52 protein-coding genes, 4 tRNA genes and 1 other RNA gene (2 of these 57 running past the window's edge) are annotated in these 57,671 nt (G+C 32.2%); 24 read left to right on the top strand and 33 right to left on the bottom strand.

The features are described from left to right. The 4 genes in view from HXZ74_RS05450 to HXZ74_RS05435 are tightly spaced (at most 11 nt apart) and all read left to right on the top strand, a layout consistent with a single transcriptional unit that may run on beyond the window. Nucleotides 1-1,816, top strand: the 3' end of a protein-coding gene (locus tag HXZ74_RS05450; protein ID WP_286474204.1) for a response regulator. It extends 2,108 nt beyond the left edge of the window; 1,816 of the gene's 3,924 nt are visible here — the last part of the coding sequence; the start codon falls outside the window, past its left edge; its stop codon occupies nt 1,814-1,816. 11 nt (nt 1,817-1,827) lie between these two features. Further along, nucleotides 1,828-2,184 carry a response regulator transcription factor gene (locus HXZ74_RS05445; protein ID WP_115001656.1) on the top strand — a complete coding sequence of 119 codons (357 nt, stop codon included), beginning with the start codon at nt 1,828-1,830 and terminating at the stop codon, nt 2,182-2,184. Between the two features lie 4 nt (nt 2,185-2,188). Next, entirely contained in the window at nt 2,189-3,253 is a 1,065-nt protein-coding gene (locus tag HXZ74_RS05440; RefSeq protein WP_286474201.1) for a HEAT repeat domain-containing protein, read from the top strand. Nucleotides 3,254-3,255: 2 nt separating this feature from the next. Continuing rightward, nucleotides 3,256-6,684: a sulfatase-like hydrolase/transferase gene (locus HXZ74_RS05435; RefSeq protein ID WP_286474199.1), complete on the top strand. Its 3,429-nt coding sequence runs from the start codon at nt 3,256-3,258 to the stop codon at nt 6,682-6,684. Here HXZ74_RS05435 and HXZ74_RS05430 read toward each other — a convergent pair. From HXZ74_RS05430 to tamL, 8 genes are all read right to left on the bottom strand, one after another. Further along, entirely contained in the window at nt 6,681-7,928 is a 1,248-nt protein-coding gene (locus HXZ74_RS05430) for a YaiO family outer membrane beta-barrel protein (protein WP_286474197.1), read from the bottom strand. The genes HXZ74_RS05435 and HXZ74_RS05430 overlap by 4 nt on opposite strands. 89 nt (nt 7,929-8,017) lie before the next feature. Next, a tRNA-Leu gene (locus HXZ74_RS05425) sits at nt 8,018-8,101 on the bottom strand. A 23-nt stretch (nt 8,102-8,124) separates the two neighbouring features. Beyond that, nucleotides 8,125-8,197 (bottom strand) — tRNA-Gly (locus tag HXZ74_RS05420). 29 nt (nt 8,198-8,226) lie between these two features. Then, a tRNA-Leu gene (locus HXZ74_RS05415) sits at nt 8,227-8,310 on the bottom strand. Nucleotides 8,311-8,345: 35 nt separating this feature from the next. Beyond that, nucleotides 8,346-8,418, bottom strand: a tRNA-Gly gene (locus HXZ74_RS05410). A gap of 88 nt (nt 8,419-8,506) precedes the next feature. Next, entirely contained in the window at nt 8,507-9,355 is an 849-nt protein-coding gene (accD, locus tag HXZ74_RS05405; protein ID WP_125350474.1) for an acetyl-CoA carboxylase, carboxyltransferase subunit beta, read from the bottom strand. Between the two features lie 42 nt (nt 9,356-9,397). Next, nucleotides 9,398-10,465, bottom strand: coding sequence for a class II fructose-bisphosphate aldolase (gene fbaA, locus HXZ74_RS05400; protein ID WP_286474192.1), 1,068 nt, complete (start codon nt 10,463-10,465; stop codon nt 9,398-9,400). 37 nt (nt 10,466-10,502) lie between these two features. After that, nucleotides 10,503-13,106 (bottom strand): translocation and assembly module lipoprotein TamL, encoded by a 2,604-nt coding sequence (gene tamL, locus HXZ74_RS05395; protein ID WP_280062805.1) that lies wholly within the window; start codon nt 13,104-13,106, stop codon nt 10,503-10,505. Nucleotides 13,107-13,110: 4 nt separating this feature from the next. On the opposite strand from tamL, the gene HXZ74_RS05390 reads away from it, so the two are divergent. The 3 genes from HXZ74_RS05390 to HXZ74_RS05380 all read left to right on the top strand — a co-directional run bounded on the left by HXZ74_RS05390 (nt 13,111) and on the right by HXZ74_RS05380 (nt 15,740). Further along, a complete protein-coding gene (locus HXZ74_RS05390) occupies nt 13,111-13,854 on the top strand; it encodes a TrmH family RNA methyltransferase (protein ID WP_280051067.1) in 744 nt (247 codons plus the stop codon). A gap of 88 nt (nt 13,855-13,942) precedes the next feature. Then, entirely contained in the window at nt 13,943-15,211 is a 1,269-nt protein-coding gene (locus HXZ74_RS05385; protein ID WP_286474189.1) for a serine hydrolase domain-containing protein, read from the top strand. Nucleotides 15,212-15,356: 145 nt separating this feature from the next. Next, on the top strand, nt 15,357-15,740 hold the full coding sequence (locus tag HXZ74_RS05380) for an HU family DNA-binding protein (protein WP_286474187.1): 384 nt from the start codon (nt 15,357-15,359) through the stop codon (nt 15,738-15,740). A gap of 132 nt (nt 15,741-15,872) precedes the next feature. On the opposite strand, the gene HXZ74_RS05375 is transcribed toward HXZ74_RS05380, so the two are convergent. The 3 genes from HXZ74_RS05375 to HXZ74_RS05365 all read right to left on the bottom strand — a co-directional run bounded on the left by HXZ74_RS05375 (nt 15,873) and on the right by HXZ74_RS05365 (nt 19,703). Then, nucleotides 15,873-16,397, bottom strand: a complete 525-nt coding sequence (locus HXZ74_RS05375) for a hypothetical protein (protein ID WP_286474185.1) — start codon at nt 16,395-16,397, stop codon at nt 15,873-15,875. A 121-nt stretch (nt 16,398-16,518) separates the two neighbouring features. Continuing rightward, nucleotides 16,519-17,631 (bottom strand): ABC transporter permease, encoded by a 1,113-nt coding sequence (locus HXZ74_RS05370; protein WP_286474183.1) that lies wholly within the window; start codon nt 17,629-17,631, stop codon nt 16,519-16,521. Then, nucleotides 17,631-19,703: a carboxy terminal-processing peptidase gene (locus tag HXZ74_RS05365; RefSeq protein ID WP_286474181.1), complete on the bottom strand. Its 2,073-nt coding sequence runs from the start codon at nt 19,701-19,703 to the stop codon at nt 17,631-17,633. The genes HXZ74_RS05370 and HXZ74_RS05365 overlap by 1 nt, the downstream gene beginning before the upstream one ends. A 193-nt stretch (nt 19,704-19,896) precedes the next feature. On the opposite strand from HXZ74_RS05365, the gene surE reads away from it, so the two are divergent. Then, on the top strand, nt 19,897-20,661 hold the full coding sequence (gene surE / locus HXZ74_RS05360; protein WP_038333074.1) for a 5'/3'-nucleotidase SurE: 765 nt from the start codon (nt 19,897-19,899) through the stop codon (nt 20,659-20,661). Nucleotides 20,662-20,848: 187 nt separating this feature from the next. Here surE and HXZ74_RS05355 read toward each other — a convergent pair whose 3' ends face one another. Beyond that, nucleotides 20,849-22,045 (bottom strand): tetratricopeptide repeat protein, encoded by a 1,197-nt coding sequence (locus tag HXZ74_RS05355; RefSeq protein WP_286474179.1) that lies wholly within the window; start codon nt 22,043-22,045, stop codon nt 20,849-20,851. A 3-nt stretch (nt 22,046-22,048) separates the two neighbouring features. Next, entirely contained in the window at nt 22,049-24,622 is a 2,574-nt protein-coding gene (gene gyrA / locus HXZ74_RS05350; RefSeq protein ID WP_286474176.1) for a DNA gyrase subunit A, read from the bottom strand. A gap of 364 nt (nt 24,623-24,986) precedes the next feature. On the opposite strand from gyrA, the gene rpmH reads away from it, so the two are divergent. The 4 genes from rpmH (at nt 24,987) to HXZ74_RS05330 (ending at nt 27,944) form a co-directional block, all read left to right on the top strand. Next, complete coding sequence (gene rpmH / locus HXZ74_RS05345) at nt 24,987-25,145, top strand: 50S ribosomal protein L34 (RefSeq protein WP_019974979.1); 159 nt, start codon at nt 24,987-24,989, stop codon at nt 25,143-25,145. 82 nt (nt 25,146-25,227) lie between these two features. Then, nucleotides 25,228-25,920, top strand: coding sequence for a cell division ATP-binding protein FtsE (locus HXZ74_RS05340; RefSeq protein WP_038333079.1), 693 nt, complete (start codon nt 25,228-25,230; stop codon nt 25,918-25,920). 76 nt (nt 25,921-25,996) lie between these two features. After that, nucleotides 25,997-27,112, top strand: coding sequence for a hypothetical protein (locus HXZ74_RS05335; RefSeq protein ID WP_286474173.1), 1,116 nt, complete (start codon nt 25,997-25,999; stop codon nt 27,110-27,112). A 10-nt stretch (nt 27,113-27,122) separates the two neighbouring features. Next, a complete protein-coding gene (locus HXZ74_RS05330; protein WP_286474171.1) occupies nt 27,123-27,944 on the top strand; it encodes a 2OG-Fe(II) oxygenase in 822 nt (273 codons plus the stop codon). Between the two features lie 13 nt (nt 27,945-27,957). Here the strand turns inward: HXZ74_RS05330 and HXZ74_RS05325 are convergent, their stop codons facing one another. Beyond that, nucleotides 27,958-29,076 (bottom strand): glycosyltransferase, encoded by a 1,119-nt coding sequence (locus HXZ74_RS05325; protein ID WP_286474169.1) that lies wholly within the window; start codon nt 29,074-29,076, stop codon nt 27,958-27,960. Between the two features lie 18 nt (nt 29,077-29,094). Further along, a complete protein-coding gene (locus HXZ74_RS05320; RefSeq protein WP_052217635.1) occupies nt 29,095-29,328 on the bottom strand; it encodes a hypothetical protein in 234 nt (77 codons plus the stop codon). Nucleotides 29,329-29,404: 76 nt separating this feature from the next. On the opposite strand from HXZ74_RS05320, the gene kdsA reads away from it, so the two are divergent. The 4 genes from kdsA to HXZ74_RS05300 all read left to right on the top strand — a co-directional run bounded on the left by kdsA (nt 29,405) and on the right by HXZ74_RS05300 (nt 32,830). Next, a complete protein-coding gene (gene kdsA / locus HXZ74_RS05315; protein ID WP_038333085.1) occupies nt 29,405-30,214 on the top strand; it encodes a 3-deoxy-8-phosphooctulonate synthase in 810 nt (269 codons plus the stop codon). Nucleotides 30,215-30,286: 72 nt separating this feature from the next. Further along, the gene (hemN, locus tag HXZ74_RS05310) at nt 30,287-31,648 is read left to right on the top strand and encodes an oxygen-independent coproporphyrinogen III oxidase (protein ID WP_286474167.1); all 1,362 of its coding nucleotides are present in this window, start codon (nt 30,287-30,289) and stop codon (nt 31,646-31,648) included. Nucleotides 31,649-31,708: 60 nt separating this feature from the next. Continuing rightward, entirely contained in the window at nt 31,709-32,245 is a 537-nt protein-coding gene (gene hpt, locus HXZ74_RS05305; RefSeq protein WP_038333090.1) for a hypoxanthine phosphoribosyltransferase, read from the top strand. Nucleotides 32,246-32,251: 6 nt separating this feature from the next. After that, complete coding sequence (locus HXZ74_RS05300; protein ID WP_125350758.1) at nt 32,252-32,830, top strand: adenylate kinase; 579 nt, start codon at nt 32,252-32,254, stop codon at nt 32,828-32,830. A 202-nt stretch (nt 32,831-33,032) separates the two neighbouring features. Here the strand turns inward: HXZ74_RS05300 and HXZ74_RS05295 are convergent, their stop codons facing one another. After that, entirely contained in the window at nt 33,033-34,067 is a 1,035-nt protein-coding gene (locus HXZ74_RS05295) for a quinone-dependent dihydroorotate dehydrogenase (RefSeq protein WP_280062872.1), read from the bottom strand. Between the two features lie 136 nt (nt 34,068-34,203). On the opposite strand from HXZ74_RS05295, the gene obgE reads away from it, so the two are divergent. Beyond that, entirely contained in the window at nt 34,204-35,190 is a 987-nt protein-coding gene (gene obgE, locus HXZ74_RS05290; protein ID WP_038333097.1) for a GTPase ObgE, read from the top strand. Nucleotides 35,191-35,213: 23 nt separating this feature from the next. After that, nucleotides 35,214-35,534 (top strand): YbaB/EbfC family nucleoid-associated protein, encoded by a 321-nt coding sequence (locus HXZ74_RS05285; RefSeq protein ID WP_038333099.1) that lies wholly within the window; start codon nt 35,214-35,216, stop codon nt 35,532-35,534. A gap of 77 nt (nt 35,535-35,611) precedes the next feature. Here HXZ74_RS05285 and HXZ74_RS05280 read toward each other — a convergent pair whose 3' ends face one another. Next, nucleotides 35,612-37,732 (bottom strand): zinc-dependent metalloprotease, encoded by a 2,121-nt coding sequence (locus HXZ74_RS05280; RefSeq protein ID WP_160279583.1) that lies wholly within the window; start codon nt 37,730-37,732, stop codon nt 35,612-35,614. Nucleotides 37,733-37,921: 189 nt separating this feature from the next. Here HXZ74_RS05280 and HXZ74_RS05275 point away from each other — a divergent pair, with 189 nt between their 5' ends. Beyond that, the gene (locus tag HXZ74_RS05275; RefSeq protein WP_280062877.1) at nt 37,922-38,371 is read left to right on the top strand and encodes a hypothetical protein; all 450 of its coding nucleotides are present in this window, start codon (nt 37,922-37,924) and stop codon (nt 38,369-38,371) included. Here HXZ74_RS05275 and HXZ74_RS05270 read toward each other — a convergent pair. The 3 genes from HXZ74_RS05270 to HXZ74_RS05260 all read right to left on the bottom strand — a co-directional run bounded on the left by HXZ74_RS05270 (nt 38,335) and on the right by HXZ74_RS05260 (nt 40,659). Then, nucleotides 38,335-39,111: a rhomboid family intramembrane serine protease gene (locus tag HXZ74_RS05270; protein ID WP_260392487.1), complete on the bottom strand. Its 777-nt coding sequence runs from the start codon at nt 39,109-39,111 to the stop codon at nt 38,335-38,337. The genes HXZ74_RS05275 and HXZ74_RS05270 overlap by 37 nt on opposite strands. Nucleotides 39,112-39,178: 67 nt before the next feature. Continuing rightward, nucleotides 39,179-40,165: an ATP-grasp domain-containing protein gene (locus tag HXZ74_RS05265; RefSeq protein WP_280062878.1), complete on the bottom strand. Its 987-nt coding sequence runs from the start codon at nt 40,163-40,165 to the stop codon at nt 39,179-39,181. After that, nucleotides 40,162-40,659 (bottom strand): hypothetical protein, encoded by a 498-nt coding sequence (locus HXZ74_RS05260; protein WP_038333107.1) that lies wholly within the window; start codon nt 40,657-40,659, stop codon nt 40,162-40,164. The genes HXZ74_RS05265 and HXZ74_RS05260 overlap by 4 nt, the downstream gene beginning before the upstream one ends. A 50-nt stretch (nt 40,660-40,709) precedes the next feature. Between HXZ74_RS05260 and HXZ74_RS05255 the strand changes: the two genes are divergently transcribed. The 3 genes from HXZ74_RS05255 (at nt 40,710) to rnpB (ending at nt 44,398) form a co-directional block, all read left to right on the top strand. Continuing rightward, nucleotides 40,710-41,360 (top strand): NRDE family protein, encoded by a 651-nt coding sequence (locus HXZ74_RS05255; protein ID WP_152606108.1) that lies wholly within the window; start codon nt 40,710-40,712, stop codon nt 41,358-41,360. 119 nt (nt 41,361-41,479) lie between these two features. Next, complete coding sequence (locus HXZ74_RS05250) at nt 41,480-44,005, top strand: ATP-dependent Clp protease ATP-binding subunit (protein WP_280049848.1); 2,526 nt, start codon at nt 41,480-41,482, stop codon at nt 44,003-44,005. Nucleotides 44,006-44,088: 83 nt separating this feature from the next. Continuing rightward, an RNA gene (rnpB, locus tag HXZ74_RS05245) (RNase P RNA component class A) lies at nt 44,089-44,398 on the top strand. On the opposite strand, the gene HXZ74_RS05240 is transcribed toward rnpB, so the two are convergent. The 8 genes from HXZ74_RS05240 to HXZ74_RS05205 all read right to left on the bottom strand — a co-directional run bounded on the left by HXZ74_RS05240 (nt 44,399) and on the right by HXZ74_RS05205 (nt 52,096). Then, a complete protein-coding gene (locus HXZ74_RS05240) occupies nt 44,399-45,172 on the bottom strand; it encodes a LuxR C-terminal-related transcriptional regulator (RefSeq protein ID WP_180905075.1) in 774 nt (257 codons plus the stop codon). It abuts the RNA gene before it with no gap. Between the two features lie 185 nt (nt 45,173-45,357). Then, complete coding sequence (locus HXZ74_RS05235; RefSeq protein ID WP_180906861.1) at nt 45,358-46,299, bottom strand: transketolase family protein; 942 nt, start codon at nt 46,297-46,299, stop codon at nt 45,358-45,360. After that, nucleotides 46,299-47,003: a hypothetical protein gene (locus tag HXZ74_RS05230; protein ID WP_115001614.1), complete on the bottom strand. Its 705-nt coding sequence runs from the start codon at nt 47,001-47,003 to the stop codon at nt 46,299-46,301. The genes HXZ74_RS05235 and HXZ74_RS05230 overlap by 1 nt, the downstream gene beginning before the upstream one ends. A gap of 22 nt (nt 47,004-47,025) precedes the next feature. Continuing rightward, nucleotides 47,026-48,486 (bottom strand): hypothetical protein, encoded by a 1,461-nt coding sequence (locus tag HXZ74_RS05225; RefSeq protein ID WP_286474165.1) that lies wholly within the window; start codon nt 48,484-48,486, stop codon nt 47,026-47,028. 24 nt (nt 48,487-48,510) lie between these two features. After that, nucleotides 48,511-49,356, bottom strand: a complete 846-nt coding sequence (locus tag HXZ74_RS05220; protein WP_038333118.1) for a transketolase — start codon at nt 49,354-49,356, stop codon at nt 48,511-48,513. Nucleotides 49,357-49,501: 145 nt separating this feature from the next. After that, on the bottom strand, nt 49,502-49,747 hold the full coding sequence (locus HXZ74_RS05215; RefSeq protein ID WP_115001608.1) for a hypothetical protein: 246 nt from the start codon (nt 49,745-49,747) through the stop codon (nt 49,502-49,504). A gap of 2 nt (nt 49,748-49,749) precedes the next feature. Continuing rightward, a complete protein-coding gene (proC, locus tag HXZ74_RS05210; RefSeq protein ID WP_115001606.1) occupies nt 49,750-50,532 on the bottom strand; it encodes a pyrroline-5-carboxylate reductase in 783 nt (260 codons plus the stop codon). Nucleotides 50,533-50,557: 25 nt separating this feature from the next. Continuing rightward, nucleotides 50,558-52,096 (bottom strand): sodium:solute symporter, encoded by a 1,539-nt coding sequence (locus HXZ74_RS05205; RefSeq protein WP_286474163.1) that lies wholly within the window; start codon nt 52,094-52,096, stop codon nt 50,558-50,560. Nucleotides 52,097-52,203: 107 nt separating this feature from the next. On the opposite strand from HXZ74_RS05205, the gene recR reads away from it, so the two are divergent. Both recR and HXZ74_RS05195 read left to right on the top strand, forming a co-directional pair. Further along, nucleotides 52,204-52,818: a recombination mediator RecR gene (gene recR / locus HXZ74_RS05200; RefSeq protein ID WP_125350515.1), complete on the top strand. Its 615-nt coding sequence runs from the start codon at nt 52,204-52,206 to the stop codon at nt 52,816-52,818. Further along, nucleotides 52,819-53,889 carry a glycosyltransferase family 2 protein gene (locus tag HXZ74_RS05195; protein ID WP_286474161.1) on the top strand — a complete coding sequence of 357 codons (1,071 nt, stop codon included), beginning with the start codon at nt 52,819-52,821 and terminating at the stop codon, nt 53,887-53,889. Nucleotides 53,890-53,908: 19 nt separating this feature from the next. Here HXZ74_RS05195 and HXZ74_RS05190 read toward each other — a convergent pair whose 3' ends face one another. From HXZ74_RS05190 to ftsH, 5 genes are all read right to left on the bottom strand, one after another. Beyond that, the gene (locus tag HXZ74_RS05190) at nt 53,909-54,172 is read right to left on the bottom strand and encodes a hypothetical protein (protein WP_286474159.1); all 264 of its coding nucleotides are present in this window, start codon (nt 54,170-54,172) and stop codon (nt 53,909-53,911) included. Between the two features lie 84 nt (nt 54,173-54,256). Continuing rightward, the gene (locus tag HXZ74_RS05185; protein WP_038331813.1) at nt 54,257-54,907 is read right to left on the bottom strand and encodes a phosphatidylserine decarboxylase family protein; all 651 of its coding nucleotides are present in this window, start codon (nt 54,905-54,907) and stop codon (nt 54,257-54,259) included. Further along, a complete protein-coding gene (locus HXZ74_RS05180; protein ID WP_038331816.1) occupies nt 54,904-55,752 on the bottom strand; it encodes a phosphatidate cytidylyltransferase in 849 nt (282 codons plus the stop codon). The genes HXZ74_RS05185 and HXZ74_RS05180 overlap by 4 nt, the downstream gene beginning before the upstream one ends. A gap of 2 nt (nt 55,753-55,754) precedes the next feature. After that, complete coding sequence (locus HXZ74_RS05175; protein ID WP_286474156.1) at nt 55,755-56,360, bottom strand: hypothetical protein; 606 nt, start codon at nt 56,358-56,360, stop codon at nt 55,755-55,757. Between the two features lie 130 nt (nt 56,361-56,490). After that, nucleotides 56,491-57,671: the 3' portion of an ATP-dependent zinc metalloprotease FtsH gene (ftsH, locus tag HXZ74_RS05170; RefSeq protein WP_038331821.1), read on the bottom strand. The gene runs 832 nt beyond the window's last position; 1,181 of the gene's 2,013 nt are visible here — the last part of the coding sequence; the start codon falls outside the window, past its right edge; its stop codon occupies nt 56,491-56,493.

Below are 57,671 nucleotides of genomic sequence, written 5' to 3'. Positions count from 1 at the left end.
GAAAACGCCACTTAATCCAACTCAAAAACAATATTTGAATTTTATTAATGATTCTGCAAATTCATTATTGTCAATAATAAATGACATTTTAGATTTCTCTAAAATTGAATCAGGTCGAATGGATGTTTCGATAGAAAAAAATAATCTGTTCGAGTTAGGAAATCAAGTAATCAATGTGATTCTTTATCAAGCCGAAAACAAAAAAATTGAATTGTTGTTGAATATAGATAATAATTTACCTCAATTTATTTGGATTGACGAAGCTCGATTGAAACAAGTGCTAATTAATCTACTTGGAAACGCTGTGAAATTTACGGATAGTGGAGAAATAGAACTAAAAATTAGTCCAGTTGAACCAATTGTGAAAGGAGAAAAAGCAAAACTGAGATTCTCTGTTCGTGATACAGGAATTGGGATAAAACCAGAAAAACAAGCTAAGATTTTTGATGCATTTACACAAGAGGATAGTACTGTTAGCAAACGTTTCGGAGGAACAGGTTTAGGTTTAACAATTTCGAATAAATTATTAAATTATTTCGGAAGTCATCTAGAATTGCAAAGCGAAATAGATAAAGGTTCTACATTTTTCTTTGATTTAGAAGTTGATTACGAATATAATATTGAGCAACAATTTGATCATTTGGACGAAATAAATCATGTGTTGATTGTAGATGATAATCAGAGTAATCAAATGATTTTGCAACATATGTTGAAGTTCAAAAATATAACATCTGATATTGCGAACAATGGAATGGAAGCGCTTCAGAAAGTTTTGAATGGCGATGTTTACGATGTTATTTTGATGGATTATCACATGCCAGTTTTGAATGGTTTAGAAACAATTCAGAAAATAAAAGAGTATTTTATAACAAAGAACACAAAAACTCCTTTAGTATTATTGCATAGTTCTTCTGAGGATGAATATCTAATTCAGAAAGCAAAAGAATTGGGAATTACTTCGCGTTTGTTGAAACCAATTAAGTCAGAAGAATTGTTTGATACGCTGCGTAAAACAATTATTGATTCGAAAGAAATTCAAACCATAGAAATTGAAAATCAAGAAGAAATTTCACAAGATTTTTCGAAACAATTTCACATTTTAATTGCTGATGATAATTTGGTGAATATGGCTTTAAATCAGCAGATTATCAAAAATATTGCGCCAAATTCTATTTTATATACAGCTACAAATGGAGCGGAAGCGGTATCGGTTTGTCAAGAAAATAAGGTTGATTTAATCTTGATGGATATTCAAATGCCAGAAATGAATGGTATTGAAGCAACTAAGGTTATTCGTTTATTAAACAATTTTCGAGAAACACCGATTATAGCTGTAACTGCAGGAAATGTAAAAGGCGAAAAGGAAAAATGTCTTGATGCTGGATTGAATGATTTCTTAGCAAAACCAATTCGAGAAAAAGATATTTTTGATGTCCTAGAAAAATGGTTAGACTTTTCTCAATATGAAAAGCTTGAAACCAATGATTTTGGAAATCACCTTGATCTTTCGATGATAAATAATTATACGAAAGATGACGAATCGTTTAGAAAAACGTTTATCGAAATAATTATTGATGAGTTAGAGAAATCTATACTAGAATTTGAAACTTATTTCAACAAACAAAATTTAGAAGGATTAAATCAATTAGGTCATAAAGTAAAAGGAACAGCAAAAACCGCTGGACTTACAATTTTGGCTGATTTAACCGAACAAATAGAAAAATCAACTTCAATCAATTACCTACAAGAAAACCAGCTGATTATTAAAGTGAAAACCGAAATAGAATTAGTTATTAACTATTTAAATAATATTTAAAAACCAATATTATGCAGATTTTAATTGCCGAAGACGATGAATTGATTTTAAAAACAATTGAGCACAAACTGAAAAAAGAAGGTTACAAAGTTGTTTTAACACGAAATGGAAAAGAAGCAATCAGTAAGATTGAGACTGAAGATATTGATTTGATTATTACCGATATTATGATGCCTTTTGCGTCTGGTTTGGAGATTATTAGTGCTGTTAGAAAAAGTAAGAATTCCGATACACCAATGATTATTTTGTCTTCTTTAGGGCAAGAAGATGTGGTAGTGGAAGCATTTAATTTGGGTGCAAATGATTTTATGGTGAAACCATTTAGTCCTATTGAATTGTCGGTTCGCGTGAAGAAATTGCTAAAATAAAAGCATGATTATCCTACAAATAATAACCTATTCCGAGTTAGTCGTAGGAATTTATATTCTGCTTATTTTACTTTTTTTGATAATCATTTATACATTGTTGAAAAGTATAATTGAGTATAAAATCATTACTAAGAAAAATAAGTGGAATGCGATTATTGATCAAGAAATTTATGAAACAATTTTGGATGATGAGCCGAATTCGAATAATGATTTTAAGGATTATTTGAAATCAAGTTCATTCAAACATTATTTTATCAAAAAATTATTAAAAGCAGAACAAAATTTTTCTGGAAATTCGAAAGAAAACATTCGAAATTTATTTGATCATTATCAACTAAAAAAAATATCCTTACAGAAATTAAATAGTCAAAAAGATTACGAAATCGCCGAAGCAATACAGGAAGTTACGGCGATGAATCATGTTGAAACTTTACCGAAAATAAAAAGTATGTTACAGCATAAAAATGATTTAGTTCGATCTGAAGCGCAATATGGTTTAGCAAAATTTTCTGGTTTCGAAGGCTTATTTTTTTTGGATAATTTACAGGAACAATTGACGGATTGGCAGCAATTGAAATTGTTGGATGCAATTACAATTTTACCGAATAATGATGAGGTTTATGTCATAATTTCGAATTGGTTGAAATCACCTAATCAAAGTGTGAAAATTCTAGCAATGAAATTAATTCGCAAGTTTCAATTGTTACAAATGCACGATTTGGTCGCAGATAATTTGCATGATTCTGATGAAAAAGTTGTTAAAGAAACGATTAAAACATTAGTCAGAATCGAAGATGATTCAACTTCAAAACTATTGATTGAAAAATATCAAACGTGTAACGAAAAGTTTCAAATTCAAATTTTAAAAGCCTTAGAAAAAATTTCTAATCCAGAAAATAACACATTTTTAGAAACTCAAGCAAAGGAAAATCCTTCATTTTCTGTCAAAAAAGCAAGTGTAAAAGCGTTAAATAATTGTTGTTCAAAAACCGATTTACAAAAACTTGCATATCAATCAAATTCTCTTGAATTAAAACAAATTATTAATCAAATTATCCAAGAAAACTAATCATGAATTGGCTAGAAACGGCTTTCGATTTTTTTATTTACGGCTTCCTTTTTTATTCAATCCTATTAATTTTAGTTTACGGTTGGATAGGTTATTATGCAAAAGGAGCGATAAAATCTTATATCCAAAAAAACAGTTTTACGGATTACTCGCTTATTGCAACATCGCCAAATGCGCCAACTTTTAGCCTTATTGCGCCCGCTTATAATGAAGGTGCAACGATTGTGGAGAACGTGCGTTCGTTGTTGTCGTTGTATTACAATCAGCTCGAAATTATTATTGTAAATGATGGTTCTAAAGATGATTCGTTGCAACGATTAATTGAAGCGTATGATTTGATTAAAATTGATTATTTCGTTGAAGGAAATATCGAAACGAAACCAATTAATGCAATTTATAAAAGTACAAATCCTGTTTTCAAGAAATTAATTATTGTTGACAAAGTAAATGGAGGAAAATCGGATGCGCTAAATGTCGGAATTAATATTGCAACAAACGATTATATTGTTTGTATTGATGTCGATTGTATTTTAGAACAAGATGCGATTCTGAAGCTTGCAAAACCGTTTATGGATGAGGCAAAAGCGAAAGTAATTGCATGTGGTGGTGTCATTCGTCTGGCGAATAATTGTACCATTGTTGATGGAAAAATTGTCGATGTTAATTTGCCAAAAACTCGTTTAGGAAGAGCGCAAGCGTTAGAATATATTCGAGCATTTCTTTTGGGAAGAATGGCGTGGTCGCGCGCCAATGGTTTGATGCTTATTTCGGGTGCTTTTGGTGCTTTTGATCGTGAAATTGTGCTTCAATGTGGCGGTTACGATCACGATACAGTTGGCGAAGATATGGAGCTTGTTGTGCGAATGCGACGTTATATGCACGAACAAAAATTGGCCTATAAAGTGGTGAATATTCCCGTTCCGCTTTGTTGGACAGAAGTGCCAGAAAGTAAAGAAATTTTAACCAAACAACGTAATCGTTGGATGCGTGGAACGATAGAAACATTGTGGAAACATCGTATTTTATTTTTCAATCCGAAATATGGAAAACTTGGAATGATGAGTTATCCGTATTGGTTTTTCTTCGAATTTTTAGGGCCGATTATCGAATACATTGGTTGGATCATTTTCATAGTTTTATTCTTTTTAGGATTAATAAATTGGCATATTTTCTTTCCTTTAATGGCTTTTGTATTGCTTTACGGAATTTTATATTCGATTTATGCCATTCTGATTGATTTGATGACGTATAATGTTTATCACAAAAAAGGCGATATTCCGAAATTATTTTTTACGGCGTTTATAGAGCCGTTTACATTTCATCCGTTTGTTGTGATGGCAGGGATGAAAGGGGTGAAGGATTTCTTTCTGAAAAATAATTCGTGGGGAGAAATGACACGACAAGGTTTTGGTGGAAATCAAGCGAAAGAATTATCTATTTGGCAAAAACTGAAACTTGGATTCATTAATTTAGTTCAGCAAACTACGTTTATTTCGTTTGTTTATTTGTTACTTTTTGGATTGTCATCAATTCTTGAATTTTATCTTTATAAAGAAAATCTTACAACAACTTCTAATCAAACTTTATTTTTTGACTTATTCGTACATAATATCGATTTTGCTTTAGATAGTATTTTTGTGGTGAGTTTTATTTATTTTTTGTTGCAATTTTATTCGATAAGTTGGGCAAAAAAATGGATCGTTTTTGCGTATTCTTTTTTAATCATTTCAAATGTTTTATTGATTAAATATTTTCAAACAACACTTAATTTATTAGGTTCAGATTTGTTTTCTTATACGTTCGAAGAATTGAAATTAATTATTGGTGCATCAGGCGTTGTAAATATTACAAACATTCTTTTGTCAATCGTTGCAATTGCTATTTTAACAACGATTTTTATTTACAGTTATAGATTAAAAATCAATCAAAAAATTCTTCAATTACCATTAATAATTTTGAGTTTTTTATCGCTTATTATTCCAATTAATTTGTATTTAAAAAGTACTCAAAATGATGAGTTTTCATCTAATCTAACTTTGAGTAAATCGTCTTATTTTTTCTCAAATTCGATTGAACAATATGCAGAAGATAAACTTTCGGAAATTGACTTTTTAAACTCAAATTCGAGTTCAAATAATGAAGATAATCTACATTATTTTGATAAAACTAATTATCCATTTTTGTATCAAGATGAGAATAAAAATTTCTTCGCGGATCAATTTAATCTAACAACAGAAAAACCGAATGTTGTTTTTATTGTGATTGAAGGTTTGGGACGAGCTTTTAGTAACGAAGGTGCATATTTAGGTTCTTTTACTCCATATATCGATCAGCTTTCAAAAAAGAGTTTGTATTGGGAAAATGGATTAAGTACCACTGGAAGAACATATGGAGTTTTACCTGGATTGACGGGTTCTTTGCCATTTGCTGAAAATGGTTTTATGGAACAAAAAAACTTACCTCAACATTTCAATTTGTTTAATTTGTTGAAAAGTAATGGTTATAAAACTGGTTATTTTTATGGTGGTGATGCTGATTTTGATTTTATGTCGAAATACTTGAATTATTCAGGTGTTGAAACTATTATTGATGAAAATGATTACGAAAGTAATTATGCTAAAATTCCATCAAATAATGGATTTTCTTGGGGATTTGACGATCATTCAGTGTTCAAAAAGTATTTAGCAACGCAGAAAGAAAATAATCAACCGTATTTTAATGTTTTGATGACGTTAGCGACGCATAGTCCTTTCTTAATAAACAATGTTGAGAAATATAATAAACAGTTTGAATCGTTGATTAAATCACGAAATTATGATGTGACAACTTTGACGACAGTAAAAAAATACAAACAACAATTGGTTACTTTTTTGAGTGTTGACGAAGCTGTAAAAAACTTTTTCGAAGCTTATCAAAAACGTTCAGATTTTAATCAAACTATTTTTGTGATTACTGGAGATCATCGAATGCCAGAAGTTCCGATGGAGACAAAGATTGATCGTTTTCATGTTCCGATTATTGTCTATTCTCCTTTGTTGAAGTCACCGAAAAAGATGTCAAATATTGTGACGCATTTTGATGTTGCGCCAACTTTTGTGACATATTTTAGAGATTCGTATAAATTGAAATTGCCAAATTACGTGACTTGGATGGGACAAAATCTTGAAAATGGAAAAGCGAATTACAGAAAACAAGGTGTTCCGTTGATGCAAAATAAAAATATTTTGGATGATTATGTTTTCCAAAATTATCATTTATCGGGAGGAAAATTATTTCGAATCGAAAAGAATTTAACAGAAGAAATTGAACAAAATTCGAAAATGGAAACAGAGTTGAAAAATCGATTGAAAAGCTTTAAAACAAAAAACCATTCTTTGAAAAATACTCAAAAAATGGTTCCTGATTCTATATTTAATCGTTATATCAATTAGAATTTTCGGCTGTACGAGACACTTATATCAAATTGATTTCCTTTTTGATTTGGACGATATTCTTGATTGTAATAATTTGCACCAATTGAAATTAAATTTAAATCATTGATCGAAAAATTATAATCTGCTCCAATTTTGAAGGACTTCAATTTGTAAGTTGTATCCTCTAAAAGGTTGTTGTTAAAATCTTCAGGCGAAATACCTGTACCAATCGCTAAGCTTAAATAATTGTTTGCATCGCCCGTATAATAACGCGTTGTGAATGTATACGAATGCGAAATATTGTTGTTACTTGGCGTTACAAATGCACGTAAATTGAACCAATAATTTTTATAATATTTCCCAATTGATCCAGTAAACATCCAAACATCATCCGAAAAATGAAGCTGACGATAACCTAATTCGGCTTCAAAACTTTTAGGTAAATTAGCGTAAAGAGAGGCTCCTGTGCGATATTTAGGGAAAATTCCGTCACTATCCGAATATCCACCGCCAACGTACATGTAAAATGTATTAGAAAGTCTTGGATAAGCTTCTACTTCATATTGAACACCGTTATCTTTAAATTTGTTTGCGTAATTTACTTTAAAGACCAATGAACCTATCGAAGTTTGTCTTTTATAACTAACCGAAACTTGATGCCAATCATCTGCAAATTGCTTGTCAAAATGTGAGTAATTATAATTTACACCAATTGCATTTTTAGTATTATTGATTTCGATTCGATTTGCTAATTCTCGTGCTTCCGTATTTTTAGGATTAATTGCTAATAATTCTTTGATTGTTTTTGAAGCTTCTTCATAAGCATTATTCGAATTAAGAACTTTAGCTTTCAATAACAATAATTCTTCATTTTTAGGATATTTAATTAATCCACGATCAATGATAGAAACGGCTTCTGTATAATTATCATTCCAATATTCAAGTGATGTGTAAGCTAAATAGAAATCGGTAGATGGATCCATGTTTTTTTCAACATTCTGAAAAACTTTTCTCGCTTCTTCGGTTTCATCATTCCACGTATATATTCGTCCCAAAAAAACAGCGATATCTGTATATTCTGGCGACTGATCCAACGCTTGTAATGCAAGTTTCTTGGCAGTTGTATAATCTTTTTCTTCGAAAGCTTTGTGACGCGCTTCTTGAAATAAATCATCCGAACTTTTCGATTCTTGGCTATACGAAAATAAAGGTAAAAAGGTAAGAGTAAAGAGTGTTTTTCTTAGAAATGATTTTTGAATCATGTGATAAAAACGTGCTTTATTATGAGGATAAAGATATAATTATTTGGAGCATAAAAAAAGCTCAAGAAATAAATTCTTGAGCTTTGTTGTACCTCAGGCGGGACTTGAACCCGCACGTCCTAATGGACACAGGATTTTAAGTCCTGCGTGTCTACCAATTCCACCACCAAGGCATCCACTTCTAGGAAAGAAGTTGAGCGGGAAACGAGACTCGAACTCGCAACATTCAGCTTGGAAGGCTGACGCTCTACCAATTGAGCTATTCCCGCGTGTAAATTGTAAAAATCAAATTAAAAAGTACCTCAGGCGGGACTTGAACCCGCACGTCCTAATGGACACAGGATTTTAAGTCCTGCGTGTCTACCAATTCCACCACCAAGGCAAAATTTGATTTTTATGAATTTTTATATTTCAAAGAGCGGGAAACGGGGCTCGAACCCGCGACCTCAACCTTGGCAAGGTTGCGCTCTACCAGCTGAGCTATTCTCGCGATTGGAGTGCAAATATATAAAATCAATTTCTAATAATCCAAATCAAATTTGAATAAAATTTTAAAAATATATTTGCACTTATTTTAATTAGTTGATAGGCATTAACATATCAGCTACTTCTTTTATTTTATCTTTCATCTTTTTACGGTGAACGATCATATCAACGAAGCCTTTTTCTAATAAAAACTCAGAAGTTTGGAATCCTTCTGGTAAATCTCTACCAATAGTTTCTTTGATAACACGTGGTCCAGCGAATCCAATTAATGCTCCTGGTTCTGCCATGATAATGTCACCAATTGATCCGAAAGATGCTGTAATTCCTCCAAAAGATGGATTTGTTAAGATTGTAATATAAGGAATATTGTTGTCTGCTAATTGAATTAATTTAGCTTCTACTTTTGCTAATTGCATCAACGAAATTGCAGCTTCCATCATACGCGCACCACCAGATTGTGTAATGATAATATAAGGTGTTTTGTGTTTGATAGAATAATCAATTGCACGAGCAATTTTTTCTCCCATTACAGATCCTAAAGAACCTCCAATAAATTTGAAATCCATACAAGAAATTGTAATGTCACGTCCATGAATTTTTCCAGTCGCATTGCGAATAGAATCTGTCATTCCCGTTTTCTTTTTAATTTCTTTTAAACGATCTTTATAAGGTTTTGTATCTGTCCAATTTAATGGGTCTTTACTTTCTACTTTTACATCTAATTCTGTGAATTTACTATCATCAAATAAGATATCAAAGTATTCTTGAGAACCAATTTGTACGTGATGATCATCCTCTGGACTTACATACGCATTTGCTTTCAGTTCTTCAGTTTCAATAATTTTTCCTGATGGCGTTTTATACCATAAGCCTTTCTTAACGTCTTTTTTAGACTCTGTAGGCGTTGTAATATTTTTCTTGCTTCTAATAAACCAAGGCATATTCTCTGTTTTTATTTGATAGAAATAATCTTAAAGAAAAGATTATCCTAAAGTATTAACATTATTTAAATCGTGGAAAGCTTGGATTAATCTATCTTTGAAAGAAACCTCTCCAGCTCTTAACCACACGCGTGGATCATAATATTTCTTGTTAGGAGATTCTGGACCTTCTGGGTTTCCAATTTGTCCTTGTAAATAAGCTGCGTTTTCGTCAAAATATTTACGAATTCCTTCCATAAATGCATATTGTAAATCTGTATCAATATTCATTTTGATAACTCCGTAGCTAATTGCTTCTCTAATTTCTTCTAAAGTAGAACCAGAACCTCCGTGGAATACGAAGTTAACAGCGTTGTCTACACCATACTTTTCGTTGATGTATTTTTGCGAGTTATCTAAAATTTTAGGAGTCAAGACAACATTTCCTGGTTTGTAAACACCGTGTACATTACCAAATGCTGCTGCAATCCAGAAATTATCAGAAATAGATTTTAAGTTTTCGTAAACGTAAGCAACTTCTTCTGGTTGAGTGTATAATAATGAATTGTCAACATTAGAATTGTCAACACCATCTTCTTCACCACCTGTGATACCTAATTCCATCTCCAAAGTCATTCCAACTTTAGACATTCTTTCTAAGTATCTTTTGCACGTTTCTACGTTTTCTTCTAAAGGCTCTTCAGACAAATCTAACATGTGAGAACTAAATAAAGTCTTTCCGAATTTATTAAAATGTTCTTCGTTAGCGTCCATAATTCCATCAATCCAAGACAATAATTTTTTTGCACAATGGTCTGTATGTAAAATTACAGTAGCGCCGTAAGACTCAGCTAAAGTGTGAATATGTTTTGCTCCCGCAATAGCACCTTTGATAGCAGAAAGTTGATTTTCTCCTTTTAATCCTTTTCCGGCATTAAAAGCAGCACCTCCGTTAGAAAATTGAATAATAACTGGAGAGTTTACTTCAACTGCAGCTTCCATTGCAGCGTTAATAGTATCTGAACCGATGACATTACACGCTGGTAAAGCGTATTGATTTGCTTTTGCATCATTGATAATGTCTTGAACTAATGAACCGGTAGCAACACCGGCAGGAAATTTTCTGCTCATTATGTTAGTATTTTGTGAAACAAATATAGATGTTTTTTTAGAAAGGATAATTAATTCCGAAGTGGATTCTTGGTTTAAGCAAATTAAAATTGTCAAATTGCCAGCGATCACCTAATTCATAAGAAGGGTCATAAATTTTGTAACCCAAATCAAATCTTACAATTGCAAACGTACCAATGTGATAACGGAAACCTAATCCAGAACCAATTCCGAATTCTTTGTAAAAATCTTTGAACTTAAATAATGTTTCTGGTCGATTTTTATTAACACCCCAAATATTACCAGCATCAAGAAAATAAGCACCTTCCAAACTTCCAAAAAGATTGAAGCGATATTCAGCATTGAATAATAATTTCATGCTTTCAAATTCTAAACTTTGATTTTTAGAATCGATACGTGGTTTACTTCCAGGCCCCAATGTTAAAGGTGCCCAACCACGAACATCATTTGCTCCTCCAGCCGAATAACTTCTTACAAAGGGTGCAACATCTGAGTTTCCATATGGTTGAATGATTCCGAATAAGAAACGTCCTGCTACGCTAGAATTTGAATTTAATTTGAATTTTCGTCTAACATCCACATCAAATTTTACGAATTGTGAATAAGGAATTCCAAAGATCAAACCTGCTTGATTTCCATCTCGATCTGGTTCTGCTTTATTAAAACCAAAAGCCTTGTCTAAACCTCTTAATACATTTCCGGCTAATTCAATTCTTGCTTGAATAAACCAAGGATTACTTTTTGGTCGAAATGAATTTTCTTGATTAAATGTAAATTGATAGATAAAAGAGTTGATTAACACATTTTGAGAAATATTAGCTTTTCTATATAACATATTCTCAAAATCAACATACAACTTTGCATCTTCTCCTGTTAATGAACTTTGGAATCCTTTGTCAGCTTCGATTGCGTCTGTTAATTCATCGTCCGTTACATAAATTGGTGCATTAGGATTGTATGCGTAATATAAATTTTTTACTTCGTTTTTTGTATTATTATCTTTTGTAAATACTTCATAATAGCGATCTTTTTTTCGATTACTAATAAATTCCGTATTAAATAAAGAGACTTTGTGTTGAAACTCCGAACTCGAAATATCCATATCAAAACCAAAACCATAAGTTGTTTTGTCTAAACCTACATTTTTCTGCGTACTTGCATTCATTCGAATAGCAGATTCGGCAGTAAAACGTTTTGGTAAAATATTATCAAGATTAATTGGTGTCAATAAATAAGGAAACTTCAACTTTGTTTCGATTGCGATTTCATAAGCATTTAAGAATGCTTTATTCATTGAGAAATCTTTGTTGACAGAACCTAAAGTTCCTTTTAAAGTTGTTTCTAAATTTTCTCCTCCTCCAAATAAATTTCTCGAAGTTAAAGTCATCCCGGGAGAAATCGCAAAATTCATATAGCGAGAAGCATAACTTTCGACAAAGAGATTCAAGTCATATTTCTTTTTTGGCGTAAAGAAAACATCTATATTTAGGATAGAATCTTGTTTATTAATTCGGAATCCATGTAAGTTAATGTTCTCTTTCTTGAAAATATTACGTTTTGTCTGAATTTCTTGTCGTTGACGATACAGTTGACCAGGACGAATTACAAATGCATCTGTAAAATATCTTGGTCGATATTCTGGCTCTTTTGTATATAAAACGTTATAATCTTTATATTCTTCTTTGATTAATTTACTTTCATCATCAACAAAACTGCGAGAATCTGCATAAATATTTATCTTCCCAAAACGATATTGTGTAAAAGGTGTAATGCTATCCGTTTTCAAAGAATCTTGAATATATTTATCAATAAACATCGTTACATCAAGGCGTTTGTTACTTTTTAATGTATCCGCTTCAAAATATAAATCTTCGCCCGAATCATTGAAATCATAGTAACCTCTATTCTTTAACAAATCGATAATACGATCGCGTTCTTCCTCAAATTTGTCAAAATTATATTGATCTCCAGCATGCAAAACAGTTTGTTTTCCAAGAGGAGAATTCAAGTATTCTTCTATTTTTTGATCAGCTATTTTTTGATCATATGTTTCGATATAAGAAGGTTCACCTAACTTAATATCATAAATTGTTTCTGCTTTTTTTGCAACAGAATCTTTATCATAGGAAACTGCTACTTTCGAATCGAAATAACCTTTATCATGAAATAATCTATTTAAGTTCTTTGCTGAAAATTCTGATTGTTGTTCATCTAACAAAACTGGCGCTTCACCTTGATTATAATAAAGACGTTCTTTCCATAAACTTTGCCCAACATATTCGCTCAGATTATTCTTCGTTAGTAAACTGTCCAATAATTTTTGGTTACGAACCGAAGCATCTTGTCTATAATATTCCTGAAAAGTTTCATCAAATTTCGCAGGAGACCAATTGTAAACCCATTGCCAAAGAGGGAAAAAACCAAGGAACTTACCAGCTGGCTTTTGTTTCACATAATCACTTAAATCTTTGTTGATTATAGTTTTTTTCTTCTTAATATCGGGATCTTCTTTATCGTAGATAAATTTGTTTTTTACAAACAAATATTCTCCTTCAGGAACTTTTTTAGTTGTACTACAGCTATAAAAAAGTAAACCTAAACAAGAGATAAGTGTTATATTTGTTGTAATTTTTTTTTGCATAAATATGTTATCAAATAACGTTATTAAGATAATAACTTCTCTGGGTTCTAAAAAATATAGACAAAAATATAATTTGTTTGTCGTAGAAGGTGTTAAAAATATCGGGGAAGTTATAAAAAGTTCTATAAATATTAAAGAATTATTTATAATTGAAGACTTTTGGCCAGAAGCTACACACATCAAAAAGACTTTTATTGAAGAAAAAGATTTGAAAAAAATCAGTTTTTTAACTACTCCGAATGTAGGTTTAGCACTTTGTGAGTTACCTAATTATGATGAAAATATCAAGTTAAATGGTTTGAGTATTGCCTTGGATGATATTCGCGATCCAGGTAATTTAGGAACAATTATCCGCTTGGCAGATTGGTTTGGTGTAGAAGATATCTTGTGTACCAAAGAATCTGTGGATATGTACAACCCAAAAGTTGTGATGTCGACAATGGGATCTTTTACAAGAGTCAAAGTTCATTATATCGATTTGGAGAAATACTTATCTGACTATAAAGGAAACATTTTCGGAACTTTTATGGAAGGAGAATCTATTTATGAACAAATACTTCCACAAGAAGGTATCTTGGTTATGGGGAACGAAGCGAATGGAATTTCTCCAGAAATCGAGAAGTTAACGACACATAAACTAAGCATTCCGTTCTTTGGGAAAAATGGTTCTACCGAAAGTCTCAACGTTGCCGTTGCAACAAGTGTCATCTTAGGCGAATTTAAGTCTCAACTTTCTCACAAATCATAAAAAAAACTTAATGTTTATAAACGGGTAACTATTCCACAAATAAATATATACTTTAGTAGAAACAAACAATAAGATTAAGAAAAAACACATGAAATATGTAGCGGTTGTTCTTGCTTCTGCAATGCTATTTATGGGAAGCTGTAGCAAGAAAAACGAACAAAAAGAAGAAGTTAGAAAGAAGGATCCTCACGCTTTGCGCTATGATTCGTTGGATTGGAAAGCAGATTTCAAGCCAATGAAGTACACTCAAGCAGAACTTAATGACTACAGAAATAAACTAAACACCTTTTACAAAGACTTTTGGGTTGACGGAAAAGTGAGCGGAGGTTTGTTAGTTGTGAAAAATGGGCAAGTACTTTTAGAGGAATATCAAGGCATGGCAGACGAAAGACATAAGCGTCCAATCACTGCCGAAACGCCTATTCACATCGCATCTATCTCGAAAGTTTTTACATCTATGGCGATACTTAAGCTTGTAGAAAAAGGTAAAATCAAATTAGATCAAAAAGTAAATACAATATTAGAAGGTTTTCCTTACGATGATATCACGGTTCGTAATTTGCTAAATCACCGCAGTGGTTTGCCAAATTATGCCAACGTTTTATGGAATAACAAGAAGGTAATGATGGATCGAGAGAAACCAATTTCTAATCAAGATGTGTTAGATATCTTTAGAGAATTTGATGTTAAACAAATTCGTCCCGCAGACAAAGGGTTTTATTACTCGAATACCAACTTCGCTTTCCTTGCTTTAGTAATCGAAAAGATTATGAAAATGCCTTATCCGAAAGCGATGAAATACATGGTTTTTGATCCTCTTGAGATGAATCATACCTTTGTTTTTGACTATGATCGCGATAAAGATACAGTAGCACGTTCCTACAAATACAATGGTTATGAGTGGGCTTGGGATGATTTTGACCGCACGTATGGAGACAAAAATATCTACTCAACACCAAGAGATTTGTACAAGTTAGATGTTGCCATGTATTCAGACGATTTCTTACCGAAGAATATTAAGAAAGAAGCTTTCCAAGGATATAGTTATGAGCAGAAAGGTTTCAAGAATTATGGGCTTGGAATGCGCTTGTTAGAATATGACAATGGTAAAAAATTATTGTATCACAATGGATGGTGGCATGGGAATAACACCGTTTTTGTACACGATGTTAACAATCAATTTACAGTAATTGCATTAGGAAACAAGCAGAATAAGAATATATATAGTGCATTCAAATTAGCTGGACTTACAGGAACTTATCCGCTAAAAGCACCAAATAAAGATTCGATGAGGTTGCATAAACAACCAATTGTGCCAAAAACAACAGCAAAACTTTCGACTAAAGTTTCAAGATAATAGCAAGGCTTTCTTACATAAGGAAGCCTTTTTTATTTTTATGATGTAATGTATTTTATTGATAATCAATAGTTTTATTTTGATAATTAAATATAAAGTATTAAATTAGAGTTAATTAACAATTTAACTAAAAAACTTATTATCTATGGCTGTAAAATACAACGTTATTCAGAAGGCTTACCCAGGAGATCCTACGGGGCCTAAAAAGTTCTACGCAAATTCTATTGCAGATGGAGAAGTATCACTTCGAAATTTGAGTAAAGAAATTGCACAAACCTCATCTATTAGTGAGAGTGATGTGTATGCAACATTGATTGATTTGGCTAAAATGTTATCGAAACATTTGTCAGATGGAAAGATTGTTCGCTTAGGAGATTTTGGTTCTTTTCAAATAAGTATAAGTAGCGAAGGAGTGGATACTGCGAACAAAGTAAATTCTGCTTCTATAAAAAGTGCTAAAATACTTTTTAGACCTGGTCTCGATTTACGAGATACTTTAGCTACTTTAAAGTATGAAAAAAAGAAATAGTTGAGATAATTTTTCTAACTTCTAATTGAAGTAAATAAAAAACGTCAAGTGGTTTTCATTAAAATCACTTGACGTTTTGTTTAAAACCTCCTTAGGTTTTATATAAAAGGTAGGGAGGTTATATAAAATAGATTAATTGATTTTTTCTAACTCACATATATATTTATTATAATCAATCATTTCTATATAAATTATTTCTCCTTTTGTATTATATTTTAAGTTATAAGATGATGAATTAATTAAATTATCAATATGACCAAGATTTAAAAATGATTCAATTAAAAATACAGGATAATCTTTATTAGAATAAACAATATGTACATCAAAATTACCTGGTTGCATATAATAAGAATACTTTATTAATTGATTCTTTTCATTGAAATATTCAACAATATATCCTTCTTTAGTTTTTGATACAAGAGGTTTTGTTTGTTTTTTCTTACTGACTAATTGGTTAGGAAAAAAGGTAGGAGTATAATAATTAAAATGTTTATTATAGAATACTAAATCTAGTTTTTCTTTAGATTTTATCGTGTCAAAAGATTGAGTGTGTACTTCTCCACCTATATAGCATGTGTTTTTGAATATATATTCTTGAGAAAAAAGAGTTGTAGATATAGGTAGAAATAATAAGAAAATGAAATATTTTTTTAGCATAACTAATGATTAATCAGTTTTAATATAACAAGTTAACCTTAGTTAATATTGTTTGACTGAATAAAAAAGCTGCTAAATAATTATATTTAACAGCTTTCTAAGTTATTGAAATCTATATTTCTTACTGCTTAATGTCCATAATATCTCGCAATACATTTCCAAAGATATTAAACCCAAGAACCAATAACATAATCGCTAATCCCGGTAGGATAGCCAAATGTTGTTTCCCTAAAATAATATGATTATAATGTTCTTTGATGATGTTTCCCCAAGACGGAGTAGGAGGTTGTGCACCAATTCCAAGAAAACTAAGACCGCTTTCTACTAAAATTGCCGAAGCAAAATTGGCAGCAGATATAACGATAATAGGAGCAATGACATTAGGTAATATTTGGTTGAAGATAATTCTTGTGTCCGAAAATCCTAAAGCTTTTGCTGCTTCTACAAATTCTTTTTCTCTGTAGGATAGGAATTGTCCACGAACTACACGTGCAACTTCTACCCACATCGTTAGTCCAACTGCGATAAATATCTGCCAAAATCCTTTTCCAATAGCTAAGGTAATCGCAATAACCAATAGTAATGTTGGGATAGACCACACAACGTTTATCAACCACATTATTATGTTATCTGTTCGTCCCTTGTAATAACCTGCAAGAGCACCCAAGGAAATTCCGACAACTAATGAAATGAAAACAGCGATAAACCCGATAAGAAAAGAAATTCTTGTCCCGATGATTAACCTCGAATAAAAGTCTCTTCCGTAAGAATCTGTTCCAAGTAAATAGGTTTTTGTGTAGATAAAATCTTTCTCTATAGCTTGCGTTTTGATGTTATACTTTGTCCAAGTTGACAAATCTATCTTTACTGCTTCACCACTTAGTCCGTTCCCTATATACGGAACATAAGTAATGCTTTGTCCATCTCTTTTGTAAGATGTGATACTTATTTGTTCGGTATCGATCTCTTTGCCGAATATAAAATCAGAAAAGTTAGTCTTTCCTGAATAATTAGGTAAGGGGATTTCGATTGTTTTTTGCTGATAACCTATAGGTGAATATGCAATGGTTAGGTCTTGTCTGTTAGCATTTTCCGTTTTGTCGGACGCAAAGACATAAGCAAAAATAGAAATGATTGCAGCTAATACTATTACACTAAAAGAAAGAACACCAAGGGTGTTCTTTCTTAATTTATTGAATACGATATGAGAAAATGAACCGTTTTCTTGTTCCATTATTTAATGTCTCTTAAAACGTTAACAGCTTCGTTTAAATAAAAGTCTTTTTGCATTCCTTTGAACCAATTGTTACGTTTAGCTTTCAGCACAGTATCTGTTTTTGTAGTTGCCAAATCGTTTTGATTCATTGTAAATTTGAAATTGTTTTTATACTTGTCTAAAGCTTCGAATTTCTTGATTTTATCTTCGCGTGTTTTACGGTACGTTTTGTAATCTTCTAAGTTCAAAGGAATCTCTTTTACATCTTCCATTGATTTAATGAACTTGAAACTTTCGTTCATTAATGCTAAGTGAGCATTGTTTGCCAAACGAGTTTTACTATTCGTTTTAATCTTCGCTAAATCGAAAGCAGAAGGCCATTTTGCAATAACCAATGGTTTGATTTGATCCCAGTTCAAGGCTTCTGGACGAGAAGCTTCGCTGATATCTTCGTAAGTGAATTGATCAACTAATGCAATGTCCGACTGAACTCCTTTCAATTGTGTAGACCCTCCGTTTACTCGGTAGAATTTTTGTATTGTTAACTTAATAGCTCCTAACTCATCACTTCCCGACTGACGATCTAAAGGCAAGATTGTTTGTACAGTACCTTTACCAAAGGTTTGCGGTGAACCCACGATAACAGCGCGACCATAGTCTTGCATTGCTGCAGCAAAAATCTCTGACGCAGATGCAGAAAGCTCGTTAACCATTACTACTAAAGGCCCGTCGTATGCGATAGAATTATCTTTGTCTTCGTGAATTTTAAGCATTCCGTCCGAACGTCTCACCTGAACAATTGGTCCTTGATTGATAAACAATCCAGAGATTTTAACTACCTCTTCAAGAGAACCTCCACCATTATTTCTAACATCGAAAACAAGACCTTTGATGTTTTCTTTTTTCAAGATTTCAATTTCTTTCTTGATATCATCCGAAGGGTAACGTCCGCCTTCTTTACCCATCGGCGTATAGAACTCAGGTAAATAGATGATTCCGTATTTATCTCCTTTCTCGTCCGTAATAATAGATGAGCGAGCAAACACTTCCTCCGATTCAATTACTTCACGAATCAAAGAGATTGTTTGTTGAGAACCGTCTTTTTTCTGAATAGTCAAGACAACTTCTGTTCCTTTCTTCCCTTTAATTAGGCGAATAGCATCGCTCAAAATCATCCCAACGATGTTTTTAGCTTCACCATTTTTCCCTTGTGCAACTTTAATGATCTTGTCGCCAACTTCTAATTTATTGCTCTTCCAAGCTGGTCCGCCAACAATTAATTCAGCAATTGTAGCGTAACCTCTTTTGTCTTGTATTTTGGCTCCAATTCCTTCCATTTGTCCAGACATTTCGAACTCGAAATCCTCTTTACTTGTTGGAGAGAAGTATGTTGTGTGCGGATCGTATTGTTCTGTGAACGAGTTCATGTAAATAGAAAAATAGTTCTCGCGTTTTGTCTGTTTTATACGACGAAAATAGTCAGAAATCAAGTCTTTAACTTCTTCACGCGCCATTTTTTCTACTTCTGCAAAAGGAGTATCTTTTGTGATTTTCTTTTTCTCATCTGCCAAAGGATCTTTTACAGGTTTTATAGAAGAAGAGTTGTCTAAAGTATCTTTCTTTTGACCTTTTAATTCGTCTTGCATTGAAATGATTTCTAACATCACGTTATATTTCAAATATTTGCGCCACAAATCTTTCGCTTCGTTTTTATCTTTCGCGAATTTTGAGGTTTTATAATCGATGTTGAAATTCTCTTTTTGATTAAAATCAAAAGGTTTTGACAAGGCATCCATCGAATATTTTTCAGCTTCAGCAATACGTTTGTAGATTGTATCAACAGTTGAATTGTAAAAACCTAAGTTTTCTGATTTGTAATAATCATCTAAATTGTGATAATCTTTTTTGAATAGATCATAATCAGATTGCAATAAAAAACGTTTGCTTGGATCAATGTATTCTAAATATTTATTGAAAACATTTTCCGAAAATTTATCATCTACAGTAGCAGGTTTGTAATGTAGGTAAGTTAGGGTGTTTCGTGTATTTTTTACGATTAACTTTTCTCTTTCTTCATCTGTGTCTAACATGGGTTTGCAAAAGCAAAAAGCAAGCAAACTCATTGATAAAAACGATAGTAATACATACGTTTTTTTAATTAACATATTGCGTTGGTATTATATAAATTAATAATTTAAGACTCCTTCAAATATAAAACAAAAAAGAAATTAGAAGGAAGTTTTTTACATTTGTAAAAATGATGAATAAAAGTAAGAATAAAATATGGAAAGACCGCTAATTTTAGTTACAAATGATGATGGAGTAACTGCGCCTGGAATAAGAGCGTTGATAGAGATTGCAAAAGGATTTGGAGAAGTTTATGTTGTTGCGCCAGATAGTCCGCAAAGTGGAATGGGGCATGCGGTGACAATAAATTCGACATTGTTTTGCGATGAAATAGAAGTTGATGAAGATGTAAAAGAGTATGCGTGTTCTGGAACGCCAGTGGATTGTGTGAAATTGGCTGTTTCGCAAATTTTGCCTCGTAAACCAGATTTGTGTATTTCGGGAATTAATCACGGATCAAATTCGTCGGTGAATGTGATTTATTCGGGAACAATGTCTGCTGCTGTAGAAGCTGGAATTGAAGGAATTCCTGCGATTGGTTTTTCGTTGTGTGATTTTGCTTATAATGCAGATTTTAAAGCTGGAGAAGAATTTATTAAAACAATTATTGATCAAGTTTTAAAACATAAATTACCAAAAGGTGTGGTGTTGAACGTGAACATTCCGAAGTTGAAAGAACATGAAATAAAAGGAATAAAAGTTTGTCGTCAAGCTGATGCTAAATGGGAAGAAAAATTTGATAAACGTGAAGATCCTCGTGGAAGAACATATTATTGGATGAGTGGAGAGTTTAAAAATCTTGATAAAGGTGAAGATACAGACGAACGTGCTTTAGAAGAAGGTTATGTTTCGGTTGTGCCAGTTCGTTATGATTTGACAGCTCATCATTTTTTACCAGATTTAAGAAATTGGGATTTGTAGATTTGTTCTAAGTTCTAAGTTCTAAGTTCTAAGTTCTAAGTTCTAAGTTCTAAGTTCGTTGTGATTCTGAACTCGTTTCAGAATCACATATTATTAAGTTGATGAGAAGCTGAAATAAATTAAGCTTGACAAAGCATAAAAAAAAGGACTTCAATTGAAGTCCTTTTTTTGTGTTATATTGAAATAATTATTTTACTAATTTTTTCTCAGCATCACGATAGAAATTTTCTTTTTGATCGTTTCCTAACGTTTTGTAAGCTTGAATTAAGTTACGAATAACTTGACGATTTTCTGGTTGAATTTCGTACATCTTTTCAAGATAAGGAGCTGCTTCTGTAAACAAAGCTTTACGTTTTGCTTCGTTTGCGTTATAAACTTCTTTCTCTTTTTTAGATGTTCCTAAATTGTTGTTCATTGTTTCAACAATTTCTTTATCTGGTTGCAAAATAGCTAAAACTAAATTGTTATAAGACTCGAAATGTTTAGGATTTAATTCAATCGCTTTTTTAAACAAGTTTTTAGATTCTGCTGCTTTAGAAGCGTCATCTAAATATAAAACACCTAAGTTATAATAATTTTGCGCATCGTTTGGATTGATTTTAATCGCTTCTTCGATACGTTTTGTCATTTTATCAGCGTTTCCAGAAACTTGGTAAATTCCAGTTGCGATGTTGTTGATGTCAGCATCTTTTGGATATTTTGTAGTTGCTTCTTCTACGATAGCATCGTATTTTTTTGCATTGTACAATCCATTAAGTGCCAAAACATACATATCACGGTTGTAATCTTTTGTTTGATTAGCTGATTTACCAGTGAATCCTTTTGCTGCTAATTCTTTCAAAATCGTTAACGATTTATCATAATCAGCTGCGTTGTAAAAACAGATTGCTGCTTGATATTTATAGATATCTTCTTTTGTACCTAAAGCTTCAACTAGGTTATAAACATTTAAGAATTTTGTTCCAGCTTCTGTGTATTGTTTAGCGTCCATTGCTTTGTTTGCGGCGTCTAATTCTTTGTTTGCTAAATTAGAAACCTCAGATTGCAACAAGAAACCATATTTTGGTTGTAAAGCAACTTCTTTTGCTTTTGCGTAATTACCACCAGTTGTAGCTTTATCTAAATCAGCTTGAGAATAGTAAAATTCGTCTTTTTTAGAGTCTTTATTTTTGACTTGCCAAACTTTACCGTTTTCGTATTTAGATAATTTTGCTAAATCTTGACTTGCTTTTGTAACATCGCCTTTAGCTAAGTTTTCTTTTGCTGATTTATTATATTTTTCAGCTAAAACTGTAGGTTCTGTCGTTAATTCTTCTGTGTTAGTTTGAGCGAATGATGTTGACATTGCTAAAACTAATCCTAAACTAAATAATAATTTTTTCATTGATTATTCATTATTTGGATCCTCAGCAGGCATTTCTTCTGCTTGAGTTTCGTTGTTTTCGTTTGTGTTTTCTACAACAATTGGATTTCCTTCTTCATCAAGTTCTACCTCGTCTTCCAATTCTTCTTCAACTTGTACTTTTGCAATTGCTGCAATTTCATCGTTCTTTTTCAAGTTAATCAATCGAACACCTTGCGTTGCACGACCCATTACACGAATTTCATCTAAACCAGTTCTAATTGCAACTCCAGATTTATTAATAATCATTAAATCATCTTCGTCTGTAACAGCTTCAATCGCGATTAATTTTCCTGTTTTATCGGTAATATTAAGAGTTGTTACACCTTTACCGCCACGATTCGTTTCACGATAATCTTCGATAGAAGAACGTTTTCCGTAACCTTGTTCAGAAACAACTAATACAGTTTCTTTTTCTACATCAGTCACAACAATCATCCCGATAACCTCATTATCTGGTTGATCCCCTAAATTGATACCACGAACTCCAGAAGCAGTACGACCCATTGGACGAACTTTTTCGTCTTCGAAACGGATAGCTTTACCATATTTAGAAGCGATCATGATTTGAGATTTACCATCTGTTAATAATGCTTCTAATAATGTATCACCTTCACGAACTGTAATTGCGTTAATACCATTTACACGTGGACGAGAATAAGCTTCTAAAGATGTTTTCTTGATGATACCATTTTTAGTTACCATGATTACGTAATTATTATTTACGTATTCTTCGTTCATTAAATCGTGTGTAAGGATATATGCTTTTACTTTATCATCTGGTTCGATGTTGATCAAATTCTGAATTGCACGACCTTTTGATGTTTTAGAACCTTCTGGAATTTCGTACACACGCATCCAATAACATTTTCCTTTTTCTGTAAAGAATAACATGTATTGGTGGTTAGATGCCGAAACCATATATTCTAAGAAGTCTTCGTCACGTGTTGTAGCGGCTCTATTACCAACTCCTCCACGAGATTGTTTGCGGTATTCAGAAAGTGGTGTACGTTTGATGTAACCCATGTGAGAAATTGTTAAAACAACTTGCTCATCAGGAATTAAATCTTCAATATTTAAGTCTCCACCTGCATAATCGATATCTGTACGACGTTCGTCACCATATTTTTTACGAACTTCTAATAACTCTTCTTTGATAATTTGCATACGTAAATCTTCGTTTGCTAAAATATCTTTCAAATGATTAATCATTTTCATGATTTCTTCGTACTCTTCACGAATTTTATCAATCTCAAGACCAGTTAATGTACGTAAACGTAAATCTAAGATTGCACGTGCTTGAATTTCTGATAACTCGAAAGCTTCCATTAATCCTGTACGCGCTTCGTCTGGTGTTGCAGATTCGCGAATGATTTTAATTGCACGATCAAGATCATCTTGTGTTCCGATTACTTTCATGTAACCTTCTAAGATATGAGCTCTTTCTTGTGCCTTTCTCAATTCATATTCAGTACGACGAACAATCACTTCGTGACGGTGTTCTACGAAATGATAAATCATGTCTTTCAAGTTCAATTGCTCTGGTCTACCTTTTACCAAGGCAATATTATTTACACTGAAAGATGATTGTAATTGAGTGAATTTATATAGTTTATTTAAAACAACGTTAGGAACCGCATCCATTTTAAGGACATAAACGATACGCATACCTTTACGGTCAGATTCGTCACGAATCTCAGAAATACCATCTAATTTACCATCTTTTACCAACTCAGCAGTTTTTGCAATCATATCTGCTTTGTTAACTTGGTAAGGAATTTCTGTAGCAATAATACAATCGCGACCATGTACTTCTTCGAAATTAGTTTTTGCACGTAAAACAACACGTCCACGTCCAGTTTCGAAAGCTTGTTTTACACCATCGTAACCATAAATTGTACCTCCTGTTGGGAAGTCTGGTGCTTTGATGTATTGTGTTAATTCGTCAATTGTAATCTCACGATTGTCGATGTAAGCAATTGTTCCGTCAATAACTTCTGTTAAGTTATGTGGCGCCATATTTGTTGCCATACCAACCGCAATACCAGATGCACCATTTACCAATAAGTTTGGAACACGAGTAGGTAATACAGTAGGTTCTTGGATAGTATCGTCAAAGTTTAGTTGAAAGTCAACTGTCTCTTTATCTAAATCAGCTAATAATTCGTCTGAAATTTTTTGAAGTCTTGCTTCAGTATAACGCATTGCAGCAGGTGGATCACCATCTACAGAACCGTAGTTACCTTGTCCGTCTACCAATAAGTAACGCAAAGACCAAGGTTGCGCCATACGTACCATTGTGTCGTAAACAGAAATGTCGCCATGTGGGTGGAATTTACCTAAAACTTCCCCTACAATACGTGCCGACTTTTTGTAAGAACGATTAGAAAAAACACCTAATTCATACATTCCGAATAATACTCTACGGTGTACAGGTTTTAAACCATCACGCACATCCGGAAGCGCACGAGATACGATTACCGACATCGAATAATCGATGTAAGCGGATTTCATTTCATCCTCAATGTTAATTGGGATTAGTCTTTCTCCTTCAGTCATATTGTTTTGTTATATAAGGTGGCTAATATACGAATTTTAAGCTAAAAAAAGACTGATAAAAACAAGATATTTGATGTTTTATGAAAGTTTTAAGGAAACTTTTCTAATCCTTCTAAAAATAGCTTCGTTTGATCTTCGCAAATGATATTGTTGATAAGTTTTAATTGTTATTGTTTTAATTTTCTCTTGCTTAACAAAAAAATGTTTTTATATTTGCACTTCGAAAATTACAAAGTGTAGAACGGAACGCGGTTTACTATTAATTCAGCTTTTTTGTAATTTTCTATCAATTTGATTTTTGAATTAATAATAATAACTGTATATTTGCAACCCATTCGAGTAATGGATTAGAAACTTAGTAAAGATGAGTAAGAGAACATTTCAACCAAGTAACAGAAAAAAAAGAAACAAACACGGATTCCGTGAGCGTATGGCTTCTAAAAACGGGCGCAAAGTATTAGCTGCTCGTAGAAAGAAAGGAAGAAAAGCATTAACTGTTAGTGAAGTAAGAGCTAAAAGATAATCGCTACAATTCATAAAAAATAAGCTTGAAGGTCGTTCTTTCAAGCTTTTTTTTTACATTTGTTTTAAAGACTGTAGAAAGTATGGAAGCTAAAAATGTAATTGAGTTAAGTCAATCATCTATATATCAAAGAAATCATTTAGTATTATCTGACGTTAATTTCACTCTTAACGAAGGAGAATTTGTTTACCTTATCGGAAAAACAGGAAGTGGAAAAAGTAGTCTATTGAAAGTGCTTTATGGTGATTTGCCGCTTCAATCAGGACAAGGTTCTGTGGTTGGAATGGATTTGAAATCACTGAAAACAAGTAAAATTCCTGATCTTAGAAGACATTTAGGAATCGTTTTCCAAGATTTCCAATTGTTAACAGATCGTACGGTAGAGCAAAATTTGACGTTCGTGTTGAAAGCAACAGGTTGGAAGGATAAAGCGACAATTGATAAACGTATTGATGAGGTTTTAGATTCGGTAGGGATGTTGTCTAAAAAGAAAATGATGCCGTTCCGTCTTTCTGGAGGTGAACAACAACGTGTTTCTATTGCTCGTGCTTTATTAAATCATCCTGAATTAATTTTAGCCGATGAGCCAACAGGAAATTTAGATCCAGAAACATCAAATGATATTATGGATTTGTTGTTGTCGGTTTCTAAAGAAAATAATTGTGCAGTTTTGATGGCTACACACGATTACGAAATTATTCGTCGTTATCCTGCGCGTAAGGTACGTTGTGAAGACGGAAGATTATTTGAAGTTGCAGAAGCGATATCAGAATAAGATAAATTACACAATATAATTTTAAAGAAAGAGTTTACTTAGTTGTAGACTCTTTTTTTTGTTAAATAATTAACTAATGTATCAAGGCAAAAAACTTCATTTTATAAGTATGGATGTTCCATTTCCTCCCAATTATGGAGGCGTTATAGACGTTTTTTATAAATTGAAAGCATTTCATCAACTTGGGGTTGAGATTTATTTACATTTGTTTGGGTTTAACGAAACAGATAGCGATGTTTTAAGAATATATGCTAAAGAAGTTTATTTTTATCCAATACATCAAAAGCCTTATTATATTTTTCAGAAATATCCTATTTCAGTAAAATCTAGGGATAGCAAATTATTGTATGAACGAATTAAATCGTTGAAAGCACCTATTTTTTTTGAAAGTCTAAAAACAACATTTATTTTGAATAAATATAACCTTGAAGGTTGTTCTAAATATTTGCGACTACATAATATTGAGCAAAATTATTTTTCTGGATTAGCTGTAAGCGAGAAGAATCTGGTGAAAAAAGCATTGTTTTATATTGAGGCAAAAAAATATATTCAATACGAAAATATTATCCATCAGTTTGATGAAGTTTTTACACTCTCTAAATTTGAACAAAATTATATCCAAGAAAAATACAACAAAGGAAAATTTGTGCCTGTTTTTCATGGAAATGAAACTTTTCAATCACTAAGTGAAAAAGGAAAATTTGCTTTATATCATGGAGATTTGAGAGCTTCGGACAATTGTAAAGTAGTCGATTTCTTGATAGAAGTGTTTAAAGGAATTGATTATCCTTTCGTTATTGCTTCAGGTTCTAGAGAAAATTGGGTAAAAGCAAAAATTAAAAATCATCCTCATATACAATTTGTTAAATTGAAAGATTTTGATCATTTGAAGAATCTTTTCGAAAAAGCACATCTCAATATAGCGTGGTCTTTTCAGGAATCTGGAACAAAACTAAAAGTGATAAATGCATTATTTAATAGTCGTTTTTCGATAATAAATGAAAATGTGATAGATGATGAGAAAATTAGTGGACTTTGTGTTCAAGTTTCGAATAAATCAGAGCTGATAAAAGCTATTAATTATTTAAAAAATCACCCTTTTTTAGCATCAAAAGAATATATAGATACGCTTGAATATGATTTGAATGATAAATTGAATGCAGAAATTATTTTGAAACAAATTTTTAATTAACTTTATGATTATGAACAGAAATCAATATGCAGATATAATTTTACAACGATTAATTGATCAAAAGGAAGAAATAAGTCAACAATATAATAGTAGCAAAGATAAGATCGGTTATTTTTGGGTTGATGATTTGTTGCCAGAAGAATTAGCTTTGGAGATAAATCAAGTTTTTCCGCAAGAAAAAGAAATGGTGTTGAAAAAAAGTTTGAAAGAAGATAAATATATTGCAGTTCAAATGAATCAATATCATCCTATTTTAGAGGAAATTATTTATGCTTTTCAAGATGAGAGAATCGTAAATTTGATTGCAGAAATTTGTGAAATAAAACAACCTATTCCAGATTCGTCTTTGTATGCTGGTGGTTTATCTATGATGGGAAATCGTCAGTTTTTGCAGCCACATTTGGATAATTCTCATGATGCGAAAAGGGAATTGTGGCGTGTGTTGAATTTGTTGTATTATGTAACACCTGACTGGAAAGAAGAATATGGTGGTAATTTGGAAGTTTGGCCAAATGGATTGAAAAATGATCAGATTACAATTTTTAGTAAATTCAATCGATTAGCAGTAATGGCAACGCATAATGATTCTTTGCATTCGGTTTCTCCAATAAAGTTTGAAGGTTTTAGAAAATGTGTTTCAAATTATTATTTTTCTAAAGAACCTTTAAGAGAAACAGATTCCTTTCATGTGACTTCGTTTAGAGGTCGTCCAGAGCAAAAGGTTTTGGATCAAGTTTTACAAGTTGATAATGCACTAAGAATGGGTGTTAGAAAAGTATTTAAAAAAGGAGTAGTGGAAAATCCACATATTTATAAAAAAGATAAAAAGTAGATTAAATTTTAATCTACTTTTTTATTTGTTCAAAAATCTCCTTTAATTTTAATTCTTCATTTTCCCAACAAAGTTCATTTGCAGCATTTGCAAGGTTTTCTTGGTAACTTCTTTTTCCTTCGTTTAAGATTTCTTGTAGTTTTTCAGCCAAATGTTTTGGATTGTGGTTGTCAATCACTTTTCCAACTTTATATTCTTCAACCATTTTTTTGATTTCAGGTAAATTTGTTGCTAAAATTGGTACTCTAGCTTGAATAAAGTCAAATAATTTATTCGGTAGAGCGTAGCGATAGCTTAATCCTAAATCTTCTTCCATACTCATTCCTACATCAGCTAAAGGTGTTATAGTTTTTAAAGTTTTTGGGGGAATATTTCCTAAAAAATGAATGCGATTAGTCAAGTTAAAATCTTTTACCAATTGTTCGTATTCAGTTTTTTTAGGTCCTTCGCCAGCAATCCAAAATTGACAATTATCAATGTGTTTAAACGCTTCAATCATTTTGTCAATTCCTCGACTCATGTTAATTGCGCCTTGATACAATAATATTTTATCGTTTGTTGGATTTTCGGGTAAGCGAAAGAAAATTAAATCTTGTTTATCGTTAAGTTTTGTTCGGTTGGGAACATTTCTAATCACAGCCGGATTAGCACCATATTCCTTGCGAAACCAATTGGCATATCCATCACTTACTGTATAAAAATACTTGATTTTTGGAACAAGAGAACGTTCTAAAGTTTTCCAAACTTTTTTTGTTTTAGGACGATTGTGTAATGATGGTAATTCTGAATAAATTTCGTGACTATCAAAAACTAAAGGAATTTTTTTGATTTTACTAACCAAATAAAAAGGAAGTAAACTATCCAAATCATTCGCTAATAAAATAGTTTGTTTATCAGCTTTTTTAAGTAAAGTGAAAAACAATTTGTAATTAAATTCTGCATACTTTTTCATTGTTGATTGATTCTTTTGTTCCATCAAAAATGTTTTGTACGGTTTATTCAATTCTGGTCTTCCGTTTATAGTCGCGCCAATCAATTCTACATCGTACCCAAACTTTAACAAAGAATGGCAAACTTTATCTAATCTTTGATCCGTTTCAATATTATTTAGTACAGCAGATAGGATTTTCAATTTTAAGGTTTTTTAAGATTATTTTCCAGGTTTGAAGACGATATAATACGCCTGAACTAAAAATAAAATCGCATTTGGAATAAGGACTGGCCAAGCCTCAATCATAGCAGCATAAATTACAAAACATACACAACCAATTGCATTGATAATGCGGATAATTGTAATCTTCGAAAAAAAGAATGCTAGTACAATAAAGACTGAAGCAAGATAGCCAAAAATATCAGCTATACCAATGTTAGATAAAAAATCCATAAAACGATAAATAAGAATGATAAAGTATAGGCAAAATTATGAAAAATAAGTCGATAACTTTGTGTAAATTTGCACAATGATAGAAACTTTATCAAAGATAAAACACAAAGATTCGCCAAACTTCTTTTTACTTGCTGGTCCATGCGCCATCGAAAGTGAAGATATGGCTTTGAGAATTGCTGAAAAAGTAGTAACAATTACTGATAAATTAGAGATTCCTTATGTTTTTAAAGGATCTTTCAAAAAAGCAAATCGTTCTCGTATTGATAGTTTTACAGGAATTGGAGATGAAAAAGCATTGAAAATTATCCAAAAAGTTGGAGAAACTTTTGATGTTCCAACAACTACAGATATCCACGAACCTTTTCATGCAGAAATGGCGGCGGCTTATGTAGATGTCTTACAAATTCCTGCTTTCTTGGTTCGTCAAACCGATTTAGTGGTTGCAGCTGCACAAACAGGGAAACATGTTACATTGAAAAAAGGTCAATTTCTTTCGCCTGAAGCAATGAAATTTCCTGTAGAAAAAGTGACAGATTCTGGTAATAGTAATGTTGCAATTATCGAGCGTGGAACTATGTTAGGTTACGGAGATTTAGTGGTAGATTATCGTGGAATTCCTGTGATGCAGAATTATGCGCCAGTTATTTTAGATATTACGCATTCTTTGCAACAACCAAATCAAGCTTCGGGTGTAACAGGAGGAAAACCAGAATTAATCGAAACAATTGCAAAAGCTGGGATTGCTGTAGGTGCTGATGGTATTTTTATCGAAACACATCCAGATCCTAAAAACGCGAAAAGTGACGGTGCAAACATGTTACAATTAGATTTGTTAGAAGACTTATTAACGAAATTGGTTAGAGTTCGTCAGGCAATTCTATAAAAATAATTTTTAAAGAAAATTTATTAAATAATACTTAGTCAAGTTGATTAAGTATTTTTAATTTTTTAGATAATGAATAATTTAATTCAGAAATATAATATTCCAGGACCTCGTTATACAAGTTATCCAACTGTTCCGTTTTGGGACAATGATGATTTTACTAAACAAGGTTGGATTGAAACTTTTCAACGATCTTTCGATGAAAGCAATGCAGAAGAAGGGATATCAATTTACATTCATTTACCTTATTGCGAGTCGTTGTGTACGTTTTGTGCATGTAACAAACGTATTACGAAACAGCATTCGGTAGAAGTTCCGTATATTGATACGGTTTTGAAAGAATGGAAATTATATGTGGATTTATTTTCATCTCGACCAAAAATTAAAGAAATTCATTTAGGAGGAGGAACACCAACGTTTTTCTCTCCAGAAAATTTGAAGAAATTAATTGATGGTATTTTTGAATATGCGGATGTTGCCGAAGGACACGAATTTAGTTTAGAAGGTCATCCAAATAACACAACAAAAGAGCATTTACAGGCTTTATACGATTTAGGTTTTAGACGTATTTCGTATGGTGTACAAGATTATGATCTGAAAGTTCAGGAAGCAATTAATCGTGTTCAACCTTTCGAGAATGTGAAAAGAGCAACAGAAGAAGCGCGCGAAATTGGCTTTACATCGATTTCTCACGATTTGATTTTTGGTCTTCCGCATCAAACAATGGAAGGAATGATGGAAACGATTAATTTGACAAAAGAATTAAATCCAGATCGTATTTCGTTTTACAGTTATGCGCACGTGCCATGGATAAAAGGTGTTGGACAACGTGGTTTTCATGACGAAGATTTGCCTTCGCCAGAATTGAAACGTGCATTATATGAAGAAGGAAAGAAAATGTTCGAGGAAATGAACTATTTCGAAGTTGGGATGGATCATTTTGCTTTAGAACAAGATTCGATGTATCAATCGATGAAAAACCATACATTACATCGTAATTTTATGGGATATTCTTCTTCGAAAACACAATTAATGGTTGGTTTAGGAGTTTCTTCTATTAGTGATTCTTGGTATAGTTTTGCACAAAACGAGAAAACGGTAGAAGAGTACGAAAAATCAATTAATAACGGAGAGTTATCCGTTTTCAAAGGTCATATTTTATCAGAAGAAGATTTGATTATGCGTCGTCATATTCTAAATTTAATGTGTAATTTAGAAACTTCTTGGGCTGATGATAATATGAAATTTGATGATGTAGATCGTATCAAAACTATGTTGCAGGATATGGTTGACGATAATTTGATTGAATTTGTAGAAAATGGTTTGATCGTAAAAGAAGAAGGACGTCCATATGTGAGAAATGTGTGTATGACATTCGATAAGAGAATGATAGATAACGAGCCAGAAACACGCATTTTCTCAATGACAATCTAATAAAATAGATAAATGTTTTAAACTTTATCAAAAAAAGTATATATTTGAATATCTCAAACAATGAAAGAAATAGAAATTCACGGTAAAAAATTTATTCCGTACATCGCTTTTGAAGAAATAGAACACGCCATCAAAAATATGGCAAACGAAGTTTACGAAGAATACAAAGACGAAAGACCGATTTTTGTTGGTGTATTAAACGGAGTTGTAATGTTCTTCAGCGATTTCTTAAAACAATATCAAGGAGAATGTGAGATTTCATTCTTGAAATTAAAATCTTACGAAGGAACAGAATCAACAGGGAAAATTACTATTGAGATGGATATTCCGATGAATGTTGAAGGACGTCACGTAATTATTTTAGAAGATATTGTAGATACAGGTAATACGTTAGTAGAGTTGCACCGAATCTTGAAAGAGAAAAAGGTAAAATCATTAAAAGTAGCAACTTTATTATTTAAGCCAGATGCTTACAAAAAAGATTTAAAGGTAGATTTAGTAGGAATCTCTATTCCTGATAAATTTGTAGTAGGTTATGGATTAGATTTTGACGGATTAGGAAGAAATTTACCAGATATTTATCAAATAAAACATTAAAACAAAATGCTAAACATTGTATTGTTCGGACCTCCTGGCAGTGGTAAAGGAACACAAGCTAAATTTTTAGAAGAAAAGTACCAAACTCCTCAAATTTCTACTGGAGACTTATTTCGTTTCAACCTTAAAAATGAAACAGAATTAGGCGCTCTTGTGAAATCTTACATGGACAAGGGACAATTAGTTCCAGATGAGGTAACAACAAATATGTTGGTTGATCATTTAGATAACAATCCAAATGCGCAAGGATATATTTTTGATGGATATCCACGTACAACATCTCAGGCAGAGGCTTTAGATAAAATCTTAGCAGATAAATACGAAAGCGAAGTTTCGATTACATTAGCATTAGTTGTGGATGACGAAATTTTGGTTCAACGTTTATTAGAGCGCGGAAAAACTTCTGGTCGTGCAGATGATGTGGACGAAAAAATTATCCGTGATCGTATTACAGAATATTACGAGAAAACTGCAATTGTAGCAGAGCACTACAAAGCGCAAGGAAAATGGGTTGAGATTGATGGAGTAGGTTCTATTGAAGATATTACCGAAAAATTGAACGCAGCAATTAAAGAAGTTTTATAAGAACAACTTTTACATTATATTAAAAATGCTCCTTTTAATTAAAGGAGCATTTTTAGTATAATGTCATTCTGAATGTATCTTTTGCGAAATGAAGAATCTGAGATTCCTCGACAAGCTCGGAATGACAATTATGTCAAGTTGAATTTATTTCAGCTTCTCATCAATTTATATCATGTGATTCTGAAACGAGTTCAGAATGACTTTACTTTTTTCCTTCAACCAAGCCTTTGCAAATGTTTTTTACAACAGCAGGGCCTTCATAAATAAAACCTGTATAAACTTGTAACAAACTTGCACCAGCTTCCAGTTTTTCTTTAGCATCTTCAGCGGTATGAATTCCACCAACTCCAATGATAGGAAATGCTTTGTTCGATTTTTCAGAAAGATAACGAATCACTTCTGTTGAACGATTTTTAAGTGGTTTTCCCGAAACTCCACCAGTTTCTTTTACAATTTCAGGATTAGATTTTAATCCTTCTCTCGAAATAGTTGTATTTGTGGCAATCACTCCTGCAATTTTAGATTCTAATACAATATCTATAATATCGTCTAATTGCGAATCTGTTAAATCTGGTGCGATTTTCAGTAAAATTGGTTTCGGTTTTTCGTTCTGATTATTGTATTGTTGCAAATAATTCAGAATGTACAATAAAGGTTCTTTTTCTTGCAAATCTCGTAATCCAGGCGTGTTTGGAGAACTAACGTTAACTACAAAATAATCTACATAATCAAACAATGCATTGAAACATTTGATATAATCATCAACAGCATCTTCGTTTGGCGTCAATTTATTTTTACCAATATTTCCACCAATAATATAGTTTTCACGATTTTTTAATTCTCTAATTTTCGAAACAGCAAAATCAACACCTTTGTTATTAAATCCCATTCGGTTGATAATCGCTTCATCTTCTACCAAACGAAACATACGCGGCGCATCATTCCCTGGTTGAGGTTTTGGTGTAACGGTTCCAATTTCGATAAAACCGAATCCGAAGTGGTTCAATTCTTCAATATATTCAGCATTTTTATCAAAACCTGCAGCTAAACCAATTGGATTTTTGAATTTAATTCCAAAAACTTCTCGTTCTAAACTTGGATGATTGTATTGATAAAATTTATCTAATAATTTTCCAACTCCAGGAAATGCAGCATAATTTTTTAGATTTCGCGTAACGAAATGATGTGCATCTTCGGGCTGTAATTGAAATAAAATGTTTTTGAATTGTTTGTACATGCTGCAAAATTAATCATATCCGATAAATAATTTACCTACTATTCATCAGTTTTACAATATTTTGAAACTTATGAATTAGATTTTAATAAACAAATTAGAAATCGTACTTTTGCAGACTAATTAAAATAAAAAAATTATGCAATCAAATTTTGTTGACTACGTAAAAATAAATTGTAGAGCAGGACATGGAGGTGCTGGTTCAGCAAGTTTGCATCGCGAAAAATATATTGACAAAGGTGGACCAGACGGTGGAGATGGTGGACGTGGAGGAAACATCACGCTTCTAGGAAACTCAAATCTTTGGACTTTGTTAGAATTTCGATTCAAAAGACATTTCCGTGCGCAAAACGGTGGACGTGGAGGTAAATCTCGTTCTACTGGAGCTGACGGTGAAGATATTATTTTGGAAGTTCCGATCGGAACAATTGCCAAAGATGAAGAAGGAAATATTATTGGCGAAGTAACAGAAAATGGGCAAGAATTAATTATTGCGCAAGGAGGAAAAGGAGGTTTAGGAAACTGGCATTTCCGTTCTGCAACGCGTCAAACGCCTCGTTATGCCCAACCAGGTTTGGATGGTGACGAGCGTCAAGTTACATTGGAGCTGAAAATTTTGGCAGATGTTGGTTTAGTTGGTTTTCCAAATGCAGGAAAATCTACTTTATTATCAGCTGTTTCGGCTGCTAAACCAAAAATTGCAGATTACGCATTTACAACGTTAACACCTAACTTGGGAATTGTAGAATACCGTAATCATCAGTCATTTATTATGGCAGACATTCCTGGAATTATCGAAGGTGCGGCAGAAGGAAAAGGTCTTGGACATCGTTTCTTGCGTCATATTGAGCGTAACTCTAATTTATTATTTTTAATTCCTGCCGATACAGAAGATTATAAAAAAGAATATGAAATTCTGTTGAATGAATTGAAAAAATTCAATCCTGAATTGTTAGATAAAGAACGAATTTTAGCAATTTCTAAGTCAGATATGTTAGATGATGAATTGGAAGCTGAGATTAAAGCGCAATTACCAACTGATATTGATACGATATTTATTTCGTCTGTTTCTGGAAAAGGAATCACAGAATTGAAAGATTTATTGTGGAAAAAACTACACGAATAACTAATTATTAAAGATAAAGACAAATGTTTGGAAATTTTGGAGACATCATGGGAATGATGGGAAAAATCAATTCATTTAAAGATAAATTTTCTGATTTGAAAAATGAATTAGATGGAGAAATTTTTACAACGACTTCTAACGATGGAAAAGTAAAAATTACAATGTCTAAATTGGCAACAGTAAAAGATATTGAACTTGCCGAAGGAATGGAAAAAGAAGAAATTGAAGATTTGTTAGTAATGACGTTAAACAAAGCGTTGGAACAAGTAAAAACAGAAGCAATTGACAGAGCGAAAAAAACGGCTCAAGAAAACTTACCAAACATTCCTGGAATGCCTTTCTAAGAAGAATTTGAAAAAAAATAAAACCCCTGAAAATTAATTTTCAGGGGTTTTTGTTTGATATCTAATTAAAAATAGAATTATTTAATAATCAATTTTGATGTTGATTGACCTTCATTAGATGAAACTTTTATGATATAAACTCCTGATGGTAAATTCGTATCGATTTGTTTCTTTAAATTTCCAGAAGCATTTTCAGAAATTGAATAAACTATTCTTCCATTTACATCAACAATCTCAATATTTACTTTTCCAGAAGCTTTTTGTTCAATTGTGAATTGCCCATTAGACGGATTTGGATATATTGTAGATTTAGTTGTGTTTAAATCTTTGGTAGCTAATAATCCTGTAGAGAATTTTTTTACAGCTAAATAAACATTATCAACAGCTTCAATCATAATATAACCTTCTGTAACATCTTTAGCGTTACTAGGCATTTGGAAATTAGCTGATCCTGTATTATCAACAATTCCTAATTCTTCGAATGTTTTTCCTGCATCCCATGAAATTGAAACTTTAACTTTTGTAGTTTCGATAGGAGCTTCGTTAGTTTTAGCAACATCCCATGTGACATCAAAATTAGAAGCATTAATTGGTAATTTGTTATTTGTTGCGTCTGGAGTAAGAACAACAAAAGGACCAACTCCAGCGGTAGCCATTACTTTTACACTTCCGTTTTGAGTTTGGGGACCTTGTACGTTATAATCTCTCGCAGTTACAGTAAAATCATATGTTCTTGCAACAGAAGTTAGAGATTCCCAAACTACATTTCCTGTTCCAGTGTGTAATAATTTACCTGCTAAAATAGAAGTGAAATTAGGGAAATATCTGTATGTTTCTTTAACAGGAGAAAAAGATCTAAAGTTAGGACCAGATGTTTTTGTTTCCTTCACTCTACTATTCGCATTTGTTGTAGCGCTTGTTCCAGAATTGTTTTGTTCCCACGTAGTTAAAACAGCATCATTTTCAGCATCAGTAATTGTAGCATTTAATTTGAATGCTGTTCCCACAGGGATTCTGTATAAAGCTTTTTCTAATTGTATGTTTGGAGGAGTGTTTAGAATTGGTTTTTCTACACCACAACTTTTAGTTTTTAAGTTGTTCTGAACTTGAGCTATACTTCTGTATGTGAAATAATCATCAGAATTTGATTGAACATTATAAGACGTAATACCTGCATATCCCATTACCGTAGAGCCACTTCCAGGTTCAACATTAACTCCTGTACCTTCATAAATGTGAGAATAAGTATGATTAGCTCCCATTTGATGTCCAATTTCATGAGCAACATAATCGATATCAAATTTATCTCCAGAAGGAATTTTGTTTGCAGGAGAAGTCATACCACTCCCTTTTCCATCAGGAAATGCTGTATCACATACACATCCAATACACCCTGCATTTCCTCCTCCTCCTTGAGAGCCGAAGAAGTGTCCAATGTCATATTTATCTTCACCAAGATTATTTGTTAAATAAGTTTGTAATTCAACTTGCCATGTAGATAAATAATAAGGGGCTGAACCATATGTAGGGTGATCTGCCATTCCTTGTGCAGGAGCTGAATATGGATCAGTACTTGCATCTGTAAATATTAAATCATCAATATTATCAATGAATTGGAAATTAACTGACATATCTTTTTCAAATACTCCATTTACACGTGTCATGGTATTTGTCATAGCTGCCAAAGCTTTTTCTTTTGTACCACCAAAATAAGCCGAATATTCTCCAGGAACAGAAAGTGCTAATCGATATGTTTTAAAAACTTGATTATTGGCTTTGTTCTGTAAGTTAGAAGAATCTTCTTTATTAGCTTGATGTTTTGAAATTAGTTCATTTGTTGAACAAACAAAATTACTTACAGCTTTACTAGAACTATGAACTTCGTAATATGTTGAACCTTCAACATCATAAGATTCAATAAAGTCTGATTTTCCTTCATTTCTAAATATAGAAGAACTCAATCCTAAAGGAGTTACACTAAATCTTAAATAAACAGATGGATCATCTAAACTTTTTCCAACGTATGAGCGAATATTAGGATATTTCTCTTGTAATTTTGGAGATAAGATTGAAGCTTCCCATATCATGTATTTTTGAATACTACCATCAGATGTAGGCATGTCAACAACCACTCCTGATTGATTACTAGTATTCGATGGGGCTAATGTTAATTTATTTTTCAAAGTATTGATATCCATTGAATATACTTTTGAATTTTGATATTCAGTAGTAATATTTTTACTTTTTAAAAAATAACTAGGTACTTCCTTCCAATTTTGTGCGTTAGCATAACCGAATAAGGATAAAACTGATAGAGTGAATAAAAGTTTTTTCATTAAATATTGTTAATTATATTTGTTAATTAATGATAAAACTAATAAAATTTTATGAGAATAGCTTTTTATCTTTCAATATTTTTAGGAATTATTACTTTGCTATCGTGTCAAAAAAATAATTATTCTAACCAAAATAAACAAGAAAATATACTATCTGTAGAAAGAATAGAATCGTCAAGAAAAATGCACTATGACTTAATTGTAGATAAATCTACTATTGTATTAATCAAAAATGAAAACGATACAATAAAGATAAAAAATACTACGAAAGAATGGGAGAATTTAACAAAACTTATGGATCAAATCTTGTTAGAAAAATTAGAAAATATCAAATCTCCAAGTCAAGCTTTTATGCATGATGGTGCTCCAAATGTAGTTTTGAAATTTCAAACAAAAGATTCAACTTATTATTCAAATCCATACGATAAAGGTAATCCAGCAAAAGAATTAAAGAAAATTGATGATTATTTGACAGAGTTATCAACTTCTTTATCTAAATAAAATTCATCATCTTCATTTTCCAACGATTCCAAATATTCTGCTTTCAAACGTTCTTGTTCTTGGTAAATATCCCATAAACGTTCAGCTTGCGGGTCATAATAATTTTCTTGATCCCATTTCGGAACTTCTTTTTGTGGACCAATATTTCTAAACAGATAAGCGAAAAATGCACCCGAGATAAATCCACTCAAATGTCCTTCCCAAGAAATAGAATTGCTACTTGTATCTGTTTTTAACTGCGGTAAAATTTCTTGAGGAACCATTCCCCAAATCATTCCGCCGTATAATAAAATAATGATTAACGAAATTGCCATTAAACCACGTTCTTTTCTGATTATTCCACTGAAAAATATAAACGAAGCTAATAAGTAAACGATAGAACTTGCTCCAATATGACAGCTTACATTGTCATCTAAAAAAGGTGGGTTTCCAATGATCCAAAGAATAATTCCTGATAAAATCCAACCAAAGAATATCACGTAATAAGCCAATCTATCGTACATCAATAGTGCGATAAAGCTAAGAAAAGCTAATGGAAAAGTATTGCTGATAATGTGTTTCCAACCCGAGTGAAATAAAGGTGAGAACAGAATACCTTTCAATCCTACGAAAGTTCTCGGAATAACGCCGTAACAACTGTCTAAATTGTATCCGTTTTGTTGAAACAAAAAGATAATCCACATTGGGATAAGTAGTAAGAGAGGAATTATAATAGTTTTCTTTGGAAAAGGATAACTCATAAAATTGGTTTCGAAAACATCTTTCAATCTTTATTCCTTTCCAGAAAGTCTGCCAATTTTGGTCAAATTAAGCTTGATAGCGTTTTAATAATTCTTGCGCAAGCAATTTCCAATCGGTCCATTTTACGCCTAATTGATGATTTTGAATAGCAATTTTATGTTGGTAATTTAAATGCTTAATCACTTCTTTATAAGCTTTTATCAAATTAAAATTCGGATCGTAAATATGAGTAGCTTCAGAATTTGCACCATTAATTTCGAGTATGACAAAATTTCCGTTCTGAAAATCCTCTAAGCTTTTTGCTTTCAAATCGATTCGTCCATAATAAAAACCATCAATTTTTTTTGCAATTTGATCTATAGTTTCTTCTAATTTAGATGTTTTTAGAGAAGATCCATCCAAAAAAGTTGTACCTCGACTATGATTTCCAATTGGTTCAACCAATAATTTTTCATCTTTTTGAAGAACTGAATTTAGTTCGTTTTGAAAACGTTTAAACAAATACTCTTTTCGGTAAAAAGCTCTTAAATTTTGTTCGATTAATTCTTTCAATGTTGATTTTCCATTACCTGTAAACGTCAAAAAATCTTTAGCTGTAATCGAAAGTATTTTGCCATTTTTTTCTTTTGGTAATCGAACATAGAAAATACCAAATTCAAAATTAGATTGAATATATTCTTGTAAAATTAAATCGCGATTATTTTGTTCTAAATAATTTTTCCAATCAATTTCATTTCTGATTAATTCAACACCAATACCACGTTCACCCAGATTTGGTTTCGCAATAAAAGGAAAATCAAACGGAATTTCTTGTGTTGTAAATTCTTTAAAAAAACTAGTTTTTGGCTTATAATTTTCATCAATTTGATTGAGCAAATCAATTTTAGAATAATCAATAAATCCGCCCCATTTCATTGTAGGATTTGCCGAACAAAAGTAGGCTGGAGCACCTGCTTGAAAGATTTTATAAATGTACCAAGGCGTCAATGGCGCATAAAATAACCAGAATGGCCAAAATTCGTATCGTGTCCATTTCGTTATTTTTGGGTTCATTTCTCTTGATTTTGAAAAGCAATTGTAGAAGATGCAATTCCAAAATTTTGTGGAATTTTAATCGTTGGAAAATGAGTTTCTATAGCAATTTTAATCAATGCAAAATGATGAACGCTGTGATCAAAACAATACATTAATTCACGATAATTTGTGGTATTAATTGTGAAGTTTTCTCCGTAGTAATTCTGTTTTAGCTGAATTGTTTTTTCTAAATCTAAACGTTCTATTTCTGATTTTAGATGATTCAATGTATTCGAACTTTCGACAACCGAATTTTCTAAAGCACGATTTCGTTCTCTGTCATCATAACAAATGCAATTGTTTTTTTGAGCATGTAAAAAGCACGAATAAAACTCGATAATATGTCGAAAATGTTGACCAACAGAAGCATCAGAAATGATTTCTAATTCCTTTTGAAAAGACATATCGTCAAATTGCAAAAGAATCGATTTCATTTCATCAAAAGAATGCGCTATAGTTTTCTGAATACTCATAATTCTTTGCAAAGATAAATTTTTACATTTGAACTAAATTGAAAAATGAGATGTGTATAATCAGTTTTTACAGAAATGAGGATGAATTTGTGTTGACACACAACCGAGATGAGGAAATTAATCGTTCTTCTTCTAAAGAGATTGTGGAGCAAAAGCGTTTTGATAAAACCTATTTTTCGCCTGTAGATGAGCGTGCGAATGGGACTTGGATTTTTTATTCGGAGCAATATGTTGCGTGTATTTTGAATGGAGGAATAGAAAAACCAACGCATTTCAAAGAGAAATACAGAGAAAGTAGAGGAATTATCTTGTTAGATTTATTGAAATATAATTCTGTAAATGAGTTTATTAATTCGGAAAATTTGTCAGAAATCGCACCTTTTACAATTTTTGTTTTTGAAAGAACAACTAAAAATGCTTACCTTTTGTTTTGGAATGAAAATAAACTGAGCGTAAAAGATGTTTCGCAAGAAAAAATTGTGACATGGTGTTCGTCGACATTGTATAGTCCTGAAAGAAGAAATGAAATTGATGAAATTTTTAACCAAAATAATGAGTTAAATTCCGAAGAAATTTTAGAACTTCACGATGATTTGAAAATGAATAAAGGCGATTTGTACGATTTTTTAGCAACGACATCTATCTCTCAAATTATTATGAATTCTTTAAGAATTGATATGAAATATTGTCAGCTATTTTGAAATTAATAGACAATAATTCGTTATTTTAAGGAATCATCAAATCATTTCGGACATAGGCATAATTTATGCTATAGTCTATCAGAATAATTATATTTGTTAAAGACAGCTTAAATAGTAAAATGAACGATAATTTCTCACAACAAGTAAAAGACGTTATTTCTTACAGTAAGGAAGAAGCGTTGAGATTAGGCCACGACCAAATAGGAACGGAACACCTTCTGTTGGGGATTATTCGCGACGGTGAAGGGAAAGCCATTTCTGTCTTAGAAGCATTGAATGTCGATTTAGATGAAATGCGTCAAAAAATAGAAAACCTAAACCCAGCAAAAGAAACTCCTGGTAATAATATAAAAAATTTGAGTTTGACAAAACAAGCTGAAAGAGCGTTGAAAACAACGTTCTTAGAAGCGAAATTGTTTAAAAGTCCGACTGTAAATACAATTCACTTATTATTGTGTATCCTTCGTAATGAAAACGATCCGATTACAAAATTGATGAATAAGTTGGATATTGATTACAATACAGTAAAGGAAGAATTCAAATTTCAATTTCAAGATGAGGAAATTCAATCTCCTCGTGCAGAAAATCCATCTTTTGATGGAGGTGATTCTGATAACGATTTTGAGCGTGCGTCTACAAGTAAATCAACTTCAAAAAGTAAAACGCCAGTTTTAGATAATTTTGGACGAGATTTAACAGCGATTGCGCAAGAAGGAAAATTAGATCCTGTAGTTGGACGTGAAAAAGAAATAGAGCGTGTTTCTCAAATTCTTTCTCGTCGTAAAAAGAACAATCCATTGTTAATTGGAGAACCAGGTGTTGGTAAATCTGCAATTGCAGAAGGTTTAGCTTTAAGAATTGTACAACGTAAAGTTTCGCGCGTTTTGTTTAACAAACGTGTGGTAACATTAGATTTAGCGTCATTAGTTGCTGGAACTAAATATCGTGGACAATTTGAAGAACGTATGAAAGCTATTATGAATGAATTAGAGAAAAATGATGACATTATTCTTTTCATTGATGAGTTACATACAATTGTTGGAGCAGGAGGAGCTACAGGTTCTTTAGACGCTTCTAACATGTTCAAACCTGCTTTGGCTCGCGGTGAATTACAATGTATTGGAGCAACAACGTTGGACGAATATCGTCAATATATTGAAAAAGATGGCGCATTAGTTCGTCGTTTTCAAAATGTGATGGTTGAACCAACAACTCCAGAAGAAACATTACAGATTTTACATAACATCAAAGATAAGTACGAAGCGCATCACAATGTAAATTATACAGACGAAGCGTTGCAAGCTTGTGTTAATTTGACAACACGTTATATTACTGATCGTTTCTTGCCTGATAAAGCGATTGATGCTTTAGATGAAGCAGGTTCTCGCGTACACATCAAGAATATAAAAGTTCCACAAGAAATTTTAGACCTTGAAGCAAAATTAGAAGAAGTTCGCGAAGAGAAAACGAAAGTTGTAAAATCTCAAAAATACGAAGAAGCAGCTCGTTTACGTGATTCAGAGAAACAAATAGAAAGCGATTTGAAACGTGAGCAAGCAAAATGGGTGCAAGAATCGAAAGAGAATCGTGAAACGGTTACAGAAGAAAATGTAGCGGAAGTTGTTTCGTTGATGTCTGGCGTTCCTGTACATCGTGTAGCTGAAAAAGAATTGAAAAAATTAGCTCAAATGAATGAGTTAATGAAAGGAAAAGTAATTGGTCAAGATGAAGCGGTAACGAAAGTTGTGAAAGCAATTCAACGTAATCGTGCAGGATTGAAAGATCCAAACAAACCAATTGGTTCATTCATTTTCTTAGGGACTACAGGTGTTGGTAAAACACAATTAGCGAAAGTTTTAGCGAAAGAAATCTTTGATTCTAACGATGCATTAATTCGTATCGATATGTCAGAATACATGGAGAAATTTGCCGTTTCTCGCTTAGTTGGGGCACCTCCGGGTTACGTTGGTTACGAAGAAGGTGGACAATTAACAGAAGCAGTTCGCCGTAAACCATATGCAGTAATCTTATTAGATGAGATTGAGAAAGCACATCCAGATGTATTCAATATTTTATTACAAATTTTGGATGATGGTCATGTAACTGATAGTTTAGGTCGTAAAGTTGATTTCCGTAATACGATTATCATTTTAACGTCTAACATTGGTACAAGACAATTGAAAGAGTTTGGAGATGGTGTTGGATTTGGAACTTCATCTAAGAAAGATTCTGCTGATGAACGTGCAAAATCAACAATTGAAACAGCTTTAAAACGTGCTTTTGCTCCAGAATTTTTGAATCGTATTGATGATATTATCTTCTTTAATTCATTGACAAAAGAAGATATCATGAAAATCATCGATATTGAATTGGCAAGTTTAATAGAGCGTTTAACAGCTTTAAATTATCATATTGAATTAACTGAGGAAGCAAAGAATTTTATCGCAGACAAAGGATTTGATAAAGATTATGGAGCTCGTCCGTTGAAACGTGCGATTCAGAAATACATCGAAGATCCGATGGCAGAAGAAATCATCAATGCTGTAATTAGTGAAGGAGATGAATTAATCCTTGATTTAAATGAAGCAAAAGATGGCGTTAAAATTTCTGTAAAAGGAAAAACGAAAGAAGAAAAATCAGAATAATTTCTAAGTTTCTATAATAGAAAGGCTTGAACATTTTTGTTTAAGCCTTTTTTATTTCGGTAACTTTTGCCGTACATTTGCGCTCAGCAAGCCACTTTGTCGCTTCATGTATGTGAAGAGGAAAGTCCGGGCTCCAAAGAGTAAGCATAGCGGGTAACGCCCGTCCGTCGAGAGGCGAGGACAAGTGCAACAGAAAGTATGTACAGTTCGGCTGTAGTGAAACCAGGTAAACTCTATGCGGAGCAATGCCATGTATACCAGCAGTTAAGAGCTACTCGTTCGTTGCTGGGGGGTAGGCAGATTGATGTTTTAGGTAACTAAAATACTAGATAAATGACAAAGCGTCTTAATTTATTAAGATGACAGAACCCGGCTTATCGGCTTGCTTTTTTTCTATTTTTTGAAGTAAAGACTAAATAATTCTGAAGTATTAGAACAATCATTTTTCTTCAAAATATTTCTTCGATGTGTATCAATAGTATGTTTACTTAAGCCAATTGCATCAGCAATATCCTGACTTGTGTAACCTTTGATCAGAAATTCTATAATCTCCGTTTCTTTTTTTGTAAGTTGTAAAGATGAATTTGTTTTTGAATTAAGAAGATTATTCAATCCATCTTTGATGTTGTAAATATGCATGGTCGGTTTCCCTCCAACCTTTATTTGTGTGATGTCAGTCGCTAAGCAAAAAACTCGATTTGGTAAAAAATTCTTACTTAATTCGTAAAAGAAATGTTGCAAATGAATTTGATGAATTTCACCTTTTTTATCTATCACACGAAAATCATAGGTGAATTTATAATTGATTCTTTCTTCTGGAACAATTTCCATACTGAAATTTGAAATTCGTTGCTGAATATCAATTACATGTTGCAAATCATCTGGATGTACGATTTCTACGCATAATTCAGCAGTGTATTCGTTAGGTAGATAACCCAAAATATCCTCGCATTGAGGAGATACATATTCGAAAGTTGCAGAATTAGGACTGATAAAATACATGAAAGATTCACCAAGAGCAAGACTTCCTAAAGTTTGTAAATAATCATTAATCGATTGAAAACTCTCATCTTTTTCGTTAAAGGTTCTACTATCTGTATTTTCACTCCACAATTTTTTTACAATACTTGCATATTCAGTTATAGATTTTTGATTTGCTTTTTTCATATGCTTACAAGTAAAAGATTAATAAAATACCATTAAATGAGTATTTTTTGAATTAGCAATATAAACTAATTTTGCAAAATATCTATAGGATTAAAGCAGTTTTGCTTTTTTCAACCAACCTATTTATATTTAACCTATAAAAAAAGGAGCTAAATTTTTAGCTCCTTTTTAATATTATAATGGAATTAAAGTAAAGATTTTACTTTCTCGATTACAGCAGTAGAATCGATTCCATATTTTTTCATTAAATCTGAAGGTGTTCCAGATTCACCAAATTTATCATTAACCGCAACAAAAGCTTGTTTTGTTGGTAATTTTTGTGCTAAAACTCTTGCAACAGATTCTCCTAAACCACCTAAAATATTGTGTTCTTCAGCTGTTACAATTTTTCCTGTTTTCTTTACAGAGTTTAAGATAATTTCTTCATCCAATGGTTTGATAGTATGAATATTGATTACCTCACAAGAAATTCCTTCTTTTTCTAACTCAGCAGCAGCAACTAAAGATTCCCAAACTAAATGACCTGTCGCAACAATTGTTACATCAGAACCTTCGTTCATTAAGATACCTTTACCAATTTCAAATTTTTGGTCAGCTGGCGTGAAAACTGGAACAGCAGGACGTCCGAAACGTAAGTAAACAGGACCTTCGTATTCAGCTGCAGCAATTGTAGCCGCTTTAGTTTGATTGTAATCACAAGGATTGATAACCACCATTCCTGGTAACATTTTCATCAAACCAATATCTTCTAATGTTTGGTGAGTTGCACCATCTTCTCCTAATGTTAAACCAGCGTGCGATGCAGCGATTTTTACATTTTTGTTAGAGTAAGCGATAGATTGACGAATTTGATCGTACACACGAGCTGTAGAAAACTCAGCAAACGTTCCTGTGAAAGGAATTTTACCTCCAATTGTCAAACCTGCAGCAATTCCCATCATGTTTGCTTCTGCAATACCAATTTGGAAAAAACGCTCTGGATTTTCTTTGATAAATTGATCCATTTTCAATGAACCAATCAAGTCAGCACACAATGCAACAACGTTAGGATTTGTTCTTCCTAACTCTGTCAATCCGTCTCCGAATCCACTACGTGTATCTTTTTTTTCTGTGTATGTTAAGTCTATCATTGTTTTTGTTTTTTGTATTCGTTTTTGTATTTTTCTACTTCTGTTTTTTCATCAAATTGATAAATAAAATCATTTGGCGAAACATTAATTTCTTCTTCCTCTTCAGTGCTCTTTTTGATCCATTTTTCTAAGGTTTCAACATTTTCTAACACAATATTTTGTCCAACTCGATAAATCAAGCCTTTCAAATTTAGTTCAGAATTGATAAACGGAACGGTGTTGATGTTAGAATTTGTATCGATACAAATTTCTGTACCATTATCGTTGTCATTATCTTTTCTAAAAATGTTATATACTTCACATTGTTTATTCAGAATCGTTTCTTTTTGACCAGTTCTATTCGCAACATAACTATTTCCGATTGCGGAATTCGTTAAACTTGGATTATCAGTCGCTAAAAAAGAAGTTCCTAATAAATCTTTAGTGCCTTCGAAATCTATTTTAAAAACCTTCGGATTTTCTTCTTCGCTGTAAACAGAATACATATTATCGTTTATTTTTAATGAAGCGAAATTTCCCATCGGTGTTCGCGTAATCATTAAATGCGCTTTATAATCTTTGGTTGATAAAATATCCAGAAAATCTGAATAGAAATCACTTTTGATACGATATTGAATAACGTTTTCGAATTTATACGATTGCATTTGAGCAAAAGTTAAACTTGTAAAAAGCGTTAATATTAAACTGATTGGTTTTTTCATTATCGATGTATTTTGATCAATATTAATCCAAAGAATTCAAGAAAGTAGTTAACTTATCCTTGTCTTCTTTTTTCAGTTTATCATATTTATTATTGATTTCTAAAATACTTTTTCTCATCGCATCAATTGTTCCCGAAAGAGCAACACTTCCACTTTGATAAATGTATAAATCGCACACTTGTCCTGCGTAATTGTAAACCAAATTTCCTAAATCTTTATCTGTAAAAGTCGGAATTTTAGCTTTCAAGTTTTTGCAATGTTCTGGTGCAACTTTCATGAAATCTTGAACGTCTGGATTGTCGATTGCCAAATCGATTTTGCTAATATCTGTCGTTTTGTAAGTAGAAGTATACGGGTCATAATAATCTGCAAGATCATAAGGCATAGCAGCAACAGAATCTACTGCTACAGCCGCTTCATCATAATCTGTTGAAACTTCTGTTAATTTAAACTTTTTAGCATCATCGAAATACGTTTTGAAAAGGTTATTTAATTCTTTTACTTCGCTTTTGTTTGCTAATTTATTCTTTTTGAATTGTTTTACCAATTGATTTGTAGAACCTTGCGCAGCTGCTAAAGCTTTAGAACGCTCGATATCTGGATTTCCATCATAATCGCTATCATTATAAATCAAACTATAATTTAATGAAGCAACAGTTCCAAAAAGACTATTTACGTTATCACTTTCTGATGTTTGATAATTGTAATAATTAATAATAGGATCCTCGTAACGATTGTCTGGCGAATAAGCCGCTTCCGCTGCATAAGCTGTATCTACAGACGACATCATGTTCTCGTATTCTTGTTTCTTTTTTGCCAATTCGTTAGTAAAACTTTCGATTTCTTTTTTCTCATCAAAAGTTACTTTTACGTTAGAATTTGCAATATTTTGAATTGTTAATCCATTAAAATCTCCTGCGTCATATCGTATCAAAAGTCCTTTCAGTTTTGTTTGAGGAAACATAATCGCAACGTTATTAATTGCATTTTTTTCATCAACACATAATGTAGAAGATTTTGTTTCGAAATCTGTTTTAGATGTTAATTCGTATTCATTACACTTGTATCCATTGATCGTTGTAGATGAATTTAGATTTTTAACTGAAATAAATTTCTCGAACAAATTATCCGAATAAGGTTTTAAACTATCATCCGACATACCTTCATAATAATAAGGTGCTTTTATCGATAATTGATTTTCTAATGAATTGGCATAGACTTCGAAAAACTTGCTGTTGTTGATAAAGAAAGCATCTTTACTGAAGCTTCCTGAAGTGTAAGGACCTCCTTCCGAAGTTCCTAAAACAGCGTCTTTAGAAATATAGGTTACAAAAGATAAATCTTTTTGACCATCCAAATAAGTTTGATATTCTTCTGGTAAATTGATTTTGTACGATACTTTTTTGTCAAAAGAATATGTTTTTTCCTGCCCAAAGGCTGTCAAAGAACAAAGCGTAAGTATAGAATAAAATAACGTTTTCATAGTATTGTGGTTGTATTGAAATTATTAATAATCTGTCAATTCAGTTTCAGGATTTTGCTCTAATGCAGATGCTAATTGCTCATCGTTAGGCGCTTTTCCGTGCCAAGAGTGGCTTCCCATCATATAATCAACTCCATTACCCATTTCTGTGTGTAATAAAATTGAAACTGGTTTTCCGTTTCCTGTTAATGTTTTAGCTTCTTCTAAAATAGCAATTACTTTTTCTAAGTCATTTCCATTTTTTTCTTCTAAAACAATCCATCCAAAAGCTTCTAATTTAGCTTTCAAATCTCCTAAAGGTAAAACGTGGTCTGTGTCACCATCAATTTGACGACCATTGTAGTCAATCGTTGCAATTACATTATCTACTTTTTTACCAGCAGCATACATAAAAGCTTCCCAAACTTGACCTTCTTGTAATTCACCATCACCGTGTAATGTGTAAACTAATTTATCGTCGTTGTTTAATTTTTTTGCTTGCGCAGCACCTAAAGCAACAGATAAGCCTTGTCCTAAAGAACCAGAAGCGATACGAATTCCAGGTAAACCTTCGTGTGTTGTTGGGTGACCTTGTAAACGAGAATCTAATTTTCTGAATGTAGCTAATTCGCTTACTGGGAAAAATCCTGAACGAGCTAATGTGCTGTAGAAAACTGGTGAAATGTGACCGTTTGATAAGAAGAATAAATCTTCTCCTTTTCCGTCCATAGAGAAGTCTGTAGAGTAAGTCATGATTTTACCGTATAATGCAGCAAAATATTCTGCACAACCTAATGATCCACCTGGGTGTCCACTATTTACGGCATGTACCATTCTCAAAATATCTCTCCTTGTTTGTTGTACTTGTGTTTGAAGTTCTTGAAGTGTCATTGTTTGTTTATAAAAATTTGAACAAAAATAATCCTTTTTTGTAGGGCAAAAAAATCGTAGAACATAAATCACTACAATTGGGGAGGAGATTTTATGCGATTTTTAAAACAATAAAAAAGACGAAGCTAAACTTCGTCTTTTTTATTTATTCTTCTTCCGAATGCCATTCGCCACGGTGAGGGATCAAAGCGTCACGAACTTGTATCATTTCAGATTCTACCACCACCAAATAAGCAACTGCATATTCTGGTTCAACCTCTACAAATTCAGAAAATGTACTTTGTAACTTTTCTTTTTCTGCGTATTGTTTCAGGTGAACTGCATGATGTTTTGCAGTTGGTATAGCATCGGGACCATAAAAATCCCAGATTAATTTTAATTTCTTTTCCATAATTATATTTTATCAAAAGAAGTTTTAATTCCTTTTATTAAAGCAGAACTAAATCCTTGATGTTCCATTTCATTTAATCCAGCAATCGTACAACCTTTTGGTGTCGTCACTTTATCAATTTCTTGTTCTGGATGCAAACCGTTTTCTATTAATAATTCAGCAGCTCCTTTTACAGTTTGTGTCACAATTTTTGTAGCAGTTTGTGTGTCAAATCCAATTTCGATTCCACCTTGAATCATTGCTCTTATAAATCGTAAAACATAAGCAATTCCGCAAGCGCCAATTACAGTCGCTGCATTCATCAACTCCTCATTTATAACAACTGTTTCGCCAATTGGATTGAAAATCGTTTTGATTTCATTTAAAATGTTTTCATCTTTCGAATTTCCACAAATACATGTAATCGATTCTTCCACAGAAGCAGCTGTATTAGGCATTGCACGAAAAATTGACATACCTTGTGATAAAATATTTTGATACGTTTGCAATGAAATTCCTGTTGCAACTGAAATTAATATTTTATTGGTCGTAAAATCGTCTTTTAATTGCGTCAAAACTTCTTCCACTTTGTACGGTTTTACACACAACAGAATATAATCAGCTTCTTTTACAGCAAAATGATTATCATTTGTAATCGTTACACCAAGCTTTTTAAGATGTTCAATTTGATTCAAATTATTTCTTGTAGCGATAATTTGATTTGGATCGAATGCTTTATTCTTAATTAAACCCTCTGTTATAGAAATTCCTAAATTTCCTGCTCCAATAATGGCGATTTTTTTCATAGTTGTAGAGTGTTAATTGTTCTGATTATGAATGAATAATTGTTTCTTTTTGACGATTAGAACTTACCAACCATAGACCGATAAAAGTTAATAAACCATTCAGAATGATTAATTCAACACCAATTTTGTAATCGGTAAAATTGATCACTAATTCGTTGATGATATAGGTAAAAATAGGCGCTAAAATCGCAACTGTAATAATTGAATATTTTTTGTAAATGTTACGTTTCGTTAAAATTCCGAAAGCAAATAATCCTAATAACGGTCCGTATGTATAACCTGCAATTTCCATCACAAGATAAACAATAGATTTGTTGTTAATCGCTTTGAAAACCATAATCAAGATAAAGAAAACTACCGTGAAAATCAAGTGAACACGAATACGAATCTTTTTCTTCTCTTTTTCTGACTTTTCTTTGTCCTCGTTGATGTTTAATAAATCGACACAATATGAACTTGTAACCGCTGTTAAAGCTCCGTCGGCAGAAGGAAATAAGGCAGAAATTAATCCAATAATAAAAATTACAGAAATAATCATTGGGAAATGATGTCCTAAAAGCGAAAGCGCAGGAAACATATCATCACCCATAATATTTTGTCCGCCTTGTTCCATAAAGAAACCATCAGCAGTATAAAAACCACCTTCACTCATTGCGTATAAATAAAGCAATCCACCCAAAAATAAGAAGGCTAAATTCACAATCAATAATGTTCCAGCAAACGTCAACATATTCTTTTTCGAGTTTTGAAGATTATCAACCGAAATATTTTTTTGCATCATTTCTTGGTCAAGACCAGTCATTGCAATTGTGATAAACATTCCGCCCAAAATTGTTTTTAAGAAATAAGTTTTCGAATTTGGATCAAGATTAATGAAATGTGTATAATTCTTCGCTTGCATCATATCGTAAGCTTCACCAACAGATAAATTAAGATGCGAAAGGATAAACCAAATACACGCAATCAAACTAATAATCATAAACGATGTTTGCAAGGTATCTGTTACGACAATTGTTTTTACTCCACCTTCAAACGTGTATAATAATATCATCAATAATAAGACAAATGTTGTTACCCAAAATGGAACACCTAAATTGTCTAACAAAAATATTTGTAACACATTTACAACTAAATATAAACGTGCTGTTGCGCCAATTCCACGGGAAATAATAAAGAAAACTGATCCCATTTTATGTGCTTCAACATTGAAACGCTTTCCTAAATAGGTGTAAATCGAGGTCAGATTCATACGGTAATAGAGCGGAAGTAATACGCCAGCGACGATAAAATAACCAAGAAAAAATCCGATTACCATCATATAATATTCGAATCCTCCGTAAATATATTCGGAACCAGTTAATTTTCCGACCGTTCCCGGAACCGAAATAAAAGTAACGCCACTAAGACTTGTTCCAATCATTCCGAAAGCCACTAACCACCATTTACTTTTTTTGTTTCCGTTAAAAAAAGATTGATTGTCAGAATTTCGACTGGTGAAGTAAGAGATCACTAAAAGTCCTACAAAGTATACGATAACACAAAGTAGTAAAATTGTTGAGTTCATAATTTATTTAGTAAATAAGCCCAAATTTAATATTTTTGAGTGAATGATGATAGATTAATTTTCCGAAGATAAAATTGTAAATTTGTTGTCTATAATTTTTTGAACGAATGAATTACCCAAGCAAGGTTTTAGAGCGAGCTGTAGAAGAAATGTCAAATTTGCCAGGAATAGGAAAGAGAACAGCTTTGCGACTTGTTTTACATATGTTAAATCGTCCCAAATCTCAAACGACGGCTTTGTCCGAAGCGCTTTCTCATTTGGTGAATGATGTTAAATATTGTCAACATTGTCATACGATTTCTGATGATGAGGTTTGTGATATTTGCAACAATCCATTGCGAGAAGAAACTATAATTTGTGTAGTGGAAGATGTGCGTGATGTGATGGCTATTGAAAATACAGGACAATTTAAAGGACAATATCACGTTTTAGGAGGAAAGATTTCTCCAATGGAAGGCATTGGACCTGGTCAATTGAATATTCAAACGTTAGTTGATCGTGTTCAAAATGAAAATGTGAAGGAAATAATTTTTGCTTTAAGTTCGACAATGGAAGGAGATACAACTGTTTTCTATTTGTACCGACAATTAAAGAATGCCGAAATTATTTTTTCTACCATTGCAAGAGGTCTTGGTGTAGGAGATGAGTTAGAATATGCAGACGAAGCGACGCTGGTTCGTTCTATACAACATCGAATCCCGTATTCAGAAAATAAATTTTAAATGAAATTATCGATAATTATTGTTAGTTATAATGCGCCAAAACATTTAGAGCTTTGTCTTGATTCGTGTCAGGAGGCTTTAAAAAATGTAGATGGCGAAATAATTGTAATTGATAATAATTCATCGGAAATTGATTTTACATTCCTAAAAAAAACTTTTCCTACTGTAAACTTTTTACTTCAAAAAGAGAATCTTGGTTTTGCAAAAGCGAATAATATTGGGGTTGAGAATGCTTTGGGAGAATATATCCTAATTCTTAATCCAGATACAATTATTCCAGAGAATTTATTCGAATCTTTGATTGAATTTCATCAGTCAAAAGAAAAAATAGGTTTTGTGGGAGTACGAATGATAGATACAAACGGCAATTTTCATCCAGAATCTAAACGAAATATTCCGACAGCTAAAAATTCATTTTCTAAGTTGTATAGTCGATTTAATCATTCAAAGAAAAATAATTATTACAAATTAGAAGTTGATGAATTTGAAATTGCTTCTTGTGAAATTTTAGTAGGCGCTTTTATGTTTACCACGAAGAAAATCTATCAGGAAATTGGAGGATTTGATCCACGTTATTTTATGTACGGAGAAGATATAGATTTGTCTTTTAGTACAGAATTAGCTGGTTATAAAAATTATTATAAAGGAGATATAACGGTTTTACATTACAAAGGAGAAAGTACGAAAAAGGATAAAAAATATTATAAACATTTTTTTGAAGCAATGATGATTTTCTTGGCGAAATATTATCAAAAAAATTGGTTGCATTATCAATTTTTACGTTCGGGAATTTTGATTAAATATTTAATTCAATTATTTAAATTTTCTTTACATTCACCTAAAAATACTTCTAAAATAGAAGTAAATGCAGAAGATTTATTTTGGATAAATAAGAAATCAGATTTCAAATCTTTATCAAATAATCATATTGCAATTGATACAAGTTTGTTTACTTATCAAGAGATTTTATCAATCATTTCTGAAAATAACTCTTCTTTACGTTCATTTTATATTCGTCCTAAAAATAAAAATTATGTAATAGGCGATGATAAACAGATTATAAATCTATAAAAACAAAAAAAGCTGAATCTTAATGACCAGCTTTTACAGTATCTTTTTTCTCAATTTTCGGAGTTTCTGCCGTTTTTGTAGAATCTTTCACTTCTTCGTGTTTTTCTTCAACAGCTTCCTCATGTTTTCCGTGACCTTCGTGAGCAGCTTCAGATTTGTGGTGCATTTCTTCTGCAGTAGCTAGTTCGTGAACAACTGGAAGAACTCCGTGATTTACACTTGCTTTAGAGTTACAAGAAGTAGCGAATGCTGCAACAGCTACTAAAAGAATTAATTTTTTCATGTCTTACAAAATTTATTGTATGGGTATATTATTATATATTGTTTTGACAAAATTAGTTAAAAACATCGAGTTCAACTAACTGATTTATTTCAATTGTGCAATTTTCTGAATTCCACCTTTTGTTTTATCTCCAACCTTTACATTGATCTCTGTATCAAGTGGTAAAAAGATATCAACACGCGATCCGAACTTGATAAAACCATATTCTTTACCAGCAACAGCGTCGTCATTCTCTTTACTGTAACAAACAATTCTTCGTGCAACTGCACCTGCAATTTGTCTGAAAAGAACTTTTGTATGATCTGCATTTTCTACAACAACAGTTGTTCTTTCATTTAATTCTGATGATTTTGGATGAAATGCAACCAAAAATTTTCCTGGATGATATTTCGAATAAATCACTTTTCCATTCACAGGATAACGCGTTACATGTACATTAAGAGGTGTCATGAAAATCGATAATTGAATACATTTTTGATTCAAAAATTCGCTTTCAAATACTTCTTCTAGTACAACAACTTTTCCATCTACAGGCGCAATCACGCAATTTTCAGATGAATCTGATTCTCGAATTGGATTTCTGAAAAACCAAACGATAAATCCATAAAGTATCCATAATGGTAAGGCAAAATAAAAGCCATATACAGGAAAAAAGTAATGTAATACTCCTGTAGCGATTGCAAATAAAATTAAGCAACCTATCAAAATTGCTGTTCCTTCTCTGTGAAGTTTCATAAAGTATATACTAATAAATAATATAAATAAACAAATGGTACGACAAATATAAAACTATCTAATCGATCTAAAAAACCACCATGTCCTGGAATAAGGTTAGAGCTGTCTTTTACATTGAAAAATCGTTTTAATTTAGATTCTGTCAAATCTCCTAATGGACCTAATGCAGCAACGATTAAACCAATAATCATCCAGTTTCCGTGCAAGTTTTCTCCAAAATATTTCTGAATTAAGAATCCAGCTAATAAAGTAAAAACTATTCCTCCAAAAAATCCTTCCCACGTTTTTGCTCCCGAAATTTTAGGTGCTAATTTGTGTTTTCCAATTAAGTTTCCTGTTAAATAGGCAAATGTGTCACTACACCAAAGTAATAAGAAAACGAAAAATACTTCGTAATGCATTACTTTTTCGCCTAAATTATAATCAAAACTAGGTAAAGTTAAGGCTAAGGCAAATGGTGCGATAACGTATGTTAATCCTAAAGTAGCTTTTCCAAAATCGTTCAACAATTCGTTGGTTGATTTGAAAATAATATAAATACTAAAAACAAATAAAACTGGAATGATGAAGTACAAACTTCTTAAATGAAAATAGTAATGATTCGAAGTTTCGAAAGCTTCTAAAAATTCTTTTCCATAATAGCCAAAAACAACTAAGGCAGCTAAAAGTGCTCCTAATTGATAAAGTTTATTGGTAAGATTAGTAATTTTAAAAAATTCGTACAAACAAAAAAGTCCAAAAACCATCATCAAAACAATCAAACCTTTTGGGTTTATCGTTGTCCCGAAAAATATAATAAGTGCGTAAATAAGTCCAGAGAAAGCTCTAATTGCTAAATTTTTCATAGCTAATCTTCAACCAATAACAAATAAATATTCTTCGCATTGTCTACGTTCGGAAATTTGTGCATATTTTTTCCACGAATCGAAGTTATTTTAGATGGAAGGTTGTCTTTTTTTAATGTTCGTAATTTCTGTAATGCCACACTCACATTTTCCACTAATTGTGACGGGCGTGCATAGATAATAAAATTTGACGGAAAATCAGCAATATTTCTACCATAAGTTTGATGTGCCGATAACATAATACTTCCATCAAAAGCAATCAGAAATTCGCAACTAAGAAAACTAAGCGTATAACGAGAATCACATGGATTTTCGACAAAAGGAATATTGACTGAATTAAGAATTTGTTGTAAGCGTGGATCAGGACAAATTAATTCGGTCACATTTTCGTAATTGACAATCTCTTTAAGGTTTTTAGAAGCCTCTTCTATATTATCACAAAATAAAAAATGTCCACCACCTACATTAAAGTTTGTAGCAAAGACTTCATCCATAGAAATCTTTTGGTCAGCATAATTCGGATGAAATAAATCAATGTGATTATCATCTGAATTCTCTGCTGATTTTTCAGTAGCTTTTTTAAGTAGGTTTTTAATTGCTTTCCACATGAAAACTCATGATTTTATATGAAATTAATCAATTACAGCCTAAAGGTAATAATTTTTAACAATATAATAAGAAGTAAAAAAAAAATCGTCCGATTTGGACGATTTTTTCTATTATTTTGAATGAATTTGATTAAATATCATTTCCAGCTTCTGGTTGAATCACTTGTTCTGGACCAGCTTCTATAGCTTCTTCTTGTTTTTCTTCGATTTGATCCAATTCGCTTACAAATTTTCTTGGTCCGAAAATTTCTTCCAAATCTTCTCTAAAAATCACTTCTTTCTCAATTAATTTTTGAGCCAAAACATCTAATTGATCGCGATGTTCACGTAAAATATCTTTTGCTCTATCATATTGAGCTTCGATCATTGTTTTTACTTCTTTATCAATTACCTGAGCAGTTTGTTCTGAATAAGGCTTGCTGAAACCATACTCATTTTGTCCAGATGAATCATAATAAGAAACATTACCAACTTCTTTGTTCAATCCGTAAATACTTACCATTGCAGAAGCTTGTTTTGTTACTTTTTCCAAATCACTTAATGCACCTGTAGAAATGTTATTGAAAACAACTTCCTCAGCAGCACGACCACCCATTGTCATACACATTTCGTCTAACAATTGTTCTGTCGTTGTAATTTGTCTTTCTTCTGGCAAATACCAAGCGGCACCTAATGAGCGTCCACGAGGAACGATAGTTACTTTAACCAATGGCGCAGCGTGTTCTGTTAACCAACCAATTGTAGCGTGACCTGCTTCGTGATAAGCGATACGTTTTTTCTCAGAAGGTTTAATCACTTTACTTTTCTTCTCTAATCCACCAATAATACGGTCAACAGCATCTAAAAAGTCTTGTTTTTCTACGACTTCTTTGTTTTTACGAGCAGCAACTAAAGCCGCTTCATTACAAACATTGAAAATATCTGCACCAGAGAAACCTGGCGTTTGTTTTGCTAAAAATTCGATTTCTACATCCTCACCTAATTTTAATGGACGTAAGTGAACCGCGAAGATTTCTTTACGTTCGTTTAATTCAGGTAAATCAACGTGAATAATACGGTCAAAACGACCTGGACGCATTAATGCTTTATCCAATACATCAGCACGGTTTGTTGCAGCAATCACAATTACGTTAGATTCTGTTCCGAAACCATCCATTTCTGTTAATAATTGGTTTAATGTATTTTCGCGTTCGTCATTAGAACCTGTAAAGTTTGATTTTCCACGTGCACGACCAATTGCATCAATCTCATCAATAAAGATAATTGAAGGAGATTTTTCTTTTGCATTTTTGAATAAGTCACGTACACGAG

It is taken from the genome of Empedobacter sp. R750 (assembly GCF_030324345.1).
GTDB classification, from domain to species: domain Bacteria; phylum Bacteroidota; class Bacteroidia; order Flavobacteriales; family Weeksellaceae; genus Empedobacter; species Empedobacter falsenii_C.
The sequence above is the reverse complement of the archived record's forward strand: the minus strand, read 5'-3'. Positions and strand labels throughout refer to the sequence as shown.

What these genes read in the sequence shown, in the direction of transcription:
- fbaA (WP_286474192.1), bottom strand. Translation starts at nt 10,465, where the DNA reads ATGAGCAGAAAATTTCCTGCCGGTGTTGCTACCGGTTCATTAGTTCAA.
- HXZ74_RS05230 (WP_115001614.1), bottom strand. Translation starts at nt 47,003, where the DNA reads ATGAAAAAACCAATCAGTTTAATATTAACGCTTTTTACAAGTTTAACT.
- HXZ74_RS05260 (WP_038333107.1), bottom strand. Translation starts at nt 40,659, where the DNA reads ATGAGTATTCAGAAAACTATAGCGCATTCTTTTGATGAAATGAAATCG.
- HXZ74_RS05180 (WP_038331816.1), bottom strand. Translation starts at nt 55,752, where the DNA reads ATGAAAAATTTAGCAATTAGAGCTTTCTCTGGACTTATTTACGCACTT.
- HXZ74_RS05365 (WP_286474181.1), bottom strand. Translation starts at nt 19,703, where the DNA reads ATGTTAGACACAGATGAAGAAAGAGAAAAGTTAATCGTAAAAAATACA.
- HXZ74_RS05430 (WP_286474197.1), bottom strand. Translation starts at nt 7,928, where the DNA reads ATGATTCAAAAATCATTTCTAAGAAAAACACTCTTTACTCTTACCTTT.
- HXZ74_RS05300 (WP_125350758.1), top strand. Translation starts at nt 32,252, where the DNA reads ATGCTAAACATTGTATTGTTCGGACCTCCTGGCAGTGGTAAAGGAACA.
- HXZ74_RS05280 (WP_160279583.1), bottom strand. Translation starts at nt 37,732, where the DNA reads ATGGATATCAATACTTTGAAAAATAAATTAACATTAGCCCCATCGAAT.
- HXZ74_RS05385 (WP_286474189.1), top strand. Translation starts at nt 13,943, where the DNA reads ATGAAATATGTAGCGGTTGTTCTTGCTTCTGCAATGCTATTTATGGGA.
- surE (WP_038333074.1), top strand. Translation starts at nt 19,897, where the DNA reads ATGGAAAGACCGCTAATTTTAGTTACAAATGATGATGGAGTAACTGCG.
- hpt (WP_038333090.1), top strand. Translation starts at nt 31,709, where the DNA reads ATGAAAGAAATAGAAATTCACGGTAAAAAATTTATTCCGTACATCGCT.
- HXZ74_RS05225 (WP_286474165.1), bottom strand. Translation starts at nt 48,486, where the DNA reads ATGAAAACGTTATTTTATTCTATACTTACGCTTTGTTCTTTGACAGCC.
- gyrA (WP_286474176.1), bottom strand. Translation starts at nt 24,622, where the DNA reads ATGACTGAAGGAGAAAGACTAATCCCAATTAACATTGAGGATGAAATG.
- rpmH (WP_019974979.1), top strand. Translation starts at nt 24,987, where the DNA reads ATGAGTAAGAGAACATTTCAACCAAGTAACAGAAAAAAAAGAAACAAA.
- kdsA (WP_038333085.1), top strand. Translation starts at nt 29,405, where the DNA reads ATGATAGAAACTTTATCAAAGATAAAACACAAAGATTCGCCAAACTTC.
- HXZ74_RS05295 (WP_280062872.1), bottom strand. Translation starts at nt 34,067, where the DNA reads ATGTACAAACAATTCAAAAACATTTTATTTCAATTACAGCCCGAAGAT.
- hemN (WP_286474167.1), top strand. Translation starts at nt 30,287, where the DNA reads ATGAATAATTTAATTCAGAAATATAATATTCCAGGACCTCGTTATACA.
- HXZ74_RS05380 (WP_286474187.1), top strand. Translation starts at nt 15,357, where the DNA reads ATGGCTGTAAAATACAACGTTATTCAGAAGGCTTACCCAGGAGATCCT.
- HXZ74_RS05215 (WP_115001608.1), bottom strand. Translation starts at nt 49,747, where the DNA reads ATGGAAAAGAAATTAAAATTAATCTGGGATTTTTATGGTCCCGATGCT.
- obgE (WP_038333097.1), top strand. Translation starts at nt 34,204, where the DNA reads ATGCAATCAAATTTTGTTGACTACGTAAAAATAAATTGTAGAGCAGGA.
- HXZ74_RS05275 (WP_280062877.1), top strand. Translation starts at nt 37,922, where the DNA reads ATGAGAATAGCTTTTTATCTTTCAATATTTTTAGGAATTATTACTTTG.
- accD (WP_125350474.1), bottom strand. Translation starts at nt 9,355, where the DNA reads ATGCCTTGGTTTATTAGAAGCAAGAAAAATATTACAACGCCTACAGAG.
- HXZ74_RS05440 (WP_286474201.1), top strand. Translation starts at nt 2,189, where the DNA reads ATGATTATCCTACAAATAATAACCTATTCCGAGTTAGTCGTAGGAATT.
- HXZ74_RS05375 (WP_286474185.1), bottom strand. Translation starts at nt 16,397, where the DNA reads ATGCTAAAAAAATATTTCATTTTCTTATTATTTCTACCTATATCTACA.
- HXZ74_RS05335 (WP_286474173.1), top strand. Translation starts at nt 25,997, where the DNA reads ATGTATCAAGGCAAAAAACTTCATTTTATAAGTATGGATGTTCCATTT.
- HXZ74_RS05220 (WP_038333118.1), bottom strand. Translation starts at nt 49,356, where the DNA reads ATGACACTTCAAGAACTTCAAACACAAGTACAACAAACAAGGAGAGAT.
- HXZ74_RS05370 (WP_286474183.1), bottom strand. Translation starts at nt 17,631, where the DNA reads ATGGAACAAGAAAACGGTTCATTTTCTCATATCGTATTCAATAAATTA.
- HXZ74_RS05190 (WP_286474159.1), bottom strand. Translation starts at nt 54,172, where the DNA reads ATGAAAAAATTAATTCTTTTAGTAGCTGTTGCAGCATTCGCTACTTCT.
- HXZ74_RS05205 (WP_286474163.1), bottom strand. Translation starts at nt 52,096, where the DNA reads ATGAACTCAACAATTTTACTACTTTGTGTTATCGTATACTTTGTAGGA.
- HXZ74_RS05320 (WP_052217635.1), bottom strand. Translation starts at nt 29,328, where the DNA reads ATGGATTTTTTATCTAACATTGGTATAGCTGATATTTTTGGCTATCTT.
- HXZ74_RS05250 (WP_280049848.1), top strand. Translation starts at nt 41,480, where the DNA reads ATGAACGATAATTTCTCACAACAAGTAAAAGACGTTATTTCTTACAGT.
- HXZ74_RS05195 (WP_286474161.1), top strand. Translation starts at nt 52,819, where the DNA reads ATGAAATTATCGATAATTATTGTTAGTTATAATGCGCCAAAACATTTA.
- proC (WP_115001606.1), bottom strand. Translation starts at nt 50,532, where the DNA reads ATGAAAAAAATCGCCATTATTGGAGCAGGAAATTTAGGAATTTCTATA.
- recR (WP_125350515.1), top strand. Translation starts at nt 52,204, where the DNA reads ATGAATTACCCAAGCAAGGTTTTAGAGCGAGCTGTAGAAGAAATGTCA.
- HXZ74_RS05330 (WP_286474171.1), top strand. Translation starts at nt 27,123, where the DNA reads ATGAACAGAAATCAATATGCAGATATAATTTTACAACGATTAATTGAT.
- HXZ74_RS05255 (WP_152606108.1), top strand. Translation starts at nt 40,710, where the DNA reads ATGTGTATAATCAGTTTTTACAGAAATGAGGATGAATTTGTGTTGACA.
- HXZ74_RS05240 (WP_180905075.1), bottom strand. Translation starts at nt 45,172, where the DNA reads ATGAAAAAAGCAAATCAAAAATCTATAACTGAATATGCAAGTATTGTA.
- HXZ74_RS05355 (WP_286474179.1), bottom strand. Translation starts at nt 22,045, where the DNA reads ATGAAAAAATTATTATTTAGTTTAGGATTAGTTTTAGCAATGTCAACA.
- HXZ74_RS05285 (WP_038333099.1), top strand. Translation starts at nt 35,214, where the DNA reads ATGTTTGGAAATTTTGGAGACATCATGGGAATGATGGGAAAAATCAAT.
- HXZ74_RS05445 (WP_115001656.1), top strand. Translation starts at nt 1,828, where the DNA reads ATGCAGATTTTAATTGCCGAAGACGATGAATTGATTTTAAAAACAATT.
- HXZ74_RS05175 (WP_286474156.1), bottom strand. Translation starts at nt 56,360, where the DNA reads ATGTGGAAAGCAATTAAAAACCTACTTAAAAAAGCTACTGAAAAATCA.
- HXZ74_RS05185 (WP_038331813.1), bottom strand. Translation starts at nt 54,907, where the DNA reads ATGAAACTTCACAGAGAAGGAACAGCAATTTTGATAGGTTGCTTAATT.
- HXZ74_RS05265 (WP_280062878.1), bottom strand. Translation starts at nt 40,165, where the DNA reads ATGAACCCAAAAATAACGAAATGGACACGATACGAATTTTGGCCATTC.
- tamL (WP_280062805.1), bottom strand. Translation starts at nt 13,106, where the DNA reads ATGCAAAAAAAAATTACAACAAATATAACACTTATCTCTTGTTTAGGT.
- HXZ74_RS05435 (WP_286474199.1), top strand. Translation starts at nt 3,256, where the DNA reads ATGAATTGGCTAGAAACGGCTTTCGATTTTTTTATTTACGGCTTCCTT.
- HXZ74_RS05340 (WP_038333079.1), top strand. Translation starts at nt 25,228, where the DNA reads ATGGAAGCTAAAAATGTAATTGAGTTAAGTCAATCATCTATATATCAA.
- HXZ74_RS05390 (WP_280051067.1), top strand. Translation starts at nt 13,111, where the DNA reads ATGTTATCAAATAACGTTATTAAGATAATAACTTCTCTGGGTTCTAAA.
- HXZ74_RS05270 (WP_260392487.1), bottom strand. Translation starts at nt 39,111, where the DNA reads ATGAGTTATCCTTTTCCAAAGAAAACTATTATAATTCCTCTCTTACTA.